Annotated in this window: 49 protein-coding genes and 1 pseudogene; 34 read left to right on the top strand and 16 right to left on the bottom strand. The window is 72.2% G+C overall.

The window, feature by feature from the left end; all coding sequences use genetic code 11:
• A partial coding sequence (locus RBH18_RS16675) for a CHAT domain-containing protein (protein WP_306208691.1) occupies window positions 1-2,809 on the bottom strand: 2,809 nt, incomplete at its 3' end.
• A 226-nt stretch (window positions 2,810-3,035) separates the two neighbouring features.
• Between RBH18_RS16675 and RBH18_RS16670 the strand changes: the two genes are divergently transcribed.
• From RBH18_RS16670 to RBH18_RS44130, 4 genes are all read left to right on the top strand, one after another.
• Window positions 3,036-4,283, top strand: coding sequence for an alpha/beta hydrolase (locus RBH18_RS16670; RefSeq protein ID WP_306208689.1), 1,248 nt, complete (start codon window positions 3,036-3,038; stop codon window positions 4,281-4,283).
• A gap of 151 nt (window positions 4,284-4,434) precedes the next feature.
• A complete protein-coding gene (locus tag RBH18_RS16665; protein ID WP_306208687.1) occupies window positions 4,435-5,313 on the top strand; it encodes a tyrosine-type recombinase/integrase in 879 nt (292 codons plus the stop codon).
• A 305-nt stretch (window positions 5,314-5,618) separates the two neighbouring features.
• Complete coding sequence (locus RBH18_RS16660) at window positions 5,619-6,488, top strand: RICIN domain-containing protein (protein ID WP_306208685.1); 870 nt, start codon at window positions 5,619-5,621, stop codon at window positions 6,486-6,488.
• A 617-nt stretch (window positions 6,489-7,105) separates the two neighbouring features.
• Window positions 7,106-7,768 (top strand): tyrosine-type recombinase/integrase, encoded by a 663-nt coding sequence (locus RBH18_RS44130; protein ID WP_372338924.1) that lies wholly within the window; start codon window positions 7,106-7,108, stop codon window positions 7,766-7,768.
• Here RBH18_RS44130 and RBH18_RS16650 read toward each other — a convergent pair.
• Window positions 7,650-8,243 (bottom strand): GNAT family N-acetyltransferase, encoded by a 594-nt coding sequence (locus RBH18_RS16650; RefSeq protein WP_306208681.1) that lies wholly within the window; start codon window positions 8,241-8,243, stop codon window positions 7,650-7,652. The two genes, RBH18_RS44130 and RBH18_RS16650, sit on opposite strands and share 119 nt — an antisense overlap.
• Window positions 8,244-8,920: 677 nt before the next feature.
• Here RBH18_RS16650 and RBH18_RS16645 point away from each other — a divergent pair.
• Both RBH18_RS16645 and RBH18_RS16640 read left to right on the top strand, forming a co-directional pair.
• Window positions 8,921-9,262 carry an immunity protein Imm33 domain-containing protein gene (locus tag RBH18_RS16645; RefSeq protein WP_306208679.1) on the top strand — a complete coding sequence of 114 codons (342 nt, stop codon included), beginning with the start codon at window positions 8,921-8,923 and terminating at the stop codon, window positions 9,260-9,262.
• Window positions 9,259-9,441: a hypothetical protein gene (locus tag RBH18_RS16640; RefSeq protein WP_306208677.1), complete on the top strand. Its 183-nt coding sequence runs from the start codon at window positions 9,259-9,261 to the stop codon at window positions 9,439-9,441. Before RBH18_RS16645 ends, RBH18_RS16640 begins: the two co-directional genes overlap by 4 nt.
• Window positions 9,442-9,625: 184 nt before the next feature.
• Here the strand turns inward: RBH18_RS16640 and RBH18_RS16635 are convergent, their stop codons facing one another.
• On the bottom strand, window positions 9,626-9,985 hold the full coding sequence (locus tag RBH18_RS16635) for a YciI family protein (RefSeq protein ID WP_306208675.1): 360 nt from the start codon (window positions 9,983-9,985) through the stop codon (window positions 9,626-9,628).
• Window positions 9,986-10,064: 79 nt separating this feature from the next.
• On the opposite strand from RBH18_RS16635, the gene RBH18_RS16630 reads away from it, so the two are divergent.
• The 7 genes from RBH18_RS16630 (at window position 10,065) to RBH18_RS16600 (ending at window position 16,079) form a co-directional block, all read left to right on the top strand.
• Complete coding sequence (locus tag RBH18_RS16630; protein ID WP_306208673.1) at window positions 10,065-10,565, top strand: GNAT family N-acetyltransferase; 501 nt, start codon at window positions 10,065-10,067, stop codon at window positions 10,563-10,565.
• 75 nt (window positions 10,566-10,640) lie between these two features.
• Window positions 10,641-11,426, top strand: a complete 786-nt coding sequence (locus RBH18_RS16625) for an AfsR/SARP family transcriptional regulator (RefSeq protein ID WP_306208671.1) — start codon at window positions 10,641-10,643, stop codon at window positions 11,424-11,426.
• A 44-nt stretch (window positions 11,427-11,470) separates the two neighbouring features.
• Window positions 11,471-13,312 (top strand): asparagine synthase-related protein, encoded by a 1,842-nt coding sequence (locus RBH18_RS16620; RefSeq protein ID WP_306208670.1) that lies wholly within the window; start codon window positions 11,471-11,473, stop codon window positions 13,310-13,312.
• On the top strand, window positions 13,290-13,547 hold the full coding sequence (locus RBH18_RS16615) for a lasso peptide biosynthesis PqqD family chaperone (RefSeq protein WP_306208668.1): 258 nt from the start codon (window positions 13,290-13,292) through the stop codon (window positions 13,545-13,547). The genes RBH18_RS16620 and RBH18_RS16615 overlap by 23 nt, the downstream gene beginning before the upstream one ends.
• 1 nt (window position 13,548) lies before the next feature.
• The gene (locus RBH18_RS16610; RefSeq protein WP_306208666.1) at window positions 13,549-13,953 is read left to right on the top strand and encodes a lasso peptide biosynthesis B2 protein; all 405 of its coding nucleotides are present in this window, start codon (window positions 13,549-13,551) and stop codon (window positions 13,951-13,953) included.
• A 135-nt stretch (window positions 13,954-14,088) separates the two neighbouring features.
• Entirely contained in the window at window positions 14,089-14,208 is a 120-nt protein-coding gene (locus RBH18_RS16605) for a keywimysin-related RiPP (protein ID WP_306208664.1), read from the top strand.
• Window positions 14,209-14,288: 80 nt separating this feature from the next.
• On the top strand, window positions 14,289-16,079 hold the full coding sequence (locus tag RBH18_RS16600) for an ABC transporter ATP-binding protein (protein ID WP_306208662.1): 1,791 nt from the start codon (window positions 14,289-14,291) through the stop codon (window positions 16,077-16,079).
• On the opposite strand, the gene RBH18_RS16595 is transcribed toward RBH18_RS16600, so the two are convergent.
• Both RBH18_RS16595 and RBH18_RS16590 read right to left on the bottom strand, forming a co-directional pair.
• Entirely contained in the window at window positions 16,072-18,873 is a 2,802-nt protein-coding gene (locus RBH18_RS16595) for an AfsR/SARP family transcriptional regulator (protein WP_306208660.1), read from the bottom strand. The two genes, RBH18_RS16600 and RBH18_RS16595, sit on opposite strands and share 8 nt — an antisense overlap.
• 88 nt (window positions 18,874-18,961) lie before the next feature.
• Window positions 18,962-20,386, bottom strand: coding sequence for an MFS transporter (locus tag RBH18_RS16590; RefSeq protein ID WP_306208658.1), 1,425 nt, complete (start codon window positions 20,384-20,386; stop codon window positions 18,962-18,964).
• Window positions 20,387-20,449: 63 nt separating this feature from the next.
• Between RBH18_RS16590 and RBH18_RS16585 the strand changes: the two genes are divergently transcribed.
• The 3 genes from RBH18_RS16585 to RBH18_RS16575 are packed head-to-tail and all read left to right on the top strand — an operon-like array spanning window position 20,450 to window position 24,178.
• Window positions 20,450-20,998, top strand: a complete 549-nt coding sequence (locus RBH18_RS16585; RefSeq protein WP_306208656.1) for a TetR/AcrR family transcriptional regulator — start codon at window positions 20,450-20,452, stop codon at window positions 20,996-20,998.
• 54 nt (window positions 20,999-21,052) lie between these two features.
• Complete coding sequence (locus tag RBH18_RS16580) at window positions 21,053-23,323, top strand: putative bifunctional diguanylate cyclase/phosphodiesterase (protein ID WP_306208654.1); 2,271 nt, start codon at window positions 21,053-21,055, stop codon at window positions 23,321-23,323.
• 9 nt (window positions 23,324-23,332) lie between these two features.
• Window positions 23,333-24,178 (top strand): LLM class flavin-dependent oxidoreductase, encoded by an 846-nt coding sequence (locus RBH18_RS16575; protein ID WP_306208652.1) that lies wholly within the window; start codon window positions 23,333-23,335, stop codon window positions 24,176-24,178.
• Here the strand turns inward: RBH18_RS16575 and RBH18_RS16570 are convergent.
• On the bottom strand, window positions 24,104-25,096 hold the full coding sequence (locus RBH18_RS16570; protein WP_306208650.1) for a DMT family transporter: 993 nt from the start codon (window positions 25,094-25,096) through the stop codon (window positions 24,104-24,106). The two genes, RBH18_RS16575 and RBH18_RS16570, sit on opposite strands and share 75 nt — an antisense overlap.
• 30 nt (window positions 25,097-25,126) lie before the next feature.
• Between RBH18_RS16570 and RBH18_RS16565 the strand changes: the two genes are divergently transcribed.
• From RBH18_RS16565 to RBH18_RS16545, 5 genes are all read left to right on the top strand, one after another.
• Window positions 25,127-26,053: a LysR family transcriptional regulator gene (locus RBH18_RS16565; RefSeq protein ID WP_306208648.1), complete on the top strand. Its 927-nt coding sequence runs from the start codon at window positions 25,127-25,129 to the stop codon at window positions 26,051-26,053.
• A 31-nt stretch (window positions 26,054-26,084) separates the two neighbouring features.
• Window positions 26,085-28,805, top strand: a complete 2,721-nt coding sequence (locus RBH18_RS16560) for a LuxR C-terminal-related transcriptional regulator (protein WP_306208646.1) — start codon at window positions 26,085-26,087, stop codon at window positions 28,803-28,805.
• Window positions 28,806-28,862: 57 nt separating this feature from the next.
• The gene (locus RBH18_RS16555) at window positions 28,863-29,855 is read left to right on the top strand and encodes a helix-turn-helix domain-containing protein (RefSeq protein ID WP_306208644.1); all 993 of its coding nucleotides are present in this window, start codon (window positions 28,863-28,865) and stop codon (window positions 29,853-29,855) included.
• A gap of 83 nt (window positions 29,856-29,938) precedes the next feature.
• A complete protein-coding gene (locus RBH18_RS16550) occupies window positions 29,939-30,790 on the top strand; it encodes an alpha/beta hydrolase (protein ID WP_306208642.1) in 852 nt (283 codons plus the stop codon).
• Window positions 30,787-31,608, top strand: coding sequence for an alpha/beta fold hydrolase (locus RBH18_RS16545; protein ID WP_306208640.1), 822 nt, complete (start codon window positions 30,787-30,789; stop codon window positions 31,606-31,608). Before RBH18_RS16550 ends, RBH18_RS16545 begins: the two co-directional genes overlap by 4 nt.
• Window positions 31,609-31,757: 149 nt before the next feature.
• Here the strand turns inward: RBH18_RS16545 and RBH18_RS16540 are convergent, their stop codons facing one another.
• The 5 genes from RBH18_RS16540 to RBH18_RS16520 form a co-directional block, all read right to left on the bottom strand.
• Complete coding sequence (locus RBH18_RS16540) at window positions 31,758-33,929, bottom strand: MMPL family transporter (RefSeq protein ID WP_306208638.1); 2,172 nt, start codon at window positions 33,927-33,929, stop codon at window positions 31,758-31,760.
• A gap of 11 nt (window positions 33,930-33,940) precedes the next feature.
• Entirely contained in the window at window positions 33,941-34,507 is a 567-nt protein-coding gene (locus RBH18_RS16535) for a TetR/AcrR family transcriptional regulator (RefSeq protein WP_306208637.1), read from the bottom strand.
• An 81-nt stretch (window positions 34,508-34,588) separates the two neighbouring features.
• On the bottom strand, window positions 34,589-35,644 hold the full coding sequence (locus RBH18_RS16530; RefSeq protein ID WP_306208635.1) for a sensor domain-containing diguanylate cyclase: 1,056 nt from the start codon (window positions 35,642-35,644) through the stop codon (window positions 34,589-34,591).
• A 396-nt stretch (window positions 35,645-36,040) separates the two neighbouring features.
• Window positions 36,041-36,403: an STAS domain-containing protein gene (locus RBH18_RS16525; protein WP_306208633.1), complete on the bottom strand. Its 363-nt coding sequence runs from the start codon at window positions 36,401-36,403 to the stop codon at window positions 36,041-36,043.
• Window positions 36,400-36,705, bottom strand: a complete 306-nt coding sequence (locus tag RBH18_RS16520; RefSeq protein WP_306208631.1) for an STAS domain-containing protein — start codon at window positions 36,703-36,705, stop codon at window positions 36,400-36,402. Before RBH18_RS16520 ends, RBH18_RS16525 begins: the two co-directional genes overlap by 4 nt.
• A 167-nt stretch (window positions 36,706-36,872) precedes the next feature.
• Between RBH18_RS16520 and RBH18_RS16515 the strand changes: the two genes are divergently transcribed.
• The 3 genes from RBH18_RS16515 to RBH18_RS16505 are packed head-to-tail and all read left to right on the top strand — an operon-like array spanning window position 36,873 to window position 39,438.
• On the top strand, window positions 36,873-37,550 hold the full coding sequence (locus RBH18_RS16515; RefSeq protein ID WP_305783593.1) for a response regulator transcription factor: 678 nt from the start codon (window positions 36,873-36,875) through the stop codon (window positions 37,548-37,550).
• The gene (locus RBH18_RS16510) at window positions 37,547-38,899 is read left to right on the top strand and encodes a sensor histidine kinase (protein ID WP_306208627.1); all 1,353 of its coding nucleotides are present in this window, start codon (window positions 37,547-37,549) and stop codon (window positions 38,897-38,899) included. The genes RBH18_RS16515 and RBH18_RS16510 overlap by 4 nt, the downstream gene beginning before the upstream one ends.
• Entirely contained in the window at window positions 38,887-39,438 is a 552-nt protein-coding gene (locus tag RBH18_RS16505) for a GerMN domain-containing protein (protein ID WP_372338923.1), read from the top strand. The genes RBH18_RS16510 and RBH18_RS16505 overlap by 13 nt, the downstream gene beginning before the upstream one ends.
• Window positions 39,439-39,478: 40 nt before the next feature.
• Here RBH18_RS16505 and RBH18_RS16500 read toward each other — a convergent pair whose 3' ends face one another.
• Window positions 39,479-40,219, bottom strand: a complete 741-nt coding sequence (locus RBH18_RS16500; RefSeq protein WP_306208623.1) for an alpha/beta fold hydrolase — start codon at window positions 40,217-40,219, stop codon at window positions 39,479-39,481.
• 384 nt (window positions 40,220-40,603) lie between these two features.
• On the opposite strand from RBH18_RS16500, the gene RBH18_RS16495 reads away from it, so the two are divergent.
• The 5 genes from RBH18_RS16495 to RBH18_RS16475 all read left to right on the top strand — a co-directional run bounded on the left by RBH18_RS16495 (window position 40,604) and on the right by RBH18_RS16475 (window position 47,073).
• Window positions 40,604-43,246 carry a hypothetical protein gene (locus tag RBH18_RS16495; protein WP_306208621.1) on the top strand — a complete coding sequence of 881 codons (2,643 nt, stop codon included), beginning with the start codon at window positions 40,604-40,606 and terminating at the stop codon, window positions 43,244-43,246.
• A 138-nt stretch (window positions 43,247-43,384) separates the two neighbouring features.
• Window positions 43,385-44,305 (top strand): hypothetical protein, encoded by a 921-nt coding sequence (locus RBH18_RS16490; protein WP_306208619.1) that lies wholly within the window; start codon window positions 43,385-43,387, stop codon window positions 44,303-44,305.
• Between the two features lie 46 nt (window positions 44,306-44,351).
• Window positions 44,352-44,732 carry a hypothetical protein gene (locus tag RBH18_RS16485; protein ID WP_306208617.1) on the top strand — a complete coding sequence of 127 codons (381 nt, stop codon included), beginning with the start codon at window positions 44,352-44,354 and terminating at the stop codon, window positions 44,730-44,732.
• 38 nt (window positions 44,733-44,770) lie between these two features.
• Window positions 44,771-46,036: a hypothetical protein gene (locus RBH18_RS16480; RefSeq protein WP_306208614.1), complete on the top strand. Its 1,266-nt coding sequence runs from the start codon at window positions 44,771-44,773 to the stop codon at window positions 46,034-46,036.
• A gap of 221 nt (window positions 46,037-46,257) precedes the next feature.
• Entirely contained in the window at window positions 46,258-47,073 is an 816-nt protein-coding gene (locus RBH18_RS16475; RefSeq protein ID WP_306208612.1) for a SemiSWEET transporter, read from the top strand.
• Between the two features lie 52 nt (window positions 47,074-47,125).
• Here the strand turns inward: RBH18_RS16475 and RBH18_RS16470 are convergent, their stop codons facing one another.
• Window positions 47,126-47,881, bottom strand: coding sequence for an HAD family hydrolase (locus tag RBH18_RS16470; protein ID WP_306208610.1), 756 nt, complete (start codon window positions 47,879-47,881; stop codon window positions 47,126-47,128).
• Entirely contained in the window at window positions 47,878-48,837 is a 960-nt protein-coding gene (locus tag RBH18_RS16465; RefSeq protein WP_306208608.1) for a hypothetical protein, read from the bottom strand. The genes RBH18_RS16470 and RBH18_RS16465 overlap by 4 nt, the downstream gene beginning before the upstream one ends.
• Before the next feature lie 141 nt (window positions 48,838-48,978).
• Here RBH18_RS16465 and RBH18_RS16460 point away from each other — a divergent pair, with 141 nt between their 5' ends.
• From RBH18_RS16460 to RBH18_RS16445, 4 genes are all read left to right on the top strand, one after another.
• Window positions 48,979-50,094, top strand: coding sequence for a sugar ABC transporter substrate-binding protein (locus RBH18_RS16460; protein WP_306208607.1), 1,116 nt, complete (start codon window positions 48,979-48,981; stop codon window positions 50,092-50,094).
• Between the two features lie 151 nt (window positions 50,095-50,245).
• Complete coding sequence (locus tag RBH18_RS16455) at window positions 50,246-52,618, top strand: transglycosylase domain-containing protein (RefSeq protein ID WP_306208605.1); 2,373 nt, start codon at window positions 50,246-50,248, stop codon at window positions 52,616-52,618.
• A 19-nt stretch (window positions 52,619-52,637) separates the two neighbouring features.
• Complete coding sequence (locus RBH18_RS16450; protein WP_306208604.1) at window positions 52,638-53,639, top strand: phosphoglycerate dehydrogenase; 1,002 nt, start codon at window positions 52,638-52,640, stop codon at window positions 53,637-53,639.
• Between the two features lie 197 nt (window positions 53,640-53,836).
• Complete coding sequence (locus RBH18_RS16445) at window positions 53,837-55,015, top strand: amidohydrolase family protein (protein ID WP_306208602.1); 1,179 nt, start codon at window positions 53,837-53,839, stop codon at window positions 55,013-55,015.
• Between the two features lie 8 nt (window positions 55,016-55,023).
• On the opposite strand, the gene RBH18_RS16440 is transcribed toward RBH18_RS16445, so the two are convergent.
• Window positions 55,024-55,998 (bottom strand): aldo/keto reductase, encoded by a 975-nt coding sequence (locus RBH18_RS16440; protein ID WP_306208600.1) that lies wholly within the window; start codon window positions 55,996-55,998, stop codon window positions 55,024-55,026.
• Window positions 55,999-56,120: 122 nt separating this feature from the next.
• On the opposite strand from RBH18_RS16440, the gene RBH18_RS16435 reads away from it, so the two are divergent.
• Entirely contained in the window at window positions 56,121-57,053 is a 933-nt protein-coding gene (locus RBH18_RS16435; protein WP_306208598.1) for an AraC family transcriptional regulator, read from the top strand.
• 12 nt (window positions 57,054-57,065) lie between these two features.
• Here RBH18_RS16435 and RBH18_RS16430 read toward each other — a convergent pair.
• Window positions 57,066-57,329: pseudogene (locus RBH18_RS16430) on the bottom strand (hypothetical protein); the annotation flags it as partial.

The following is a 57,329-nucleotide window of genomic DNA, read 5'->3' as shown; positions in this document are numbered from 1 at the left end:
GGGTGCCTTGGCAGGTGGCGGCTTCGCCGTCGGAGCCGGCGGCGGTGAACGCCTCGTGGGCTTGGTGCAGCAGGTGTTCGGCGCGGTCGAGGTCGCCGCGTTGGATGAGGTAGGTGGCGTGTTCGGCGGTTACCCGGGCGTAGCCGAGCGGGTCTGTCTGCTGCTCGTCACCGGTGCGGGCCAGGCGGCTGGCGCGGTCGAACAGTTGCAGGGCGCTTTGGCCGTCTCCGCTGACGCGGGCGGTGTCAGCGGCGTGGCGCAGCAGTTGAAGCGGGACGCTGTGGTGGTGCTGGTCGAGGAGGGTGATCGCTTCTTCGGCGAGGTGGAAGGCGGCGGCGGCGGGTCCGGCCTTCAATGCTTGGACGGCGCCGGCGGCGCACGCGGCGGTCACCTGCGGGTCGCCGGCGTGCAACGCGAGCCTGGTCAGTTCCAGGTCCATCGGGAAGCTTCGGCCGTTGGCGGTGCCGCCCCAGGCGTCGAAGAGGGGAGCGACCGTCAGCATTGCCAGAACGGTGATCTCGTTGTCGGTCAGCGGGGTGAGACGTCCCACGGCCAGCGTGTTGACCGCCGTGGCTGTCTGTTGTGGCTGGTGCGGGTCGGGGAATGTGTCGAGCAGTCCCAGCCCGCGCAGGCGGGCCGCCGACCCGCCGCTGTGCTGCGCGAGGGCGGTGACGGCCGGTTCCGGTACCGGCAGCTCGAATAGTGTCAGGTCGCGCAGTAGTGCGCGGTGGGCCGGGCCGGCCAACTCGAGCAGGGTGTCCAGGGCCAGGTTTTCCAGGAACTGCCGCACCTGCGGCTCCGCGGGCAGGTCACCTTGACGCAGGTAGGCTTCCATGTCGGTGATGGCGGCCGTCGCGCGGCCGGCGTCGATCTGGTCGCTGTAGACCAGCCGTAACCCGATCAGATCTTGCAGGCCGGGATTGCCGCGGCTGACCTCGGCCGCCCGTGCGGCCAGCGCGGACCGCTCGGCCTGCAACCGAGGGCTGGCCAGGGCCTGCTGCCGGTTGAGCAGTTTGAGCCGGGCGACCAGCGACAGCGGGCGCAGCGGGATCTGTTCCAGCCGGTCCGGCAGCCCGTCCAGGGTGAACTGGAACCGGCTGGTCAGCAGTAACCGGCTGTCGGTGACGGACGGGTCGAAAGCTCGCAGCGCCGCCGCCAGCACCGGCGCCACGGCTGGTGCGACCCGATGAAAGCCCTGCGGATCCGGTAGCAGCACCTGTTCCAGATCGTCGATGATCAGCAGCAGCGCCCGCTGTCCCTCGTCAGCGCGTCCCAACGGCCCGGCCACCAGGTCGGTCAGCAGCGGCTCGAAGGTCTCCGGCCGGTCCCGCACCTGCCCACGACGCTGCGCGATCAGGTCCCGCGCCGCAGGCAGGGCATGCACCGCCTGTTCGATCACCTCCAGGATCGCGGCCGCGCTGTAGTCACCGAAGACCACCGCGGGGAGCAACTGAGGGCTGCGGTCGGCGATCCGGGCCGCCAGGCTCGATTTACCGAGCCGGCCCTGCCCATGCAGCAACACCCCGGCCCGGTCCGGATCCCGCAATGCCCGTAGCGCCTGCTGCAACTCCAGACGGCGGCCGACGAACATCTCCGGCGCCGCGACCGGCACGTGCTCCTTGCGGTCCAGGAACACCTTGGTGCCGTGCACCGCCGACACCCGGGAACGCCGCCGCACCCCGCCCACCAGCCGGCCACCGCCGGACGGGCCGACCCACAACCTGGCGAGGTGCCAGTCCGAGCTCACCCGCGGATCGGCGGCGCCGAGCACGGCGCGGCGGGCATCCCCGACCGCCACCGCAAGATCAGCCCGGTTGCTCAGCTGCCGATACAGATGCTCCGCGAACAGCGTTGCGGCCCGGTCCCCGACCGACCCGTCCCAGCCCAGCACGGCCGGGAACCCGGCCGTGATCAGCGAAGTGGACAGCGAATGCGCGACCGTGCCATCCGCGTCTACCACCCCCGCCGCGACCGCCCGGTGGCCAGGCCCCGGCGGCAGGTGCCCGCCCGCGTCCGCCGGACTCGCGGTCAGACACGCCGACAGGAACACCAGCCGCGGCGCCTCGGTCATCACCTCGACAAGGTCGGCGGCCGGCGTGGGCAGATCGTCACCGACCTCGTCTTCCATCATCAGCACCGGTACCCGCGGCCCACCCGGCGACACCTGCCAGCGGTTCACCCCATGGCAAGACAGATGCACCACCGGCATCCCGCCCAGATCCGCCAACCGGCGACCCAACTGAACCGGGTTGCCGGTGTCCTCCACCACCAGATCCACCCGCGTCTCGTCGACCGCGGCCAGAATCGCCGCCTCCTCCGCCTCGAAGTCCAGCTCACGCTGCTGCCGCGGCGCCGAGGCCATGAACACCAAACCCAGCCGATACCCATCCGGTGCCGGCACCACACCCGGGGCCCCCAACCGGCGCACCACACCAAACCGCGACAGCGCGTCCGCGGCCAGGAATTCACCACCCGGACGGGCCAGCAACTCCCACGGCGCCCGCAACAGCGCCCGGGCCGCCTCCGACGGCACCGCCGGCCCCCGCACCTCAAACACCAGCGGCGCGCCGGCGCGCTCCAGGAGAGCGGTCAGCTGCCCCTGCTCGCCCTCCAGCCAGGACCACAACTGCTGGCCCAACTCCACGAACACCTCGTCGCCCGCGTGCGCCTGGACCCCACGCACATACCGGGCGCCGATCTCCGCCAACAGCACCTGATCCTGCGTACCCACCCCACGGCGGGGCCCGACCCGCTCCGTGCCGGCCACGACCTCAAAGCCCGAGCCGTCCACCACCAGACCGGTGACCACACCCGACCTCCCTCCATCCCGGGACGGCTTCGCACCTCGGACGGCCGACGGTACGCGATGACAGCACGGCAACCGCCTCCCGCACGTCAATACCACCAAAAGTGGCTCCGGAACGCATGACCGTTCCGTCCCACGTGCCCGACCGAAAGTACGCCCACATCGGTGTGTCGCCGATCGACAGACAGAACCCGATCAGGTTCAGTGATGGAACAAGCGAGGAGGTCCGATGGAGGCATTCGACGAAGTCGCGGTCCTCGTCGAGGTCGTGGCACGGGTCTGGCCGCAACTAGCCGAACCCGACGAGTCGTTCGAGCGCTCCGTGCTGCTCCAGCTACGCCTGATCGAGGCCGCCCGAGCCGCCGGCAGCACCGGCGACACCGAAGCCACCGCACTGCTCAACGCCTTCCAAACCCGGCCAGCCGCCGCCGACCGGCTCATCCGCGAACTCGACGTCACCATCACGCGCGGCCCGCTACCACCAGACATACCCGGCGCCGTCAAACACGACCGATACCTCGACATCCCGATCCTCTACGCCACCGACCGTGCCCCCACCCACCACAGGGCCGACCCGTTCACCGGCAGCCGCGGGACACCAACCTACGGCGTGGCCCGCGTGAGCGTGCCGGACGACCACCGCATGGGCGCACTCGAGAAATCCACACTGTGGAAACTCCAGTTCCGCGCCAACCCCGCCAAGCACGTCCAACTCCTCGACATCGACCAGCTGACCCGCGACACCTTCACCCAGCGAGCGTCCGACGCGATCACTACCTCCGCCACCCCGGAGGCACTGCTCTTCATCCACGGCTACAACGTCACCTTCACCGACGCCGCCCGCCGCACCGCACAAATCGCCTACGACCTGCAATTCACCGGCCTGCCCATGCTCTACAGCTGGCCATCGGAAGGCACCACCCTGCGCTACCCCACCGACGCCGACAACACCCTCTGGACCCGCCCCCACTTCGCCGACTTCCTCCGACTAGCCCTCAGCCAACTCGGCGCCCGACGACTGCACCTGCTCGCCCACAGCATGGGCAACCGCGTCGTCACCCAAGGCCTCGCCGACCTCACCCCCACCGAATCCACCAGCCTCGGCCAAGTCATCTTCGCCGCACCCGACATCGACGCCGCAGTCTTCACCCAACTCGCCGCCCAATTCCCCCACCACGCCGACCGCTACACCCTCTACGCCTCCTCCAACGACCTCGCCCTCAAAGCCTCCCAAAAACTCGCCCGCTACCCACGCGCCGGACAATCAGGACCCGCCATCATCGTCATCGACGGCATCGACACCATCGACGCCAGCCAACTCGACACCGGCCTCATGAGCCACTCCTACTACGGCGACCGCACCTCCATACTCGCCGACCTATTCTCACTAATCAGAAACAACCTCGAACCCAGCAAAAGATTCGGCCTCACCGCCACCGAAAACGGCTACTGGACCTTCCTTCCAATCGCACACTGACACCAGCCAAAAGACGCCCCAATCACTCGCCAATAGCTCATTGACACCAAGATCACGCGCGCTCATCTGCCGCGTCGAGGGCGTTGGTGCTCTTGGCGGCGGTGACGCACCGTGAGTTATGACTGCCTCTTCGGTTTCTGATCAAGCTGTTGTGCCCGAGCGTGTGCTGCGCGCAGCGGTGGCCGCGTACCTGGGCAGGTACCGCGGCGAGTCCCGGGTCCACACCGGCTCGGACCTCAAGGTGTTCCTGACCTTGTGCACGGGTCAGGAGCTCGATCCGTTGAACCTGGGTCGGGCCGCGATCGAGCGTTACGTGCGCTGGTTGCAGGAGGTCCGCTGCTACCAGCCCTCGACTGTTTCCCGGCGGCTGTCGGTCGTGGTCGGCTTCTATCGGGTCTGCGTCATCGACCAGATCCTGGCCCACTCGCCGGCCGACTATGTGCGCCGGCCACCGACGCCGACGGATTCACCGACGCTCGGGCTCGGGCATCTGCAGTTCGAGGCCTTGCTGACGACCGCGCGGCTGTCGGCCAACCGGAACGACTTTGCGTTGATCGCGATGCTCGGCCTGCTCGGGTTGCGGATCTTCGAGGCATGCGGCGCGAACGTCGCCGGCCTGGGCGAGGAGCACGGCCATCGGGTCCTGAAGATCCGCGGCAAGGGCGACAAGACCGTGCTGGTCCCGTTGCCGCCAGCGGTTGCTCGGGCGATCGAGCACGCCGTCGGAAACCGCGAGCACGGGACGATCCTGCGCAACACGCTCGGTCGGCGGATGGATCGGCACGCCGCGACCCGCCGGCTTCAAGAGCTGTCCGCGACGGCGGGGATCCGGATGCCGCGGATGCATCCGCACATGCTGCGGCATACATTCGTCACGACCATGCTGGACGCGGGGGTCAGCCTCCGCGATGTGCAGATCGCCGCCCGGCATGCCGATCCGAAGACCACGATGCGCTACGACCGCGCCCGTAAGAACCTCGATCGGCATCTCAACTACATCTTGGCCGCCTACATGGCATCCGGCACCTGAACTCCCGAGGCCTGCCAGCCCGGGACGTCCCGGACAGCAGGCCTCGCGCGGCCCACGATCCGTCAGGAGGTCTATCCGCCACTCCCTGTAAGACGTCCGCCCATGCGGACATGCCGATGAGAGGACGTGGGAGGCGAGCCAACGTCTCCGACCTGCGACTCGTCGGCAGGCGCGACGCGTCAGAACCGCACTGGAGGCTCGATATGCGCCTGCCACTACTTGCCCCGAGTCACCCATTTAGGGAACTGGGTGTGAGTCCTTCGTCGCGTAACGTCCCGGGGAGGCTCCACCCTGGGGAGGGCGTAATGAAGAAGGGCAACCTGTTGAGGCGTCTACCTCGGTTCGCGACGGCAGCCTTGGCTGCTGTGCTGGCGATCGTCGTGTCGCTTTTTGCCGCGCCGACTGCGGCATACGCAGACGCGTCCGGACAGACGCAGTGGGGCAAGATCTGCATCCCGGGAGTACAGCAGTGCATCGCTGGCGGAATGTTGCGGATTGACGTTACCGGTCGTGGCGATCAGATATATCTGGTCAAGGCCTCCTTTGCGGCTGGCCTTGGTCTTCAGAACTGGCAGTTCAGCTACGAGCTTCGCGACACCACCGGGGCGACCGTCGACCGCTATAAGCAGTTCCGCGGCACCTATCACGAGTCGACGAACGTTTCCGGTGCAGAGATGTGGAAGCCGGACGGATACCCGGCCCGGACCGGGGAGGCATGCGTTGGGGTTTGGAGCAACGCTAAACATCTTGCGACGGCGTGTGTGAGCGTCTACCCGGCGAAAGTGGTGTTGCGCAACTCCGGCAATACCAGCAAGTGCTTAGACGTCGATATTAATGGCGGCGGCCGCGACGGCAGCAAGGTGCAGTTGTGGCGATGCAACGGCACGGCGCAGCAGGGCTGGCGGTTGGCCGCGAATGGCGAGGTCCGCAGCGTGAGGTACCCGGGCATGTGCCTGGACGCCGACACGAATGGTAACGGGGCCGACGGGTCGAAGGTTCAGATATATGGCTGTAACGGCCAGGGACAGCAGAAGTGGCGGGTCAGTTCTGGCGGCAGGATCATGAACGACCGGTACAACAAGTGCCTGGATGCGGACCTGAACAACATCCGCAACGACGGCGCGAAAGTCCAGATTTGGGGTTGTAACAGTCAGCCACAGCAGGTCTGGGGCTGATCCCCTCGAAAGGCGTAGACGATCGCGTGGCGCAAGCGAAACAGATATGCGCCATTGGGTCGCCCTGTCTGGACGGCCGCGGCGTGGAAGTCGTGCGTCACATAAGGCGGGGCCAAAGTGTGCTCTTCTGCCGCTCCGGGCGTGCTGGCGTTCATCGTCGCTGGTGACGCACGGTGGTGTATGGCTGACTTTCCCACCTCCGTGTCCAACGTCGTCTCCTCCGATCAACTCGTCCTGCGGGCCGCGGCGTCCGCCTTCCTGGGCCGCTACCGTGGGCAAACCCGCGTGCACACCGGCTCCGACCTGCGTCTACCTCCGCTGGTGCACCGACCAAGACCTCGACCCGCTCGCCTTGCACAGAGCCGACGTCGAGCGGTACGTGCGCTGGCTGCAAGACGTCCGCCGATACCAGCCTTCGACGGTCTCCCGGCGCCTATCGGTGGTGGTCGGCTTCTACCGGGTCTGCGTCATCGACGCCATCCTCGAACACTCTCCAGCCGACTACGTCCGCCGCCCCACCGTGCCGGCTGAATCACCCACCCTCGGCCTGAGTCACCTACAGTTCGAAGCCCCCGATAACCACGGCACGGCAGTCGATCAATCCCAACGACTTCGCGTTGATCGCGCTGCTGGGGCTGCTCGGTCTACGAATCTTCGAAGCCTGCGGCGCGAGCATCGCCGACCTGGGCGAGGAACACGGACACCGTGTGCTGCGCGTCCACGGCAAGGGCGGCAAGGTCGTCCTCGTCCCGCTGCCACCCGCAGTGGCCCGCGCTATCGACCGGGCCGTTGGTGAACGCCTCAACGGGCCGATCCTGCGCAACACCATCGGCGCCCGGATGGACCGGCACGCCGCGACCCGCAGGCTCAAGCACCTCGCCGCCACCGCCGGCATCCGCATGCCCAAGATGCACCCGCACATGCTGCGCCACACCTTCGTGACCACCATGCTCGACGCCCGCGTCAGCCTCCGCGACGTCCAGATCGCCGCCCGCCACGCCGACCCAAAACCACCATGCGCTACGACCGAGCCCGTAAGAACCTCGACCGGCACCCCAACTACATCCTCGCTGCCTACATGGCCTCCGGCACATAACAACGAGCGACGGACAAGAGCGAGCGAATCTACCGAGAGTCGGCTAGTTCGCTGTGCAGAATTTGTCAGAGACGGGCAGACGCTCCTCTCGGGCGCCACTCGTGGTCGAGCAGAGACATACGGACGGCGTCCACCCAGGTGCCGTCATGCAGAAGGGCGTCACGGTCGACACCTTCGGTGGTGAAGCCGACCTTCTCGTAAACGCGTCTGGCCCGTGGATTGAAGGCATAGACGAACAGATAGATACGGTGCAGGCACATCGTCTCGAAGCCATAGCCGACGATCAGGCGAGTCGCTTCGGTGCCGAGTCCGCGGTCGCGTCCCCCTGGGCCGATCATCGCCCGGAAGTTGCAGCTGCGGTTGTGCTGGTCCCACTCGTTAAGCACCACTTCACCGACGAACTCACCGCTGGCGTTGTCCACAACAGCGAGGTCGAGCCGGTCCGCCGCGGTCGCGCGTGCCGCGTACACGGCTTCGAGACCGCGATGGTGGAACGTGAGGTGTGCGCCGCCGGTGTACCTGCGCACCTCCGGGTCATCAATGATCGCGGCGATCAGTGGTGCGTCTTGCGCGCCCACCGGCCGTAGGGTCACCTTCTCGCCGTTCAGCACAGGCTTGTGCGAGAAGTCCGCGCCGGCCGGAATGGTTGCTGAGTTCATCCCTAGATCCTCGTGGCAGGACCAGCGCCATGCAACGACACCTCGGTATCCGCTTCTGCCGCCGAGCGTGCGCTCCGGTGGGTGGACGGCCGTCACGCCATGCCACGTCGAACGAGTCGGCTCGGCACACGCTCGTGCCAAGCGGTCGTGCTCGTCAGCCATCTCCGATGGCCTGGTTCCCGGTGAAGCACTCAGGGTAAAGAGGCATGGAGGCACCTTCCTCGGTAGGGATCGACGCGTCCAATTCATCAGGAGGAATTCGGTCATGCCATGGATTGATCTGCGTCGGGATCAAGACGTAGGTGGTATCGCACGGCGGATGGAATTCTGGGTGGACGGCCAACGGGTGGCACGGCTTCGGCGCGGTGCCACCGCCCGGATCGAGGTCGCAGTGGGCACGAGAGTCGTCCAGGCTCGCATGGATTGGCTGAGCAGCGCTCCGCTGGAACTCAGCATGAGCACCGGAACGTCAAGGACGGTAACCGGAGCCCTCACTGCACACTCCATCACTTTTACCGGCACGTTCCTCCGCCCGGGAACCGCTCTGGAGCTTCTGGCCACGTAGCGCAGGTGTCTTGTGCCGCCATCCTGACTTGCCGCGGTCAGTGCGCGCCGGGCCTGAGGACTGGTGACAGTGGAGGCTCATGCGGCGCTGCGGGGATGTGCGAGGATCCGGCGTGATCTTCTGGGCACAACGCCGGGTCTGTCGTCGCTTCGGTGTCGCGCCGCTGCGCCCCGGCCGGCTGACGATGAGCGGCGTCGGGTTGAGTCGTGGCTCGGACTTGCTGCCGCTTAACGCTGTCCGGCACCCGCCGGTCGGGCAGACCAACGGCTGGTACGTATGGCGAGGTGAGCCGGCGCCACAGGACGATGGATTCTTCAGTCCCGTCCACGTCGAGCACGTCGTCGTTCAGTTCCCCGAGCTGGTGCCCTACCTGGCTCTGCCACCTGGCATGGGGGTCGTCCTCGCGCCCGGCTACGAAGACGTCTGGCATGACGACGCTTTCCTGGAGCCGTGACAGAGCCGACGCACTCTTCTGCCGCCGATCGCGTGCGCATCGAGGTGGCGCCGCGCAACGACTACCCTGTTCGGGTGGCGGACGAGGGCCTCGCCATCATGCTCACCAAGGATCAGGCACCCGTGCTGTCCGACTGGCTGTACCGCGTGATCGGGACGCCCGCTTTCGACACCTTGTGAACGCCAAACCAGCGGCCTGGTCCACACCGCACAAGATCGCTGGGACGCTCCCGATTGCTCCGGGCGGCTCCATCAGGCCCGCGACCAGCTGCTGGACAGCCTTGGCGACATCGGCACACCGCCTCCCGGGCCGCGGGATCGTGCCGGGTACTCGATGCGGAGCGGTACGACTACGCGCGAACGGTCACCGCTCGAGGACGGGGCGGACCTCGACCCAGCCGTCGATGACGGGGACCATGCGGCCGATCCAGACGGCGTGGTCCAGATCGGAGGCTTCCACGAGGAAGTAGCCGGCGAGGGTCTGGTCGCTGCCCGCCAGCGACCCGCCGACCGGGACGTTGTCGCGGATCGACACGGCGTTCGAGGGCGGACCCATCGCATTGCCCGCGATGATGCGGGCGCCGGTCTCGGCGATCTGGCGCGGCAGCTGCAGGTGCGCCTGGAGCACGGTGGGCGGGGCCGCCGTGGCGCTCGCCGGCGCCTCGCGCTCATAGATGAGGATCATGAATCTGGGCAGCGGCGACTGCTGGTCCGGCACGTCCACGCTGCCCCTCCCGCTGACCGACGCCGACGCGCCGACCGTAGCAGCCCGCGAGCCGCGGCAAGGGGATAGCCTCGGCGGCATGCCGATCGAGCTGCGCCCCGCCACCGCTGACGATGTCCTCGCGCTTGCCGCGCTGTGGCACACCGGGTGGCACGACGGGCACGCCGGGCATGTGCCCGACGAGCTGCTTCCCTTCCGTACGCCGGAATCGTTCGTCCCCCGCACCGCCGGCCGCATCGAGCGCGCCACCGTGGCAGTGCGCGACGGCGAGCTCGCGGGCTTCACCGTGGTCGACGGTGAGGAGGTCGAGCAGGTGTACGTGGCGGCCGCCCACCGGGGCACCGGCGTCGCCGCCACCCTGCTGACCGACGCGGAGCAGCAGGTGGCCGGCGCGGGGCACGGAACGGCCTGGCTCGCCGTGGCGCCCGGCAACACGCGGGCGCGGCGCTTCTACGAGCGGCAGGGCTGGTCCGACGGCGGCGGCTTCACCTACGTCGCGGAGGCCGGGGCCACCACGATGGAGGTCCCGGCCCGCCGCTACGTGAAGTCGCTCGGCACCCCGGACGGCCTTCGCCCCTGATCGCGGCCGCCGGTCCGCGGCGCGACAACAATTCGTCAACAGAACGGGCGGCGGGCGGGCGCACCATGGCTGTCCATGGGGGACATTCTGGTCGATCTGCTCGGTGACGTGACTGTCCGGACGACGGGTGGCGAGCGGGCGATACCCAGCCGCCAGCAGCGGCTGACGCTCAGCCTGCTCGCCCTGAGCCCGGACCGCCCGGTCAGCGTCGAGACCATCATCCGGGTGCTGTGGGACGACGACCCGCCGCCGTCCGCCCGCACCACCGTCCGCGGATACGTCCGCAGGTTACGGTCGCTGCTGGCCGTCGGGGCCCGGTTCGACGTGATCGCCTCCCACCCGGGCGGATACCGCTTGTGCGTCGATCCGGAGGACGTCGACGTGGGCCGCTTCCGGGCCGGCCGCGCCCGGGCCGCGGCGACGGACGACCCGGCGGCGGAGGCGGTGCTACTCGACAGCTGCCTCGCGCTCTGGCGCGGCCGGCCGCTCGCCGGCCTGGAGGGCGTGAGCTGGGTGGAACGCACCGTGGCAGCGCTGGACGAGGAGTTGCTCCAAGCGGCCGAGCGCCGGTGCGACCTCCTGCTCGCCGGCCGGGATCACGGCGCGGTGGCCGCCCGGGTACAGGGACTGCTCGTTCAGCACCCCTTCCGCGAGAGCCTGTGGCGCCGGCTCCTCCAGAGCCTGCACCAGGGCGGGCGGACGGCCGAGGCGCTGCTGCGGTACGAGACGCTGCGCCGGCAGCTCAACGAAGCGTTGGGCGTCGAGCCCTCCGCGGAGACGCAGGGGCTGCACCGGCTGATGCTGCGGGCCGACGGGTCAGGAACCACGGTGCGACCACGGCGCGACCACACGCCGGCGTGAGGCTGGGTGTCAGCAAGGCACGCCGACGCCGACCGGGAGGAATCGTGGTATCAGGCACAGGCTGGCACGTCATCGCGCTGCCCGACCACCCGGCAGCCGACGAGCTGGCACAGCGGCTGGGTGACGGTCACACCGTCGTCCGGCATGCCTCCGGCAGACCGTGGCTCCTGCACACTCATCCGGCGGATCAGGTGGCGGTGTCCGCGCTCGTGGGCCGCACCCGGGTGGCGGTCATCGGCTTCAGCGACGCCGACGCCGCCGCACTGACCCGGGCGGCGCACCACGAGGACGGTCCCGAGACGCTCGCGCGCACCCGGCACGGCGGCTTCGGCGTCCTCGCCACCAGGGACGGGGCGATCGGGGTGCTCAGCTCGGCCACGGGCGCCCGCCGGTTCGCCACGGCCCGCATCGGTGGCGTCCGGATCGCCGCCGACCGTGCGGACGTCCTGGCCCGGATCGGATCGCTGCCCTTCGACGACACGACGATCGCGCTGCGGACCGTCAGGTCGCTCCCCTACCCCTGTCTCGACGAGCCGCTCTGGCGTGGTGTCGAACCGGTTCGCGCCGGCGAGGCCGCCTGGATCGACGCCGCGGGCGAAAGGGTGCGCCGGCGCCGCTGGTGGACGCCGCCGGCCGCCGAGCTCGGGATCGCGGCCGGTGCCCGCCGGCTCCGCGACACGCTCGCCGCGGCGGTGGCGACCAGGACAGCGGCCGGCGGTGTCATCCACGCCGACCTGTCCGGAGGCTTCGACTCGACGCCCCTGACCTACTTCGCCGCGCGAGGGCCGGCGACCGTGCTCGCCGGGACCGCCTACAACGACGATCCGGGGGGCCGGGAGGACCTGATGTGGGCGCGCAAGGCGCTGCCCGCCCTGCCCTGCGTGCAGCACCGCGTTTTTTCGCTCGACGGGCTGCCCGGCTTCTACGCGGGCCTGTCCGCGGTGCGGACGTGTTTCGATGAGCCGTCCGACGCCCTTCGCGCCGCGCCCCGGATGGCGGCGATGATCACCGGAGCGCGGGAGCTGGGCGCCCGGGCGTACCTCACCGGGCTCGGCGGCGACCACCTGCTGACGTCCATGCCGGCCTGGGATCACACCATCCTGCGCCGGCATCCGGTCACCGCTCTGCGCCGGGTGCGCGCTCTGCAGCTCCTGGAGGACATGCCGGCCCGCACCGCGTTCGGGCCGCTGTTCCGGTCGGAGTCGTACGGCACCTGGTTGCGGCGCACGATCGCCGCGATGGGCACCCGTGACGAGTTCGCGGAACCCACGCTGCGCATCAGCTGGGGACACCGGATGTACTGGCCGCCCTGGCTCAGCTCCGGCCACCGGGCCGCCGTGCAAGCGCGGCTGCTGGCGATCGCCGCGACCGCCGAGCCGCTGTCACCGGCGCTGGGCGAACACGCCTACCTGCGCGCGATCCGGGACGGGGCGACCGTCGCCCGCGCCGCCGCGCAACTGGGCGCCGATCTCGGCGTGGCGTTCGAAGCACCCTTCTTCGACGATCGTGTCGTCGAGGCCTGCCTGGCGGTGCGGCTGCCGGACCGGTCCCACCCCCGCCGGTTCAAACCGCTGATGCGGGAGGCCATGCGCGGGCTGCTGCCCGACGACTTCCTGCGCCGCTCGCGGAAGACCGGCGGCACCGCGCAGGCTGTTCGCGGGTTGCGGGCCGGACGGGCCGAGTTGCAGAGCCTGTGCCACCACTCGTACCTGGCCGAGCACCACATCATCGACCGCGACGTGCTCGCCGCCCGCGCCTTCCCGGGCGAGCGGTGGGTGCCGGTGCGGGACCTCGATGCCACCCTGACCTGCGCCCTGTTCACCCGGAACCACGGCGACGCGACGGCGGCGAAGGGAGCGGACCGTGCCGATCACTCTGCGCGCTGAGGTCACATTCACCCCCACCGAGTACGGCGCCGTCCTGCTGGACCTGCGGACCGGACGCTACTGGCAGCTCAGCCGGACGGCGGCGGTGATCGTCGCGGCGGTGCGCGCCGGCCGGGGCCGGGACGGCGCCCTGGACGATCTCCGGGTCCGTTTCGACGTCGGGGACGACCGGCTTGTCCGGGACGTCGACACCCTGCTGGAGCAGTTGCGGGCCGGCGGATTGGCGGTGTGCTGACATGCCTGTCCTGCCCGACGACGATGTCGCCGTCCCGGTGCCGCACCGGCTCGTGGTCTCGGCCGCGGTCGGAGTGGCCCGCGTGCTGGCCCGGCGACGCCCCGCAGACCTGTGCCGGATCCTGGCGACGGTACGGCGAGGTGCGCCGCCGGCGAGTTACGCCGAAGCGCAGCGGGCTCGCAACCTGGTGCTGACCGTCAGCACGCGATGTTGCGGACGGAAGGCCTGTCTGCAGCGGTCGATCGCCACCTTCCTCGTCTGCCGCGCATGGGGCCGATCGGTCACCTGGTGCGCCGGAGTGCTCGCGGCCCCGCCGTTCACCGCGCACGCCTGGGTGGAGGCGTGCGGCCGGCCGGTCGACGAGTCGGGCGACGGCACGGCTCTCACCACGATCTGCTCGGTGTGACGACGCCGGGCTCACCGCGACGACCACGGTACTGACGCGGACGCGCACGTCCGCCGAGATCTGCCCGGCACGACCGTGCCGGGCCGGCGACTTCACCTGGGCTCAGGGAAGTCAGACCAGAAAGAGGTGTCCGGAATGTCCGAGACCTACGAGAGCCCCGTGCTGACGGAGCTCGGCGACTTCGCCGCCGAGACGGGCTACTACGACGAGCGCAACAACGACGAGATCGTCTGGTTCTTCGACAACTGGGGCTGATCCCGCCGCACCACCATCGGGCCGTGGCCGGCGCTGTGCCGGCCACGGCCTCCCGCCGAGGGCGACGCGGAGGAGGAAGCGTGGCAACGACCGTCCGGCCGGCCGAGGAGCGGGACACGTCCGCGCGATCGTGGGCCACTCTGTGGCGGTACGCGCGCCCGCACCGCGCGATCCTCGGGCTGACTCTGGTCCTCACCCTGCTCACCAGCGCTGCCGGCCTGCTCCAGCCGCTGGCGGCCCGGCATGCCCTCGACGCGCTGGCCGCCGGTGAAGGCCTCGGGCCCGTGCTCGCCCTGATGGTCCTGCTGATGGGCACATCCGCCGTGGTCAGCGGCTGGACCGTGTGGCTGCAGCGGCGGACCGCGGAACGCATCGTGCGGCAGGTGCGCCGCTCGCTGGCCGGGCGGCTGCTCCGGCTCCGGGTGGCCGAGCTGGACCGGACCGCGCCCGCCGACCTGGTGTCGCGGGTCACCGCCGACAGCGCCCTCCTGCAGAACGCCGCGAGCCAGGGCTTCGTCATGGTGGTCACCGGTGCGCTCACCCTGCTGGGGGCCTGCGTGCTGATGCTGGTGATCCAGCCGGTCCTGTTCGCGGCGACCGCGACGGCGCTCGCGGGGGTCGCGATCGCTCTCCGGTGGGTCATGCCGCGGATCCGGCGAGCGGTCACCGAGACCCAGACGGCCGTCGGGGAGCTGGGGTCGCGGCTGGACCGCTCCGTCGGTGCCCTCCGGACGGTCAAGTCGAACGCCGCGGAGGACCGGGAGGCGACGCTCGCCGACGAGACGATCGAGAGGGCGTACCGGTCCGGTTTGGGCGCGGCCCGCTACCACGCGGCCGCCGGCATCATCGGCACGAGCGGCATGCAAGGGGCATTCCTGACGGTCCTCGGCGCCGGAGGCGTGCTCGTCGCGAGGAACAGCATCGACGTGTCCTCCCTCATCGCCTTCCTGCTCTACGTCTTCTACCTGGCGGCACCGCTGGCCGCCCTCAGCGGCGGGCTGGCGCACCTGCAGCAGGGGCTGGGCGCGACCGTCCGCATCCGCGAGATCGAGACCATGGACGTGGAGGACGACGCGGGCCGGCCGGCGGTGGTCACCGCGCCGGCGCGGCCGCCGGCCGTGGAGATCCGTGAGGTGTCGTTCGCCTATCGGGGCCGCCCGCCCGCGCTGCGCCAGGTCTCGTTCCGCGCCGCGCCCGGCACCAGGACGGCACTGGTCGGGCTCTCCGGAGCCGGCAAAAGTACGCTTTTCGCGCTCATGCAGCGGTTCTACGAACCGGCCCAGGGCGTCATCGAGCTCGGCGGGCGCGACATCGCCACGATGAGCCGGGCGCAGGTACGCGCCGCGATGGCCTACGTGGAGCAAGACGCGGCCGTGCTGTCGGGAACCATCCGGGACAACCTGCTCTACGGCAGGCCCCGGGCGTCCGCCGGAGAGATCGCGGCGGCGCTCCGGGACAGCGGCCTCGCCGAGCTGGTGGATCGGCTCGACCAGGGCCTGGAGACGAGGGTCGGGCCGCGTGGGGTGCTGTTGTCGGGCGGTGAGCGACAGCGGCTGGCGATCGCCCGTGCTCTGCTGCGGCGGCCCTCGGTGCTCCTGCTGGACGAGGTGACCGCAAGCCTCGATGCCCGCAACGAACAGGCTCTGCGCGGCGTCATCGACCGCGTCGCCCCGGCCTGCACCGTCCTGCTCATCGCCCATCGGCTGTCGACCGTCACGTCGGCCGATCAGATCGTCGTGCTCGACCGGGGAGTCGTCCGCGCGACGGGGACCCACGCCGCTCTCCTCAAGTCCGACGCGCTCTACAGCGAGCTGGTGTCGACCCAGCTGCTGGCGGAGCCGGGCCCCGGGGTCGCCACGGGGGTCACCTGATGCCGGGCGCGCCGCCGAGCCGCCGGCTCACCCGGTCGGCGTTCGCCACACGGTGCTGCCGGACGTAGAGCCGATGGGCGTGGCGCCAGTGCTGCTCCGCGACGGCCGCATCGCCGAGTGCCGCGTGATTGTCGCCCAGGCACTCCAGTACGTCGGCCTCCATGTAGGTGAAGTCGAGCTCACGAAAGATCGTGAGGGCCTGCTCGTACCAGGAGACCGCCTCGCGGTGGTCGCCCGCCAGCCCGGCCGTGTACCCGAGGCTGTCCAGGATTCCGGCCTCGCAGTTGCGCTGACCGTCGAGCCGGGCGAGCCGCAGCGCGTCGTCGAGGTAGGGGCGGGCCTGCGCGTACCGGCCGAGGCGGGCCAGGCACCAGCCCACCCCGTTGAGGGCCTCCGCCTCGCTGACCTGGTCCCCCACCTCCCGGAACAGCCGCAGCCCCTCGATCGCGTGGTCCAGCGCCGGTGGCAGGTCCTCCGCCAGGTCGTGCACCCGGGAGAAGGTCCGGTGGATCTGTGCCTGCGCCGCCCGGTCGCCGGTCTGCCGGGCCAGGTGCAGCGCGCGGCCCAGCTGCCCGAGCGCCTCGTCGTGGCGGGAGGCGTGGGTCAAGGCGTGGGCGGAGAGACGCAGCGCCAAGCTCTCGGCCACCGGGTCGTGCAGGTGCCGGACCGCGGCCAGTCCGGCCTGCCAGGACGCTATGTGGTCGAGCACGTGCCCGCGCCAGCGCTGGTAGGTGTCCAGTGCCCAGGCCAGCTGCCAGGTCCTGTCCCACCACCGCCGGCGGGCAGCGAGTGCCTGCGCCTCCGTCATGGCGGCGTACTCGGCGTCCATCCAGGCCAGGACGGCGGCCTCGCCGGCGAGCGGGACGGCGGTGACACCTTCCGACATCGCCCCGAAGTCGTGCCGCGGCCGGGTCGGGTTGAGGACCCTGTCGCCCTCGGCCGCGGTGATCAGGAGAAAGTCGACCAGCCTGCGCAGACCCCTGTCCCGGTCGTCGCCGGTGAGATCCTGCCCGGCCCGTTCGACCAGATAGAGGCGGACCAGATCGTGCACGCGCCACCTCCCGGCGGTGTGCTCGGTGAGCAGGGAGTACCGGTGCAAGGCGCGCAGAGCGGCGGTGGCGTCTCGCTCGGGGAGACCGCTGACGGCCACGACGGCCGGGAGGCTGACATCGGCACCGGGCGCGAGGGCGGTCAGCAGCAGGACCCGGGCGTCGCGGTGGTCCAGCGCCGCGTACGACCAGGACAGCACGGCGCGGAGACCCGCTTGTGCATGGTCCTCCTCCAGGGCGGCGAGGCGGGTTCCCGCGTCCGCCAGCTCGCCGGCCACGGACGGCAGCGCCGACATCGGCCGGATCGCCGCCCGGGCGGCCGCGATGCCCAGGGCCAGCGGCAGCCCGCCGCACGCGGCGATCACGGTGGCGACCGAGGCGGCGTGCCCGGCCAGCCGCTGCTCGCCGAGGCGGCGAGCCAGCAGGGTCCGGGCATCGGCGGCGCCGAGCACGTCCAGCACGAGCGGCTCCGCGCCGTGGCTCCCGATCAGGCCGGTGAGAACGGCACGGCTGGTCACCAGCACGGTGGCGGACGCCGAGCCCGGCAGGAGGGGGGCCACCTGGGCACTGTCCCGGGCATTGTCCAGCACGACCAGGAGGCGCTTGTCCGCTGCCAGCGTGCGATAGAGGGCCGCCTGCGCGTCCACGCCGGCCGGCAGCGAACCGGGCGGTACGCCGAGGGCCGTCAGGAAACCGCGCAGCGCGACGGCACTGCTCAGGGGTTCGCCGCTGGGATCGAACCCCCTCAGGTTCACGAACAGCTGACCGTCGGGGAACAGGTGGCGATGCTTCTGGGCCCAGTGCACGACCAGCCAGGTCTTGCCGATCCCGCCGGTGCCGTGGACGAGGCAGACGGCGGGGCCCGGGCGACCCGTCCGGGACCGGGCCGAGACGGCGGAGAGGGTCGCCAGCTCCTGGTCACGTGCGCTGAAGACCGGTACGTCGGGCGGCAACTGAGCCGGGCGCGGCGGCCGGTGATCCGTGGCACGGACCACGCCGCCGGGGACCGGGAGCTCCTCGTCGCGCAGGATGGCCTCGTGCAACCGCTGCAGCTCGGCACCGGGGTCGGTGCCGAGTTCCGCGCGCAGCCCGGCGCGCAGACCGGCGAACAGCCGGAGCGACTCGGCGGTCCGGCCACTCGCGTGCAGGGCGGCCATCAGAGCTCCCGCCACGGGTTCGTCCAGCGGACGCCGGGAGGCCAGCTCGTAGAGGGCCTCGACGACGAGGACGGCACGCCCCGCCCGTACGGCCGCCCCGGACCAGCGGACCGTTGCTTCGGCGTACTGCCGGTGCCAGGCCTCCCGGACCTGCCGCGCCCAGCGGCCGGTGAGACCGGTCAGCGGTTCGCCACGCCACAGCGCCCGGGCGTCGCCGAGCAGCGACAGCCTGTCGTCGTCGGTCAGCGAGGGCTCACCGGCCCGCGCGGCGAGCTGCCGGAAACGCTGGTAGTCGATCTGGTGGGCGTCGAGGGCGAGCAGGTAGCCCCCGGAGCGGTGCAGCAACCGCCCCTGGGTTCCCTGCCCCGCCGCGAGCACCCGGCGCAGCCGGGCGAGATGGGAGTGCAATGTCCGGCGCGCACCCTCCGGCGGCTCGTCCCACACCCTGTCGATCAAGGTCTCCGGGCTGACCGTCCGTCCGACGTCGACGGCCAGTGCCGCGAGGACGTGCCGCCGCTGCGGCGGCCCGACCTCGTGGACCTCGTCGTCGAGCCGGACCTGGACCGGACCGAGCAGGAGGACGTCCACGGCGCTACCGGACGGTCAACCCGGTGCGGTGACTCCGGTGCGCGGCACTCTCCGATGAGGACATGGACACCAGTATGCGCGCTGACGCTCAGACCTCGACCAATTCTTCGCGCGGCGCCGCCGACGGGACGACCCGCGTCCGCGCCACGGGGATCAGCAGGGCGACCAGGAAGGCCGCGGCGCCCGCGCCGGCGAGCACCAGGAACGACGTCGTGTAGCCGGACTCCGCGGGCAGCCCGCCGGCGCCCGGGTGGGCGGTGACGATCGAGCTGACCAGGGCGGTGCCCAGCGACGCGCCGACCGTACGGATGTTGGTGTTCATGCCGCTCGCCGCGCCCGTCTGGTGCCGGGGCACCGCCTGGACGATGAGGTTGACCAGCGACGAGTAGACCAGGCCCATCCCGACGCCGAACACGGCGCCCGTGACGGCGATCGTCCAGTAGGCGTCGTGGGCCAGGGCGAGGGCCAGGCAGGACAGCGTCGCCAGCCCGGCGCCCACGAGCACCTGCGCCTTGCTGCCCAGCCAGCGCGACAGCGGGCCGCTGGCCGAGCCGGAGACGGCCATGGTCACCATCATCGGCAGCATCAGCAGGCCGGCGGTCGTGACGGTGGCGCCGAAGCCGTAGCCGCTGGCGGCCGGCACCTGCAGCAGCTGCGGGAGGAAGGCGAAGATGCCGAACATCGCCGCGCCGAACAGCAGGGCGACCAGGTTGGTGGTCCAGACGGCGGGCAGGCGCATCATGCGCATGTCGATGAGCGGGTTGGCCGAGCGCAGCTCCGCGACGAGCCAGCCCGCGAAGAGCACGGCCGCGGCGCCGAGCAGCCCGAGGGTCCTGGTGTCGCCCCAGCCCCACGTGGAGCCCTTGCTCAGCGGCAGCAGCAGCGCCACGAGCCAGCCCGAGAGCAGCACGGCCGACACCCAGTTCAAGCGCCCCGGCATCCGTACGGGCGAGGGCGGGACGACCCGCCACGCGACCGCGGTCACCACGACCACGACGGCCATCGGGATCCAGAACAGCCAGCGCCAGTCGAGCACCCCCACGATCGGGCCCGCGAGCACGATGCCGATGCCGCCGCCGGTGGCGATGACCGCCGCCAGCACGCCGACGGCCGAGGCCACGCGCGCGGGCGGGAACTCGTCGCGGATGATGCCGAACGACACCGGGAAGACCGCGCCGCCCAGGCCCTGCACCACCCGGGCCGCGATGAGGACGCCCACGTTCGGGGCGAGGGCGGCCAGGGCGCATCCGGCGACGATGGCCCCGAGCGCGACGAGCAGCGTGCGGTCCTTGCCCACCATGTCGGCGACGCGGCCGAGCAGCGGCGTGGACACCGAGGCGCTGAGCAGCCAGGCGGTGAGCACCCAGGTGACCGTGCCGGCGTCGGTGTGCAGGTCCTGCCGGATGGTCGGCAGCACCGGTGTGACGAGCGACTGCATCAGCGAGAACGCAGCCGCGGCGGCAGCCAGCACGGTGAACGTCACGCGCGGCGCCGCCTGATAAAGTCGAGGCATGCCTCCAGATTAGTGGAGGGGTTCCTCCGGTTGGCAACTCCGGAGTCTGTGAGGAGGGTCTCCATGTCCGCGCTCCCGGTCCGCCGCCCCCAGCGCGCCGATGCCCGCCGCAACTTCGACGCCCTGCTGGCCGCGGCTCGCACCGCCTTCGCCGAGCAGGGCACCGACGCCAGCCTCGAGGACATCGCCCGCCGCGCCGGCGTGGGCATCGGCACCCTCTACCGCAACTTCCCGACCCGCCGCGACCTCTTCGAAGCCGTGTACGTCGAGGAGGTCGACCAGCTCGCCCGCGTCGCCGCCGACGTGGCCGGGCTCCCCCCGTGGGACGCCCTCGTCACGTGGCTGCACCGCTTCGTCGACTACGCCGTCACCAAACGAGCCGTCGTCGAGGCCCTCAACCGCGAGTCCGAGATGTTCGCCACCTGCCGCGCCACCATGTACGCAGCCGGCGAACCCCTCCTCCACCGGGCCCAGCAGTCCGGCGCCGTCCGCCCCGACGCCCGCTTCGACGACATCCTCCGCCTGGTCAGCGGCCTCACCGCCGCCGCGTACACCGACGACACCCAGCGCGACCGCGTCCTCGCCCTCGCCCTCGACGGCCTGCGCTCCTAGAACCGTCCCGCCGAACGGCTCACGATCCCGGCGCCCCCGCCGAACGGACGGGTGATGGGTACGTGGATCCGGACCGGGCCGGCTGCCGCCGCGAGCGTGCTCGCCTGCGCGCTTCTGCTGGTCGTCCAGCAGGCGTGGTACTTCGGCGGGTGGGGCGGCGACGAGGTCGGCAGGCTGGTGACCGACGCCTCGTACGTCCCGCAGGCGCTCGTCTTCACCGTGCTGGCCGTCCGGGTGGCGCTGTCGGAGCGGCAGGAGCCGCGGACCCGGCGCGCGTGGCTGGTGATCGCCTTCGCGTTCGGCTGCCAGCTGGCCGCGCACTGCTCGTGGTTCGTGCAGGAGCACGTCACGCACACCACCGGCTACCCGTCGCCCGCCGACTACTTTTTCCTGCTCTTCTCGCCGTTCATGTTCGCCGGGCTGCTCATGCTGCCCGGGCAGTCGCGGCGCCGGCGCGACCGGCAGAAGCTGGCGCTGGACGTGCTGATCGTCGGCGCCGGCGGGTTCATGGCGCTGTGGTACCTGCTGCTCGGACCGATCCTCAACGCGCCCGGCCTGAGCTGGTGGGAGCGCTCGTTCACGGCCGCGCTGCCGGTCGGGGACCTGCTGCTCGTCCTGGCCATGTCGACCGCCATGCTGCGGCGTCACCAGCCGGAGACGCCGGCCCCGATGCTGCTGCTCGCCGGGTCGATCGCGCTGACCGTGACCGCCGACGTCTCCTACACCTGGATCCAGCTGCACGGCCGCTTCACCGGCGGCTCGTGGCCGGACCTGCTGTGGCTGGCCGGCTGCTTCCTGCTCGTGGTGGCGGCGGACCAGCAGTACCGCCGGCCGCGGCGCTCCGGACCGAGGCGCGGCGACCGCAACCCGGTGTTCATCCTCCCGTACGCGGCCAGCGTCGCCGCCTACGTCCTGCTCGCCGAGCAGTCGTCGCACCTGCCGCTCGACCCGTACGGCGGCATGATCCTGGGCTCCGCCGTGCTCACCCTGCTGGTGATGGCCCGGCAGTTGCACGCGCTGCGCGACAACCGGGAGATGGCCGTCACCGACGGGCTGACCGGCCTGGCCAACCGCACCCTGGTCACCCAGCGCCTGGAACAGATCGCCCGGCAGCCGATCCGCCCCGGCCACCACACCGCGGTCATGCTCGTCGACCTCGACCGGTTCAAGCCCATCAACGACACGTTCGGCCACGAGGCGGGCGACGCCGTGCTGGTCGCCGCCGCGAACGCCATGCGCTCGGTGATCCGCGACGGCGACCTGGCCGGGCGGCTCGGCGGCGACGAGTTCGCGGTGCTGCTGCATCACCTGCCGTCGCGGGAGGTCGCCGGGGCGGCCGCCGCCCGGCTGCTGGAGGCGCTGCGCACGCCGGTGATCTTCGGCGAGCACGTGCTCATGGTCGAGGCGAGCATCGGCGTGGCGGTCCGCGAGGACCCGGAGACCTCCGGCGAGACGCTGCTGCAGCAGGCCGACACCGCCCTGTACGCGGCGAAGCGCGCCGGACGCGGCCGGTTCGAGTACTTCTCGGACGTGCTGGACACCAAGGCGCGCGAGGCCGACCTGCGCCGGGCCGTCGCCGGGGACGAGCTGGTGGTCTACTTCCAGCCCGCGGTCGCGCTGGTCACCGGCGAGCTGCTGGGCGCCGAGGCGCTGGTCCGGTGGAACCATCCGGTGCGCGGGCTGCTCGGCCCCGGCGAGTTCATCGACCTGGCCGAGGAGACCGGCGCCATCGTGCCGCTGGGCGCCTGGGTGCTGCGCGCGGCCTGCCGGGAGGCGGCCGGCTGGCGGGCCGCGTCCCCCGGCGCCGAGGCGCTGCGCCTGTCGGTGAACCTGTCCCCGAAACAGGTCGCCCAGGCCGACCTGGTGCAGACCGTCGAGACCATCCTGGCCGAGACCGGCTTCCCGGCGGACCGGCTCACCCTCGAGATCACCGAGAGCGTCATCCTGCAGCCCGACCCGCTCATCATCGGGCGGCTGCAGGCGCTGCGCGATCTCGGCATCCGGCTGGCCGTCGACGACTTCGGCACCGGCTACTCGGCCCTGAGCTACCTGCGCAGCCTGCCGGTCACCACGCTGAAGATCGACCGCTCGTTCGTGACCGGCATCGCCGACGACGCCGAGGCCCGCTCGGTGTGCGAGGCGGTGGTCCACCTGGGCGGGGCCTTCAAGATGACCGTCGTGGCCGAGGGCATCGAGACGGCCGAGCAGGCCGCCGCCCTGATCGACATGGGCTGCACCATCGGGCAGGGCTTCCACTTCTACCGGCCGCTGCCCCCGGCCGAGGCCGCCGCCGTGGTCCACCGCCAGGCCAGCGCCGTGGGCTAGGGTCGGACCATGCGCCACGCGGTGAATCTGCCGGTGATCGGGGAGTACGCGGACCCGCGCGTGCTGGTGCGGCTGGCCCGGGAGGCCGAAGGCGCCGGCTGGGACGCCGTCTTCGTGTGGGACTCCCTGGTCTTCGACCTGACGACCCGGCCGCCGGTGACCGACCCGTGGGTCGCCCTGGCCGCGATCGCGGCGAGCACCGAGCGGATCCGGATCGGCACCATGGTCGCCCAGCTCGCCCGCCGCCGCCCCTGGAAGGTCGCCCGCGAGGTCGTCGCCCTCGACCAGCTCTCGGCCGGCCGCATGATCCTGGGCGTGGGCCTCGGCTTCTCCGGGGAGGCGGAGTTCGAGCAGTTCGGGGAGGACGGCGACGCCCGGGTCCGGGCCGCCAAGCTCGACGAGTGCCTGGCCATCGTGCACGGCCTGTGCACCGGCGAGCCGTTCGCCTTCACCGGCGAGCACTACACCGTCCGGGAGACCACCTTCCTGCCGCGGCCGGTGCAGGACCGGATCCCGGTGTGGGTGGCCGGTTACTGGCCGAACAAGCGCCCGTTCCGCCGGGCCGCCCGCTGGGACGGCGCCGCACCGGTCGAGATGGACATCCGGGACGACGGCTTCTCCATCCTGCCCTCGTCGCCCTCGTCCGCGCGCACGATGATCGACTACATCCGCGAGCACCGCACGACCGACGGCCCGTACGACGTCATCGTCAGCCGCACCCTGCCGCGCGACCCCGGCACGCTGATCTCCGAGTACGAGGCGGCCGGCGTGACGTGGCTGCTACGCGACATGCTGCCCTGGGAGACGCCGCTGGAGGAGGCCTTCCGCATCGTCCGCGCCGGCCCGCCCGGCTGACCGGGCCCGGTGGGCCCGGTCGATGCTTTGCCCCCAGTACGTCCCGGCCACCATGAGCGCCGACCCGATCCCCGCCAGGACGGTGACGCGCTCGCCGCCGAGACCGATGCCGATCACGAACGCCCAGACCGGTTCGGTGCCCAGCAGCAGGCTGGCCCGGCTCGCCGAGGTCTGCTGCACTGCCCACGTCTGCGCGAGGAAGGCGAACACGCTGCAGAACAACGCGAGATAGACCAGCTGCGCCCAGACCGAGGCGCCGACCTGGGTCAGCATCGGCAGGCTGCCCGCGGCGGGCCCCACGAGCAGGGCCGCGCCAACGACCATCTGGACGGCCGTCACCTGCAGCGGCCGTACGGCCCGGCCCCGCGTCAACCGCCCGACCAGCACGACGTGTCCCGCGCGTACCACCGCGGCGGCGAGGATCAGCAGGTCACCGCCGCGCGGGCGCTGGAACCCGGTGCCGGCCATGAGCAGCGTGACGGCCGACAGGCACACGCCCGTGGCGGCGAAGAAGCTCAGGGGCAGCCGCCTCGTGCCCGCCGCACCGTCCAGCAGCGGAGTGAGCACGATGGTGAGGCTGATGATGAGGCCGGCGTTGGCGGCGCTGGTGTACGCGACGCCGTACGTCTCCAGCGTCAGCACAGCCGCCTGCGTCACTCCCAGCAGCCCTCCGGCCCGCACCTCGTCCCGAGTGAACCGCCGTTTGCCGACAATGCCGAGGCAGGCGACCGCTGAGATCGCATACCGGGCGACCAGCACCACCAGGACGGGCAGCACGGAGGTAGCGGTTTTCGCGGCCAGATAGCTGGAGCCCCACACGGCGGCGACCAGGAGAAGCACCATGTCGGTGCGGCGACCCTTGAGCACGCCTCCACCCTGCGCGCCCGTGACCTTGAAGCCCAGACCGATCTTCTTCAACGACCTTGAAGCATCACTACACTGGTACGGGTGAACGAGCGGCAGCTGCAAGTCCTGCGCGAACTCGGCGAGCTGGGCAGCGTCACCGCGACGGCCGAAGCGCTCCTGATGACCCCGTCGGCGGTCTCCCAGCAGCTACGCCTGCTCCAACGCTCGATCCCGGTCCCCCTCACCGAACGCGACGGCCGCCGCCTGGTTCTCACCGCCGCCGGCCGCACCCTGGCCGCCGCGGCGATCGAGGTGGAAACCGCCCTCGCCCGGGCGCGCAGCACCATCGACGAGTTCACCGGCCGCCCCGACGCCCACGTGTCAGTGACGGCGTTCCACAGCGCGGCCGCCACCTTCTTCCCCCTGCTGCTCGCCCTCGCCGGTCCCGGACGCCCCCACCTCGCCCTCGCCGACAACGACGTCGCGCAGGACCAGTTCCCGCGGCTGACCCGGGAGTACGACCTCGTCCTGGCCCACCACCTCGGCCCCGCACCCCGATGGCCGGACACCGTGGTCGCGACCACGCTGCTGCGCGAACCACTCGACGTGGCGCTGCCCCGCGACCACCCCCTGGCCGCCAAGCCGCACCTCGGCCCGCACGACGTCGCGGACCAGCCCTGGGTCACCGTCCACGACGGCTTCCCGCTGCTGGCCCCCCTCGACGCCGTCGCCGCCGCCGCGAACCGCCCCCTCACCCTCGCCCACCGCCTCAACGACTTCACCGCGGCCGCCGAAGTGGTGGCGGCGGGCGGCGGCCTGGCCCTGATGCCCCGCTGGACCGCCCGCCCCCACCCCGCCCTGACCCTGCGCCCCCTCACCGGCATCCCCGCCCGCCGCCACATCGACGTCCTTCACCGCCCCGACCGGGCAGCCCGCCGAGCGGTCCGGACGATCCTGACCGACCTCCACCAAGCAGCCGCCACCATCCAGAGCCGCGACACTCCCGTGGACCCACCGCCGCCGGCGTGACCGGAACGATCAACGCCGATAGCGTGCGGGGGTGACATCGGGAACGGAGCGGCCGCTGCGCGGGCGGGCGGCGGAACTGGCGGCTGTCGAGGCGGCCGTGGTCGATGCCAAGGAGGGCCGCGGGACGGTCCTGCTGGTCGAGGCGGGGCCCGGCTTCGGCAAGACCCGGCTGCTCGCCGAGGCGGTCCGCCTGGCCGGCGCGGCGGGTCTGCGGTGCGGGTCGTCCGGCTCCGACGCGGATGCGAGCGCCGACCCGATGGCGACGCTGTTCCGGGCGTTGTTCGCCGGGGCGGATCCGGTCCTCGACGCGACCGGCCTGACGCAGCTGCGGACCCGGTCGCCGATCTGGTACTGGATCCTCTTGGAGCTGCAGGAGCTCCTCGAGCGGGCGGCGATGCGCGGGCCGATCCTGATCTGTCTCGACGATCTCCAGTGGGCGGACTCCGGCACGATCGAGGCGCTGCGGGTGCTGCCCGCCCGCACGGCCGGGCTGCCGATCGTGTGGCTCGCCGCCTACCGGGCCCGCGAGGCGTCTCCCGCGCTGCTCCGGGCCGTCGCGGAGCAGCAGGCCGGGCGGCTGGTCCTCGGCCCGCTGGACCCGGCCGCCGTCGCCGAGGTCGCGACCGACGTGCTGGGCGAGGCGCCGACCGCGGCCCAGCTCAGCACGGCGCACCGGGCCTCGGGCAATCCGTTCCTGGTGGTGGAGCTGCTCCGGGCACCGGGCGGCGAGGATCCACCGCCGGGCCTGCGCGACCGGGTGCGCGAACGGCTCAGCACGCTGAGCCCCCTGGGCCGGCAGGCCGCGTACGCGGCGGCGGCGCTCGGGCGGTCGCTGGCCTTCGACCACCTCGCCGGCATGCTCGGCGCCCCGGCGACCGCGGTGCTCGAGCCGGTCGGCGAGCTGATCCGGGCCGAGATCCTGACCGATGACGACGGCAAGCTGCAGTTCCCGCACGATCTGATCCGTGAGGCGGTCGGCGCGTGTGTTCCGCGGGCCGCCCGTGAGGCGCTCGCCCGGCAGGCCGCCGAGGTGCTGCTCGCCTCGGGCGCCACGCCGCTGGAGGTCGCCACCCGCCTGTCGGCCAGCGCCCGCCCGGGTGACCGGGCCGCCGCCCGGACCCTCGGGGCGGCCGCGCAGGCCGTCGCGCCGACCGACCCGCTGGGCGCCAGCGAGCTGACGCGGACCGCGCTGGCGCTGACCCCTCCCGGCGACCCCGAGCGTTCCGCGCTGGTCGCGACCACGGCGGTGCTGCTGCACGCCGCCGGCCGGGACACGCAGGCGCGCGACTTCGCCGCGGCCGAACTGGGCGCGGCGCTGCCGCCGGAGGCCGAGGCGTCGGTGCGGCTCGGGATCGCCCAGATGTACTCGTTGCCGGCCGACTTCCGGGTCGGCGCGAGCCGGGTCGCGCTGGCGTTGCCCGGCGTCTCCGAGCCGATGCGGGCCCGGCATCTGGCCGTCCTCGTCCTCAGCCTGGCCGCGGCCGGCCGCATCGCCGACGCCGGGAAGGCCGCGGCGCGGGCCGACCCGGTGGTCCGCGCCACCGGGGACCCTCAGGCCGCGATCAGCCTGGAGTTCGGGCGGCTCGCGATCGCCGAGGGGACCTTCGACTACCCGGCGATGTCGCTGCGGATCAACGAGATCAGCCGGCTCTCGGGCGGCTCCGAGCGGAACACCGAGGTGCAGGCCTCGCAATGGTTCCGCAGCAGCCTGCTGGCGCACCTGGACCGGTTCGACGAAGCCGCGCGCGTGGTCCGGCGCGGGCAGGAGATCGCGGTACGCGACCGGCAGGCCTGGATCGCACCGCGGTGGGACATCTGGCACGGCTGGCTGCTCCTGCAGCAGGGGCGGCTGACCGACGCCGTCGCCGCACTCGACGGCGCTTTCAGCGCGGAGGGGCTGGAGGTGGCTCTGGCCCTGCCGGACGCGACCGGGCTCGCCGCGCTCGGCATCGCCGCGATCCACACCGGCGACAGGCACCTCGCCGGCAAGTGCGCGCAGATCGCCCGGGCCACCCTCGCGGCCCGGGCCTTCGACGACGGCCGCCGGCACGTCACCTGGTTGCTGGCCCGGCAGGCCCTGGCCCGCGGTGACGCGGCAGCCGCCCGCGCCGAGCTGCGCGCCGCCGGACCCTCCGACGACCTGGACGTGCTGCCCCGGCTGTCCCGGGACGTCACCACCGAACCGCACCTGGTCCGCCTCGCCCTCGCCGCCGGGGACGCCGCCCTCGCGGCGGCCGCCGTGGCCGGCGCCGAGGAACGGGCCCGCCGCAACCCGGGCGTGGCGGCGATCGCCGCGTCGGCCGCCCACTCCCGCGGGCTGCGCGACGGCGACCCGGACCAGGTCAGGGCCGCCGTGGACCTGCTCGCCGGGGGTACCCGGACGCTCGCCACCGCATCCGCGGCCGAGGACCTCGGGCGGCTCTCCCGGGGTGCCGCCGCGGTAGCCGCATTCGATCAGGCCGCCACCTTGTACACCGCCGCCGGGGCGACCTGGGACGCCGACCGGGCCAGGCGGCGGTTGTGGCAGCTGGGCGTGCGCCGGCGGGCCGAGGTGCGCCACGGATGGGAGTCGCTGACCCACGCCGAGCTGGTCGTGGCCCGGTCGGCGGCCGAGGGGCTGACCAACCGGGAGACGGCGGAACGTCTCGGCGTCTCGCCGCACACGGTCAACACCCACCTGCGGCACGTCTTCGCCAAGCTGGACGTCCATTCCCGGGTGGAGTTGGTCCGGATCGTCCTGGCCCACGAGTGATGTCCTCGCACGACCGTGCGATGCGCGGCACCCCCCGCCGCTGACAAGCTCGCACCCATGGCGCTCGTCCTCGACACGACAACCATCGCGCCGCGCGAGCGGGCCGAGGCCGTGCGGGCCGCGATGCGGTACGCGCGGGTCCCGGCCCTGCTCACCCACGAGACCGAGGAGCGCGTCCACGCCCGCCTCGACGTCTGGGAGCTCGGCGGCACCGCCACCCTGTTGCATCGCACCAGCTCCGGCCTGGTGTTGCGGCGCACCCCGCGGCAGGTCCGGGAATGTGCCGAGGACCGGATAGGCCTGGTCGTCCTGAGCCCGGGCCGGTGGAGCTTCGGCCAGCACGGTGAGCGGCGACATGAGCAGACCGCACGCTGGGAGGCGCTCGTCGTCGACCACGCGGCGGCATACGACTTCGGCCGCTACGGCGACGGCTCCACCTACGCGGTCAACCTCGACCACGCCGCGCTCGGCCTGCCACGAGAGCTGATCCACGCGGCGTCCGGGCGGCTGCCCAGCAGCCCGCTGTACCGGCTGCTCGTCGATCACGTGCGGGGCGTCGCGCGCGACATCGACGCCGTGCTGCCCGGCGCCGCCGGGCAGATGCTCGGCGCGGCCACATTGGAGCTGGTCCGCGCGCTGGTGGCCGGCGCCGCCGACTCCCGCCACCCGCGACCCGACGACGACGCGGGCGCCCTGCTCGCGCAGACCAAGATCTACGTACGGCGGCACTTCGCCGACCCCGGCCTGAGCCCGCTGCGGATCGCCCGCGCCCACGCGGTCTCCGTGCGCCGGCTCTACGCGGTCTGGGCCGCCGACCCGCAGAGCCTCGCCGGGCACATCATGGCCGTCCGCCTGGAGGCGGCGAGGTCCCGCCTGGCGGCGCCGTCCCCGCGTCCGCCCACGATCGCCTCCGTCGGGCACGCCTGCGGTTTCGCCGACATGGCCCACTTCGCCCGCCGGTTCCGCCAGGCGTACGGCATGACGCCGCGCGAGTGGCGCCGCGACGCCCGCGACGCACCATCGCGCATCCCGGCGGCACAACTGGCCTGATCCCGTGCACACAGCGGCCATTCGCGGGCGCCCGGCGTCAATAGCGTCAAGGTCACGTCATCTCGGAGCGCGAGGAGCACCGCATGTCAGATCTGCCCCACATCACCCGGTCGGCGGCCGACCAGGTCGAGGCCGCCAACGCGTCCGGGCTGCGGCCCGTCGTGTTCATCCACGGCCTGTGGCTGCTGCCGTCGAGCTGGGACCGGTGGGCCCGGGTCTTCGCCGACGCCGGCTACGCACCGGTCTCCCCCGGCTGGCCCGACGACCCGGAGACCGTCGAGGAGGCCAACGCGCACCCGGAGGTCTTCGCCGGCAAGAGCGTCGGCGACGTCGCCGACCACTACTCCGAGATCATCGCCGGGCTGACCCGCAAACCCGCCGTGATCGGCCATTCCTTCGGCGGCCTGCTCACCATGATCGTCGCCGGCCGGGGCCTGGCCGCGGCCTCCGTGGCGATCGACTCGGCGCCCTTCCGCGGCGTGCTGCCGTTGCCGTTCTCGGCGCTCAAGGCGTCCTCCCCGGTGCTGGGCAACCCCCTCAACCGGCACCGGGCCATCCCGCTGACCTACGACCAGTTCCGCTTCGCCTTCGCCAGCGCGGTCAGCGAGGAGGAGGCGCAGGTCCTCTACAAGGAGTTCGCGGTCCCGGCGTCGGGCGAGCCGCTGTTCCAGGCCGCCGCGGCCAACCTCAACCCGTGGACCGAGGCCAAGGCCGACTACCAGAACCCCGAGCGCGGACCGCTGCTGATCATCGAGGGCATCGGGGACAACACCTCACCGCCGGCGATCAACCGGGCCGCGTTCAAGCTGCAGTCCGAGAACGAGGGCGTCACCGAGATCGCGTCGATCGAGAACCGCGGCCACTCCCTCACCATCGACGGCGGCTGGCGCGAGGTCTGCGACACCGCCCTGGCCTTAGTCCGGAGGTTCGCGTGAGGAAGCGACTGCTGGGCCTGCTCACCGCGTTCGCCCTGATCGCCGGAGTGACGCCGGCCGTCACCACGGCGGCGCTGGCCGGCGGCAAGACGGGCCCGAAGCCGACGATCGTCTTCGTGCACGGCGCCTTCGCCGACGCGTCCGGCTTCGGCGACAGCATCGCGGCGCTGCAGCGCCTCGGCTACCCGGTCTACGCCCCGCCGAACCCGTTGCGCAGCCTGACCGGCGACGCCGAATCCCTGCGGACGTTCCTGAGCACGCTCACCGGGCCGATCGTGCTGGTCGGCCATTCGTACGGGGGCGCCGTCATCACGAACGCGGCGACCGGGAACCCCCACGTGCGGTCGCTGGTCTACATCGCCGCGTACGCCCTGCAGGAGGGTGAGTCGGTCGCCGACGCCAACGCCCTCGGCGGCGGGCACTCGTCGTTGCTGGAGAACATCGACCTCAAGCCCTATCCGGGGGCGCCGCCGGTGCCGCAGTCGCCGACCGGACTGGACATGGACGCGTACATCAGGCAGGACGCCTTCCGTCAGGTCTTCGCCGCCGACGTGCCGCCGGCCCAGGCGGCCGTCCTGGCTGCCGGCCAGCGCCCGGGCACCTTGGTCTCGCTCGGCACGCCGTCGGGCCCGCCGGCCTGGCGCACGATCCCCTCCTGGTACCTGGTCGCCGGGAACGACAGGACCATCCCGCCGGAGGCGGAACGCTTCATGGCCGCCCGGGCGAAGGCGCGCACCGTCGAGATCGCCAGCTCGCACGCGGCGATGGTGAGCCACCCGCGGGAGGTGACCGCCCTGATCCTGGCCGCCGCCCGCTGACCGGCCCTGCCGGGCCCGGCGGACCCAGAGGTCGGCCGCCCGCTGACCGGCCCCTGCCGGGGCCCGGCGGACCCGGAGGCCGGGGCCGGGTGAACGAAGACGACCGGCCGCACTCCGCAGTGGAGTGTGGCCGGTCGTCACAGCGCCGGTCAGTGGGCGGCGGGCTGCGGGGTGAGGGGCGGCTCGGGCTCGGGAACCTTGCGCTCCAGGGCCGTGCCCTCCACGTCGAGCACGGGCAGCCAGCTCAGCCACCGCGGCAGCCACCAGGCGGCGCGGCCCAGCAGGCCCAGGGCCGCCGGGACGGCGATCATGCGGACGATCAGGGCGTCGAAGAGGATGCCGAGGGCCAGGGCGAAGGCGATCGGCTTGATCGTGTCGTTGCCCTCCGGGACGAAGCCGGCGAAGACCGAGAACATGATGGTGGCCGCGGCGACGACGACCGGGGCGGCCTGGCGGAAGCCGGTCACGATGGCGTCGCGGGGGGCGGCGCCGTGGGCGTGGGCCTCGTGCATGCGGGAGACCAGGAAGACCTGGTAGTCCATGGCGAGGCCGAAGAGGATGCCGATGACGATGATCGGCGAGAGGCTGAGCAGCGGGCCGGTGGTCTCGGCGTTGACGATCTGCTGCAGCCAGCCCCACTGGAAGACGGCGGTGGTGGCGCCCAGGGCGGAGCCGATGGTGAGCAGGAAGCCGAGGACGCCGACGACCGGGACCAGGATCGAGCGGAACACCAGGATCAGCAGCACCAGGGCGAGCCCGACGACCAGGACGAGGTAGCGGGGCAGGGCGTCCTCGAGCTTCTGGGACACGTCGACGCTGACCGCGGTCTGGCCGGTGACGTAGACGCCGTCCTGGCCCTCGAAGCTGTCGCGCATCGCGTGGACGAGGTCCACGGTGGAGGCGCTGTCCGGCTCGGAGGCGGGGATGACGGTGATGAGGGCGGCGTTGCCGGCCTGGTTCGGGGTGGGCGGGGCGACCAGGGCGACGTCGTCGAGGCCCTGGACCTGCTGGGCGAGGGCCGTGGCGCGCTCGGGGGCGCCGTCGACGAGCACGAGCAGCGGGCCGCTGAAGCCGGGGCCGAAGTGCTGGGCGATCAGCTCCTGGGCCTTGGCCTGGGTGCTGCCCTCGGCGGGCGGCTGGATGAGCGAGGTGCGCATGGAGAAGAACGGGATCGACACGACGGCGAGGACGGCGACGGCCAGCAGCAGGCTCACCACGCGATGGCGGGTGACGGCGGCGGCCCATCCCTTGTAGAAGCCGCGCCCGTCGGAGGCGGGGACGGGGGCGGCGGCCGTGCGCAGCTTGCGGGGCAGGGCGCGCCGGCCGATGAAGCCCAGGACCGCCGGGACCAGCGTGATGGCGATCAGCACGGCGACGACGATCGTGCAGGCGGCGGCGATGCCCATCTCGGTGAGGAACGGGACCCCGGCGACGGCGAGACCGGCGAGCGCGATGACGACGGTGATGCCGGCGGTGACGACGGCCGAGCCCGCGGTGCCGACGGCGAGGGCGGCGGCGTCCTGCGGCGTACGCCCGTGCAGCAGCTCCTGCCGGTGCCGCGTCACGATGAACAGGGCGTAGTCGATGCCGACGGCGAGGCCGAGCATGACGGCGAGGATGGGGGTCGTCGACTGCAGGTCCACGAAGCCGGTCAGCGTGGTGATGCCGAGGGCGCCGATGCCCACGCCCACGACGGCGGTGAGCAGGTTCATGCCGGCGGTGACCAGGGACCCGTACGTGAGGGCCAGCACGAGCAGCGCGACGACCACGCCGATGGCCTCGGCCGGGCCGCCGATGTCCGCCGCGTTCTCCTGGCTGGCCTCGCCGGTGATCTCGACGGTCAGGCCCGAGCCCCCGGCGGCGGCGACCGTGTCGAGCAGCTGCGCACGCTCGGCGTCGGTGATCTCGGTGGCCACCACCGGGTACGTCACCGTGCTGTACGCGGCGGTCTGGTCCTGTGACACCGCCGGCGCCTGCGGGTCCAGCGGGTTCGAGGCGCTCGCGACGCCGGGCAGCTTGCCGAGCTGCGCGACGAGGGCGGCGACCTTGCCGGCGTTGGCCTGGTCGGTGATCTTGGTGCCGTCGGGGGCGGCCATGACGACCTGGGCGGTCGCGCCGTTGGCGCCGTCGCCGAAGCGCTCGTCGATCAGGTGCAGGGCGGTCGTCGACTCCTGGCCCGGGATGCTGAAGGTGCTGACCGTCTTGCCGGACAGGAAGACGGCGCCCGCCACGGTGGCGAGCAGCACCACGAGCCAGACGGCCGTGACGAGCAACCGGTGCCGGAACGCGCCCAGGCCCAGTCGGTGCAGGAAGGTGGCCACGAGAGGTCCTTTCAGGTCGCCGGGCGCGGGTGCCCGAGCGCGTCGAAGGCGGCCGCGACGAGGTGCTCGCGCACCTCGCCGGCGGGAAGGTCACGGCAGGCGAGGGCGGCGACGGCGAGCGCGCCGAGGGCCCCCACGACCCGCACGCCGCGAGCGACGTCGGGGAAGGTGTCGGGCACGGCGAAGGCCGCCAGCAGCACCGCGCCGACCTCGTCGAGCAGGGGCGAGTCGCCGTGCTCGGCGGCCCGGCTGAACGAGTTGAGCACCACGGCGATCATGCCGGGGTGGCGCAGGGCGACGTCGGCGAGCGCGGTGAGCACCGCGCGGTCGCGGGCGGGGCCGGGCGGCAGGTCGCCGGGGCGGGCGGCGACCTCGCGCAGCAGCGCGGTGCAGCGCTCGGCGACCGCCGCCCAGAGCGCTTCCTTGCTGGGGAAGCGGTGCAGCAGCCCGGTCTTGGAATAGCCCGCCGCGTCGGCGATGCGCTGCACGGAGGTTTCACGGAACCCGTGCCGGGCAAACAGGGCGGCGGCATGGTCGACGATCTCGTCGTCGATCTCCTGCCGGGTCGGGCGGGGCATAGGGACCAAGGTAGTCCGTCAGGGACCAATCTGGTCCGGGAACCGGCGTAACGGTCCTCACAAAAGACGAGGGAACTTCTTTTACAGGTACGAGCCGGAGCGGCGCTTCTGCGCGTACATGGCGTGGTCGGCCTCGGCGGTCAGGACGGCCACGTCGGCTCCCGGCTCGCCCAGCGCCCAGCCCACGCTCGCGCCCACCTGATAGGCCCCGGCGGCTCCGGCGATCGGCTCGGCGAGCGCCGAACGCAGCCGTTCGGCGGTGCGGGAGAGCGGTGCCGCCAGGGCGGGCCCGGTCAGCACGGCCACGAACTCGTCGCCGCCGGTGCGCGCGATGACGTCCGCGTCGGGCAACTCACGGCGCAGCCGGTCCGCCACGGCCACCAGCACCTCGTCGCCGGCCTCGTGCCCGTACGCATCGTTGATCTTCTTGAAGCCGTCCAGGTCCACCACCAGGACACCCACCCGCTGGCCACGCCGCCCGGGCGGCGTGGCCGCCTCGGAGCGCGTGCGCAGCAGCGCGCGGTTGGCCAGGCCGGTGAGCGAGTCGTGGGTCGCGGCGTACTGCGCCTCGGCCTGGCTGCGCTCGAGGGCCGAGTGCAGCCGCGCGTGCTGGATGGCGATGGCCGCGTGCTCGGCGAAGAGCGCCAGGATCTCCTGCTGCTCCGGGCCCGGGCGGCGCAGCCCCGCGGGCAGGTCGACGCTGAGCACCCCGAGCCACTCCCCCGACGGCGCGTACAGCGGCGCGAAGAGGCAGTCCTCCGGATGCCACATGTCCGGGTCCTCGCTCGGCTCGATGTCCGGCGTCCAGACATACAGATTCTCCGGTACGCCGACCCGGTGGTCCACGAAATAGAGCGAGCCCCAGCGCTCGGAGCGGCGGAACAACTCGCGCCAGTTCTCCGCGGAGCCGCGGCTGCCCAGCAGCTCCTTGCGCAGGTCGTCGCTGCCGGCCACGGCGACGGTGAGATAGTCGCCGTTGGGCTCCGCCAGGTTGACCGCGGCCAGGCCGAAGCCCGCGACCTCGACGATGCCGGCGGCCACGGCGTCGAGGGTGGCGGTGAGGTCGAGGCTCGCGTGCACGCGCTTGGTGACCGCGTGCAACGTCCGCAACGCCTGCAGGTGGGAATCCGTGCCCACTACCGCGGCTCCCTCCGCCGGCTGACCCACTGATCGACTGACCGTAGTGCATCACCTCACGGGTTGTGCCACTCCCCGATCGGCGCGCCCCGCGCCGAAGTGAGCATTTCTCTGCTTCCCGTGCGCCGCGCCCCTGCGCCAGGAACGCACGTGGCTGCCGGGCGGGCCCGGACAGGCGAGAGAGGCCCGGCGGCCGGCGGCCGCGACAGGCCGACAGAAGTCCGCCGGACACCGTGCCAACCTACCGTCACGCAACTGTCACCCGCCCGGCGGCGCACCGCCATCTGCGGCACCGACCATGGGTGCGGGCGGTGCTCCGCCAAGCGCCGCCCCGGCCGTGCGCGCGGGTGTCCGGTTCGGACACCCGCCCGCATCTCCCGGCCCGGCGCGCGCGGCTCAGGCCGTGGCGACCGCCGACGTGCGCAGCCAGTCGAGGGCCTCGGCGCAGTCGTCGAAGAGCGGGAAGAGCCCGTCGACGTGCATCGTGTGCAGCACGGTGATGACGAAGCGCGACGCGCCGGCGAGACAGACGACGCCCTCGTGACGGCGGGCGGCGCGGTGGGCGCGCACCAGCACGCCGAGGGCCGTGGTGTCCACGGTGGGCACCCCGGCGAGGTCCACCACCAGCCGGGGATGCCGCTCGGCCGCGCGGGTCAGCACCGCGCGCAGCTCGCCCGTGACCGCCGCGTCGAGGGACGCGCGCACGCGCACCACGGCGGCCTCGGGGTGTTCCTCCAGCTCGACCAGGGCCGGGGTCATCGGGTCTCCTCCACCTCGAGGACATGGTCGACGCGGGCCAGGCCCAGCACCCGGCGGACCCGGTCCACCGGGGCGCGCAGCAGCAGCCGGCCGTCCGCGCGCAGCATCTGCCGGTGCACGCTGAGCAGCACCCCGATGCCGGCGGCGTCGATGCGCGGGCTGCGGCGCAGGTCCACCACGAGCCGCGCCGGGCGCAGCGCCGCGGCGGCGTCCAGCCGGGCCCGCCAGCGGTCGACGGCCGGGCCGTCGAACGCCTCGGTGACCACGACGGTCGTCTCCCGCACCGGATGTTCCGCTCGCACGACAGCCAGATTCGCCCGGCGGTGTGGCAGAGATCTCGCATCCATATGACGGTTCCGTGACAAGTCCCGGACGTGCCGCCGAGGAGCCGTGTGACGGTTCCGTGACAAGTGTCCGGTTCGCGCGCCGGAATTAGGCGGCAGCGGCGCGGCGCGGCGACACTGGGCTCATGTCAGCCGTACTGGTGATCGAGGACGACGACCGGATCCGTCTGTCCCTGGTGCTCGCGCTGGAGGACGAGGGCTATGCGGCCACGGGGGCCCCGACCGCCGAGGAGGGCCTCGCGGCGCAGCGGCGCAGCCCCGCCGACACCGTGCTGGTCGACCTCATGCTGCCGGGCATCGACGGCTTCGAGTGCATCCGGCAGCTGCGCCGCTCCGACGACGTCCCCATCGTGGTGATCAGCGCCCGCGACGACACCCACGACATCGTGGCGGCGCTGGAGGCCGGCGCCGACGACTATCTCGTCAAGCCCGTGGCGGTCAAGGAGCTGACGGCCCGGCTGCGGGCGCTGCGCCGGCGCGCCCGGGTGGCCCTGGCCGCCGAGGTGCCGGTCCTGGCCTTCGGTGACCTGGAGATCTCCCCCGAGGCCGGCGAGGTGCGGCTGCGCGGGGAGCCGGTGGCCGTCACGCGCACGGAGTTCCAGCTGCTGTGCGAGCTGGCCGAGCATCCCGGCCGGGTGCTGTCACGCCAGCAGCTGCTGCAGCGGGTGTGGGGCTACGACGGCGGCGACGAGCGCCTGGTCGACGTGCACGTGGGCCGGCTGCGGCAGAAGATCGAGGACGGCGCCGGCGCCCCGCGACGGCTGGTGACCGTCCGCGGCCTGGGCTACAAGCTGCAACGATGAGGCGGGCGGGCCTGCGCGTCCGGGTCGTCGCCGGGTTCGCCGCCGGCGCGCTGGCCCTGAGCGCGACGATGGCGCTGGTCTCGTTCCAGGTGGTGCGGCAGTCGCTGCTCGACGAGCGGGAGCGCACGGCGGTCCGGGCCGCGTACTACGACGCCTCGGTGGTGCGCGCCGGGCTCGGCACGTCCCGCAACCCCGACGTGGTGGCGGTGCTGCGCACGCTCGACACCGGCGAGAACAGGCGCGCCCTGCTGCAGCGCGGCAACGAGTGGTACGCGCGCCAGGCCGACACGGGCGCCGCGGTGGCCGTACCGCAGGAGTTGCAGCGCCGCGCCGCCGAGGGCGTGCCCTCGGTGCAGCGGGTCCGCGCGGACGGCACGGCGACGCTGGTGGTGGCCGTGCCGCTGGCCGAGTCGGTGGTGTTCTACGAGGTCGACTCGTTGCAGGAGCTCGAGCACACGCTGGGCGTGCTCACCGTGGTGCTGACCCTGGTGGCGGTGAGCACGGCCGCGCTCGGGGCGCTGCTGGGCTGGTACGCGAGCCGCTACGTCCTGCGACCCCTGCGCCGCGTCGCCGACGCCGCCGAGGAGATCGCCGGGGGCGCCTGGAAGTACCGGCTGGACCCGGCCGCCGAGCCCGACCTGAGCCGGCTCACCACGTCGTTCAACCACATGGTCGACGAGGTGTCCGCCCGCCTGGACCGCGACCGCCGCTTCGCCGCCGACGTCAGCCACGAACTGCGCTCGCCGTTGCAGACGCTGGCCGCCGCGGTCAGCGTGCTCGAGCGCCGCCGCGACCGGCTCGACGACCGGACAGCCACCGCCGCGGGCCTGGTCAGCGCCGAGGTGGCCCGCTTCCAGCAGCTCGTCAACGACCTGCTGGAGCTCTCCCGCGGCGACCGGCCGGCCGAGCGGGTGCCGGTGGACCTGCCGGAGCTGGCGGGACAGGTGTGCCGCGAGCGGGGCGTGGACCCGGCGATCGTCGACGCGGAACCCGGCCCGCCGTGGTGCGTCGACCGCCGGCTCGTCGGGCAGCTGCTCGGCAACCTGCTGGACAACGCGCGGGCGTACGGCGGGGGCGCGGTGGCCGTGCGGCTGCGCCTCGCCGACGGGTCCGGCAGCATCGAGGTCGACGACGAGGGTCCCGGCGTGAGCCCCGAGGACAAGCCGGTCATCTTCGACCGGTTCGTGCGCGGCCGCTCGGCCGGGGCGCGGGCCGACACCGCGGGCACCGGGCTGGGTCTCGCGCTCGTCGCCCAGCACGCGGCCGCCCACGGCGGCACGGCCACGGTGACGGACCGGCCGGGCGGCGGCGCGCGTTTCCGCGTCGACCTGCCAGGATGTACGCCGTGAGGCGCCGCTGTCTCGGAACCCTGGCCCTGGCGCTCGCGGCCGGCGGCTGCGGGGTGCCCCTGGACGCCGAGCCGCGCCCGATCGAGACGCCGGGGCGCATCGACGCCTCCGGCAACCCGGTGCCCAACGGGGCCGGGTCGGTGGCGCTGCGGCTCTACTTCGTGCGCGACGGCCGGCTGGTGCGGGTGCCGCGGCGGGTCCCGGCGCCGCTGGCCCCGCGCCAGCAGCTCGACGCGCTGCTCGCCGGGCCGACCGCCGAGGAGAGCGCCGACGGCCTGACCAGCGCCCTGACCACGATGACGGTCACCGGCATGACGCTGATCGACCGGCGGGCCACGATCATGCTCGCGGGCGGCCAGCCGCCGCGCAGCGACGAGGTGCTCGCCTTCGGCCAGATCGTGTGCACGCTGACCAGCCAGACCGAGGTGGGCACGGTGTCCTTCACGGCGGAGGCCCAGCCGCTGGTCGTTCCCCGCGCCGACGGCTCCCTGTCGGACACCCCGCTGACCGTCGCCGACTACAGCGGCCTGCTCGACTGAGCCGCGCTGCCCGGCGGCGGTCTCCGCCCGGGCGCAGCCGCTACAGCAGGTCGATGAGCAGCTCGGACACCTCGCCGGGGCGTTCCATGGCGGGCAGGTGCCCGGCCCAGTCCAGCTCCAGATGCCGCCCCGCGGGCAGCCGCGCCGCCAGGTCCACGGCGATGCGCCGGAAGTCGGGCAGATCGTAGGCCCCCGACACCAGCAGCGCGGGCGCGGTGATCGCGGCAAGATCCACCGGCACGCGTACGGGCGCCACCTCGGGCCCCGCCAGCTGCACCTCGAACGCGTGCCGCTGCATCTCGCGCAGCTTGTCGCGCACCGCCTCGGTCGCCTCCGGCCCGAGCCACGTCCGCACGTTGAGCTCCGTGGCGGCGGCCACGTCCCCCGCCTCGAGCAGCACGTCCTCCTCCGCCCCGAAGGCCCTGAGCTCCGGGCCGGGCTCGAAGCCGGCCGTCGCCGTGCACAGCAGCACGAGCTGCCCGACCCGCCGCGGCCACCGCGCCGCCACCTCCAGCGCGACCTTTCCCCCGCCCGAGGACCCGACGACCGCCACGGTGTCCACTCCGAGCTCGTCGAGCAGGCCGAGCACGTCGGCGGCGTCGCTCCACGGCTCCACCGGCGCGGGCGTCTCCCCGTACCCCCGCAGGTCGCACCGGATCACCCGGCGCCCGGCGGCCGCCAGCGCGGGCACCTGCGCATCCCACATCCGGCGATCGGCGGCCGTGGAGTGCAGCAGCAGGACGGGTGGCCCGTCCCCGGTCACATCGTGCGCGAGAGTCATCCGGCCATCGTGGTGCAACCGGGCCTTCCTGTCGCCCCCATTCCGCGCCGCCGCAGGATGATCGCCGGCCCGCGCTGAAGAACTGTCGGATCCCGGCGCCGCCGAAATCCGACTGCGGATGGTCCGGCAACGCGTCTCGCACGCATTTATCGCGACAAAGAACTCGACCGGATTCCAGCGCCGCGGCGGCACCCTTTTTATGATCTGTGGCCACCGTTACGCTCGGCTCGTCGGGCCACAAGAATCACCGGGACCGCCATTCGCTCCGGGCCGGCACCGCACACGCCGCGAAGCCCGGCCCGCCCTCCCCGGCGGAACAGATCGGTGCCATTTGCCCCGGCGTTGCGCGTCCGTCCCGAGCCTATCAAGAACACGGAGGAGAGCATGGCCGAGCCGACCAGGGCCAGACAAGCGATCGTCGGCCTCATCTACCAGAAGGTGAATGATCTGCTGGGGGCGGGCAACCAGCTGTTCTCCCTGCAGTTTCCCGCCCAGCCCCTCAACCATCGCCAGTTCCGGTACGACACTGCCGACCGCACCAGCGTGCTGACCCGGCCCTACACCGTCGCCGAGGCCGAGTTCCGGCTGTCCGATCAGCTGTTCGATGTCTTTCCCGTCACCCAGGGCGGCACCGGCGAAAGGCTTTCGGCGGTCTACACGACACTGATCAACAATTATGTGCCGAGTCTCAAGCCTTTCGCCGCCTATTTCCGGGACCGCGCGGGACTGAGCCGATTTCTCCGCCAGCGGGCGCCGGACGCGAACGGCGACGGCAAGTCACGCATCGACTGGTGCCGCGCGCTGCTCGACCAGTATCTGCAGGCCAAGATGGACTGGGACGACGACAAGCGCCGCACCTTCGACGAGATCCGCGCGGTCAGCGAGGAAGCGGACATGGGGGTGAGCCTCGACGACTACGCCAAGTGGCTCAGCACCGTGGGCCTGGTGCGCGAAGAGGGGCTGAACAGCCTCTTCAACGATGCCGTCGTCAAGGGCCACCTGCACGAGGTGCTGACGATCCTGGGCTATCTGAACGTCTCCTCGATCGCCGAGGAGCTGGAGATCGCCAAGCAGCGCATGCGCCACTCCGGCCGGCTGTCGCTCGACGAGTCCATGCTCGTCTATCCGGTGCAGTTCCAGCCGAGCAATTGGTTCGAGGGCCTCACCCCCAACCTCTCACCGGTCGACCTCACCATGGCACACGAGACGATCCGCGATCAGTTGCGCGCGAAACGACGGGCCTTGTCGCGGGCGGAGTCCGAGCTGCGCGTGCTCGAACTGCTGTCGAGCAGCAAGGAGGAGATCAAGCAGCTGGAGGCCCGGATCGAAGCGGGGAAGGCGGCACTCGGCGAGGCCGAGGGCGACCTGGTCTCGGCCTACGGTCAGGCCCTGGTGACCGCGGCCAAGATCTATCTGACCACGCTGTCGCCCGACGGCAACCTGCTGAAGCTGGTCGAACGGGAGAACAAGGGCACGCAGTCCGTCGCCGATCCCGGAAAACCGGGAACGCAGCACCAGATCGAACAGATCATCGACCCCGCGCAGGAGACCGACCGGCAGGCCCTGGCCATGGCCGTGAACGGCCTGGGCCTCTCCGACGTGCTGGAGGGCGTGGACCCCGATCGGCTCCTCGGCGATCTGAGCACCGTGGTCAACGAGATCTACACCACCTACCGGTCGCAGAAGGACGTCCTGGAGAAGGCCGAGGAGTGGACCTACCTCAAGTCCCAGCTGGCGCGCGCGCAGTCGCACGACGTGCGCTTCCAGCGGCTCAATCTGGGGCAGCGCATCGAGGAACTGCACGCCGACATCGCCGACCTGGGCCAGCTGCTGGCCGGCGTCTACCGGGAGAAGCTGAACCCCAAGGGCATCGTGTCGGTGACGCAGGACGACGAGGACGCCAAGAAGTGGACGGTCACCCTGCCCGGCTCGCCCACGGACGGCACTTTCACCCTCACCGTGCGCGACAGGACGACGGCCGGGATCAATCACGATGCGACCGTCGCGTCGGTGCAGGACGCGCTGGACGCCGCTCTGGTCGGGGTGCGGGTGGCGCGGACCAGTGTGACGGTGGCGGTCACCGGCGCGGACGGCGGACCGTGGGAGCTGCTGTTCAGCCATGACGTCGGCACGATAGAGGGCGACGGTGCCCGGTTGGACGTGTCCGAAGCAGCCGCGGAGCTGCCCGTCATCCCGCGCACGGGGCAGGTGACCGAGGCGGACGGCATGTTCATGGACGTCATCATCAAGAGCACGGAGCTCGAGGAAAGCTCGAAGCTCGTCGATCAGTCGTCGGCGACGTCGTTCGGCTGGAACGTCAACGGCTGGTGGTGGTCCGCGGGCGGGCAGCACAGCCGGTCGCAGGCCGCCACGGATGCGGAGAGCGCCTTCTTCGACCAGGACATCGAGATCGGCTTCCGCGTCGCCAAGGTCACCTTCGATCGGGGCGGCTGGTTCAACGCGCAGCTCTTCAAGATGTCCCATGCCTTCTACCGGCTGGCCGATCTGCGGGCCGCGCCGGACGTTCAGCTGACCAAGGATCAGGTCCTCGCCGCCGCCGGCCGCGAGCAGCCCACGGACGAGGTGGCCAAGCTCCTGCGGGACAGCACCGGCAACAGCTGCATCCTGCCGGCCTACCCGGTGGGCATGGTGATCGCCAAGGACATCACCATCAAGATCAAGCAGGATGCCTCCCGGAGCAGGGCCACGCGCCAGGTGCTGGCGAACTCCACCACGGCGGGCGGCGGATTCCTGGGCTTCTCGTGCAACTATTCGGCGGCCAGCTCCAGCCTGACCGACGCCACCTTCCACGGGCAGCAGGGCGACCACTTCTACATCCGCATCCCCGGACCGCAGATCCTCGGCTACTACCTGCAGTTCGTGTCCCCGGACAAGGCGCAGCCCTACGAGCGCATCTACGACGAGACCAGCACCGAGGTGGAGCGGGCACTGGCCGCCTACGACCTGCCGGTCCCCTTGCCACAGACCGCGAGCAGCCCCGGCTCGGCAGTCGAGGCCGGCGAATAGCCGGATCAGCTTTCCGTTGCGCACCGCACGGCCGGCGCGACTCGTTCCGGGAAGGCATGCGGCCTTCCCGGAATGCCGGCCGCCGACGCGCGAGGGAGCGACACACACTTTCCTGCGGACAGCAAGGAGAGAACAACCATGCCATACCAGTTCACGGCGGCTCAGCAGGCGAACTTCGCCGCGGCTGCGCAGGGCCACTGGCTTCCCTTCACGAACGCGCTCACCACGCAGTCGTTTCCCGTGACCCACCAGGGTGTCAACTACACCATCTATCGGCCCGCCGGCGAGAGCGCCGTGCATTTCGCCGCCAAGAAGGCACGACTGGAGGAAGCGATCACCCGGCTGCAACAGGCCGGCCTCATGTTCGTGAATGCCGATGTCCACAGATTCCAGGTGGTCTGCTACACGGCCGGCCTGTCGCGGGGGGTGGTGTGCCTCGAAGCGGGCGCCGCGCTGCCCACCGTGGTGCTGATGCTGGGGAGGCGCATCTGTCAACACGTGACGACGCAATTCTTGCCACCGCCGCCCACGGCAGGAGGAATCTCCGGCAGTGGTGGGCGCAACCTCTCCGATCGCTTCTACGACTATTACCGGCGTACCCAGCACAGCGAGGAAGCCAAGTGCGGGCTGGCCCAGGTGCTCCACGAATTCGGCCACGTCTTTCACCAGCTGCTGCGGCCCAACGACTACTTCCTCGACGCCGCGGTGGCCCTCAAGGCCGCGCATCCCCTGACCACCGAGGAGGCCCGAGTGCGGGACATGCTCCTGCCCGGCACCCAGGCGCAGGGGCTCGCCCACGTCAGCCAGTACGCCGGCACCGACGCGGCGAGCATTGTCGAATACGTGGCGGAAGTCTTCGCCGGCCTGATGATGGGCATCCAATGGAACGCCGTCGACCCCACGTTCGGTGTCTACAACACCTATCTGAATCTCGGCGGCCCCGTGATCCCGAATCCCGTGGCACCGATCTCGCGTCTCAACGACTTCATCGGTCAGCAATGCCATTGCCCCGGCCACGGGCAGGGCATAGTGACGGACGCCGCGAAGATCAATTGGTAGCCCGGGCGCCAGGGCCGCCGGACGCGCCGGGTTCCCGGGAGGATCGGTGCATCGCGAGTACGAGGTCGAGGTCGAGCGGGTGTTCCGCGCGCGGCAGGGGCTGTCCTCGCCCGTGCGGGCGGCGGCCGGCCTGCCGTCGGTGAGCGAGATCGAGGTCGTGCTGCGCGCGGGCGTGGGGTTCGGGGAGGGGCAGCTCACCGAGCGGGGCTGGTTCGTCGACACCGACGCCCTCGCCGCGCGGCTGGACGAGTGGGTGCGGCTGCTGAGCGGGCAGCCGTGGCCGGCGCTGTTCGCGTTCCGGCCGACGTTCGAGCTGGTGGCGCGGGAGATCTTCGGACGGCTGGCGCCGCACGTGCCGCAGCTGGCGTACGTGGAGCTGGCCGACCGCACGTTCGGCTCGCGCACGCGGTACCGGCCCGGGATATAGTCACTGGCGTCGATGGTGTCGGCGGAGGTGGGTGCCGCGTGCGTGGGTTCGCGATCAGTCTCGTCACGGCGCTCACGGCGGGCGTGGTGACAATGCCAGGTGCGGCCGTGGCGAGTCCGGCGGCGTGCTTCGACCGGGCGGCCCCCGTCACGTACGAGGAGGGGCGCATCGAGCCCGGTGTGCCCTACGAGCTGGTCGAGGCGGGCGGGCTGGGCGCGTACCCGGAGGTGTTGCGCACGTCTCTGTGCCGGGCGCCGTCGGTCGCCGCCGCCGGGCGGGTGCTCGCCGCGCAGGGCGCGCTGCTGTGGCGCACCGCGGTCGCGCGGGCGCAGGGCAGGATCGCGATCGGGACGATCGACCGCTACGACGACCGGCCGCTCTACTGGACGCGGCTGCTCGGCACGCGCGACATCCGCCAGTGGGCGCCACGCTTCGCGGTCGGTGCCGGCGAGCGGGCCGCCCTCATCAAGGCCTACGAGTACGCCGCCCGCGGCATCACCTCGACCACGTTCGGCCCCGGGGTGCGGCGGGTGCTGGTCAGCGGCTTCGACCCGTACCAGCTGAACGGGGAGATCCGGCGCTCGAACCCGTCCGGCGCGTCGGCGCTGCAGCTCGACGGGCTGACCTACCGTGACGGCGCCCGGACCGTGCGCGTGCAGTCGGTCGTGCTGCCGGTCACGTGGAGCGGCTTCGACGCCGGCATCGTGGAGGACGCGTTCGGCCCGCACCTGGTCCGCGGCGCCCGCGAGCGCGCCGACCTGATCATGACCGTCAGCCAGGGCAACCGTGGCGTCATGAACATCGAGCAATGGGCGGGCGCGTGGCGCGGCGGCAACGCCGACAACAACAACGAGGGCGAGCCGGAGGTGATCCCGCCCGCGCCGCGCTGGCCGCAGCCCACGCCGACTCCGGAGTTCATCGAGACCACGCTGCCGTACCAGGCGATGATCGGCGCCGGCACGGGACCGTGGCCGGTGGCGCTCAACCCGCGGGTCTGCGAGTGGGCCGCCGGCACCCGCCCGGCCGGCCCGGTGACCTGCACCGACGACGGTCCTTCCCCGGGGGCGCAGGCGCAGTCCGGCGGCGGCGGGAACTACCTGTCGAACGAGAGCATGTACCGCTCGAACCGGCTGCGGCGCGAGCTCGGTGCCACCGACGTGCCCGGCGGGCACCTGCACATCTCCGCGCTGGTCTACCCGGCCGACCCGGCGGTGGTGATCGACGACGCGTTCGCCGCGGACCGGGCGGCCACGATCGAGCAGACCGTCGCCCTGGTCCGGGCCGCCGGGGCTGCCGCCGGTTAGTCCCGCGGTTCTCGTCGGGTGCAACCCGGGTGTCATTACCCAGCGTGCCCGCTGACTCCCGTTTCGGCCGATCCCACGCGGACTTGGTTGCCGAACGGTGGTAACCCTCCGTGTTTCCTCTCACCAGTTGATCTTGTCAGGTGCGTCCCTGCCCGGGCGAAGGGTCAGGTGGCCGCGAGAAATCGCCGGCCGCCTCCACGACCCTCGACCGGAAACGGATCATGCACCCCATCGCTCTGCTCGGCTGGTTCGGCGCCGCCCTGTCCATCGCTCTCCCCTGGCCCCAGGTCTGGCGCTCCTGCGTCCGGGGCCGCACCACGGGCCTGTCGGTGGCGGCCTGCTGGATGGGCGTGGCGATGCCCGCGGCATGGGTCACGTACGGGCTGCTGATCGGCGAGACGGTGCAGGTCGTGACCAACGTCGTCACCGGCTCGGCGAGCCTGGGCGTGCTCACGGCCGTACTGATCAAGAACCGCGAGGGGCGCACGGCCCGCACCATGATCCGCAGCGCCGCCGGCGCGGCCGGCATCGTCGCCACCACCCTGATCAGCGCGGGCGTCGCCGCCCTGACCAGCGTCACCGGCACGCAGGCCGCCGCCGTCCTCGGCTCGGTCCTCGCCGTCGCCTCGCTGATCTCGGCCGTTCCGCAGCCGCTGTCGCTGCTGCGCGACCGCACCCAGGACATGAGCGGGCTGTCGCCGCTGCGCTGGCGCCTGGCCGCCGCGGCCTGCGGCTCCTGGATGACCTACGGCCTGTTCACCGGCCAGCCCGCCGTGTGGGCCTCGGCCATGGTGGGCCTGACCAGCGCCCTCATCGTCTGCACGGTCCTGGCCGGCGCCCAGCGCACCGCCCGCGCCGCCGAGCGCACCGCCCGCGCCGCCTCCCGGCCCGCCGTGGCGCGTCCCGCCGCCGTCCGGCCCACCGTGGCCCGCGCCGCGGCCGTCCGGCCCGTCGTGGCCCGCGCCGCGGCCGTCCGGCCCGTCGTGGCCCGCGCCGCCGTGCCGGCCCGCGGTGTCGCCCGGGTCGCCCACGCCTGACAGCCGCTGCCCCGCCTCACCCGGTCCGCCGCCGATCGCTCGGCCCGCCGCCTCACCCGGTCCGGAACCGCTTCACCCAGGCGGCCACCCCGTCCTCGGCGTTCGAGCCGATCACGGCGGTGGCCGCCGCCCGCACGTCCGGCACGGCGTTCGCCACGGCCAGCGCCACCTCCGCGAGAGCGAACATCGGCAGGTCGTTACGGTTGTCCCCGAAACACACCAGCGACCGGGCACCGCACCCGGCGGCCAGCGCTCCGACTGCCGTGGCCTTGGTCGCGTCCAGGGCGGTCAGCTCCAGCCACCACTCCCCCGGGGTGTACGCGTCCTCGCTGAGCACGTGATGGCACCGCGCCCCGGCCACCGGCAGCTCGGCGAGCACCTGCTCCAGGCTGTCCCGCGGACCGATGAGACTCACGTAGAAGACCTGGCCGGGGTCGACATCGGTCCACTGCCGCACCGGCAGCAGACGGGGATCCCCGCGGCGCGCCGCCACGAAGGACTCGACTCCCGGCGTCATGCGCGTCGGCACCCAGCAGACCCGGTCCCGCCCGGCGCGCACCGTGAAGATCAGCGGCAGGACGCCGGCGGAGTGGTAGGAGCGCGCGGTCGCGTACGTGAACCAGCCGCCGGCGGCGATGTACTCGTTGAGCGTCTCGATCGTGCCGGCGCTGAGTGTGCCGTCCGGGCGCAGCAAGGTGCCGTCGAGATCCGAGACGAGCAGGACCGGGGCGCTCAGGCGGGGCGCGATGTCGCCGGGGTGCACGGGACGGATGCCGGGACTGCCTTTCTCGCCGGGGATGCCGGTCACGCGGGGTGCTCGGCGGGGCGGACCTGGATGCGGATCTCGGCCGGGGCGCCGGCCGCGTCGGTGGCGAGCTCGACCGGCAGGATGCCGTCGTCGGCCGTGGTCATGGCCACGAGCATGGTCGCGCCGCCGACGTCGAGGGTGGCCGCCTCGACCGGGGAGGCGCGGACCCGGGCCATGAGTTCCCACTGGTGCGAGTGCGGCCGCAGGTCGACGGCGAAGCGGCGGTCCGGATGGTGCCGCGCGTAGTCCTCAAGGTCCAGCGCGCGGCTGACCGCCTGGTCGAAGGGCAGGTCGAGCCAGCCCTGGCCGCCCTCGCGCGACAGGGGTGCGGCGTCCGGGGCGGCCTCCCCGCCGTCCGGGCCGCGGACCACGAGGTCGGCGCGGCCGTCGAGGGGGTCGTCGTGGACCCAGGCGCCGAGGGCGTCCGCGTCGGCGAGGGCGATCCGGGAGTTGTCCACGCCGACGCCCCCGTGCGGACGGCGGGCGACCGGCGTATGGTCACTCAGAGTGATGACGATGTCGTGCCACCCGTACTCGGCGGGGGTGGCGCTGACCCGCAGCGGCCGATCGGGCGGCACCCCGCCGACGGGGACGACCGGCACGCCCATCAGCGGGAACTCCGGGTCGCCGGCCTCGATGGCCCGGCGCACACGGTCGCGGTGCGGGATCTGGCGCGGGTGCGCGGTCAGGGCGGCGTCCAGCCCCCGCTCGGCGCAGTGCCGGCGGAACATGGCGGCGAAGCCGGTGGCCCAGTGCGCCGGGACGTCGTACAGCGCGAGACCGGGCCCGCGGTCGAAGGTGCGGACCGCCGGGACCGCGTCGGGGCCGTGCACCTCGAAGTCCACCGCCGTGCCGCCCGCCCGGTCGCCGGACCACAGCCCGAGGTACCCGCCGTCGAGGAGCACGAGCGCGCCGGACGGGCAGGTGATCTCGCCGAGCAGCACCTCGTCCGCCATGACCGCTGAGCATAGACAACGAATGTTGTTGATCTTGCCGGGCGAATCGCAACACTTCCGTCACGACGACGATCCCCCGGATCTTTCGCAACCCGGCACTGGTAGCCTTGCCCGCGCTTCAGCCCCCCTCGAGGAGATCACGTGCGCCGCAAACTGGTGAGCCTCGCCGCTGCCGGACTGCTCATCATGAGCACCGTCGCGGCATGTAGCGATGACGACGACGCCGGCGGCACAGCCGCCGTGAAGCAGCGTGGCGGTGACGGCACCGGCATGGTCGGCGTCATCCTGCCCGACACGGAGTCCAGCCAGCGCTGGGGCAGCGACGACCCGCGCCTGCTCGAGGCCGCGTTCAAGGCCCAGGACGTCCCCGTGACGATCAAGAACGCGAACGGCAGCGCCGACGAGTTCAAGAGCCTGGCCGACAAGATGATCAACGACGGCGCCACCGTGCTCATCATCGCCAGCCTCGACCCCGAGAGCGGCAAGTACGCGATCGACCGCGCCCACGAGGCCGGCGTCAAGGTCATCGACTACGACCGGCTGACGCTCAACGGCAACGCCGACTACTACGTCAGCTTCAACAACAGGCTGGTCGGCCAGATGCAGGGCGAGGGCCTGATCCGCTGCCTGACCGCCAAGGGCATCAAGAGCCCCCGGGTGGCGTACATCAACGGCTCGCCCACCGACAACAACGCGACCCAGTTCAAGGAGGGTTACGACGCCGTCCTGTCGAAGAAGTTCGACGACGGCACGTACCTCAAGGGTCCGGACCAGTCCGTGGACGCCTGGAAGCCGGAGCTGGCCAAGGCGATCTTCACCGAGATGTACAACCAGTACCCGGACGACAACATCAACGGCGTGCTCTCGGCCAACGACGGCATGGCCGGCGCGGTCATCGACGTCCTGCGCTCGCGCGGGCGCAACGGCAAGGTCCCGGTGACCGGCCAGGACGCCTCGGTGGAGGGCCTGCAGAACATCCTCGCGGGCGACCAGTGCATGACGGTCTACAAGCCGATCAAGAAGGAGGCCGACGCGGCCGCCAAGCTCGCGATCGGCATCTTCAAGGGCGACCAGGTCAAGGCCGACGACCAGACCAAGGACGTCGAGTCGGGCGCCTACGTGGCCTCGGTGCTGCTGGACCCGATCCGCATCTTCAAGAAGGACATCAACAAGGTCATCGCGGACGGCTTCGCCAAGAAGGAGGAGGTCTGCGCGGGCGGCTTCGCCAAGTACTGCCCGGCGGCCGGCATCAAGTAGGCGGCACGCACCTTCCGACACCCCGTCCGGCCGGCGCCGGGCGGGGTGTCGCGCGTCCGGGCGGCAGCACGCCGCGCCGGCGGCGATCGAGAGGGTTGCGCGGGGGCGTTATCGTCCGCCGCGAACCCCCTATCCGATTCCCGAGGACCCCATGCGTCTCCCCTCCCGCAAATTTCTCGTCAGCGCCTCGCTGCTGGTGCTCTGCGGCCTGCTCAGCGGCGTCATCCTGGCCGCGGCCGCCTTCCCGGCCGCGGCGCTGTCCGGGCTGGCCGCCAAGGCCGGCAACGAGTCGTTCGAGGAGCTGCCCAGCGAGCTCAAGGCCGCGAGCGCCCCGCAGTACAGCCGGCTGCTCGCCGCGGACGGCAAGACCGAGATCACCAAGTTCTACGACGAGTTCCGCCGGGAGGTCTCGGCCAAGGACGTGCCGAAGGTGATGCTCGACGCGATCGTCGCCGCCGAGGACCACAACTTCTACAAGCACCACGGGGTGGACCTCAAGGGCGTCGTGCGGGCCGCCGTGAGCAACAGCGGCGGCAACGACCAGCAGGGCGCCTCGACGCTGACGATGCAGTACGTGCGCATGACGCTGACCTACTCGTCGACGACGTGGCAGGGGGTCGTGGACGCCACGGCGAAGACCAACAAGCGCAAGATCAACGAGATCAAGTACGCCATGGAGCTCGAGAAGCGGATGAGCAAGCAGGACATCCTCGTCGGCTATCTCAACACCGCCCCCTTCGGCAACGGCGCGTACGGCGTGTACGCGGCCAGCCAGATCTACTTCGGCAAGCAGCCCAAGCAGCTCACCGTCGCCGAGGCCGCCCAGCTCGCCGGCATCGTGCGGGGCACCTCCTACTACGACCCCACGACCGCCAAGGGCGCCAAGCTGCTGAAGGACCGCCGCGACTGGGTCGTCAAGAACATGCGCGAGCTCGACATGATCACCGACGCCCAGCAGGCCGAGGCGGTCAAGGTCAAGGTCAGCACGAAGGTCAAGCAGGCCGGCAACGGCTGCACCGCCGTGCGGACCAACTCGTGGGGCTTCTTCTGCGACTTCTTCGTCCGCTGGTGGAACGAGCAGAAGGCGTTCGGCAAGACCACGTACGACCGGCAGCAGGCCCTCAAGGGCGGCGGCTACACGATCGTCTCGTCGATGGACGTCAAGGCCACGGCCGCCGCGCGCGCCAACATCGCGGGCAAGCTGAGCACCTCGCGGGCGGACGCGCTCGTGGTGGCCGCGGTCGAGCCGCGTACCGGCAAGGTGAAGGCGCTGGCCACCAACCGCAAGTACAAGCTCGACGACGGCACCAACAAGCCCTCCCCCGACCCGGCGAAGAAGGCCGCCGGCGCGCGCGGCAGCTTCCCGAACACCACCAACCCGCTGATCACCGGCGGCGGGGACATCGTCGGCTACCAGGCCGGCTCGGTGTTCAAGATGTTCACCATGGTCGCGGCGCTGGAGAAGGGCTACCCGCTGGCGTACCCGATCAACACGGAGTACCGCTACAAGTCGCCCACCTACCTCGACAGCGGCGCCCCGGCCGAGTGCGGCGGGCACTACTGCCCGGTCAACGCGGGCAAGTCGGAGAAGGGCCCGTACAACATGTGGACGGGCTTCGGCAGCTCGGTCAACACGTACTTCGTGCCGCTGGAGGAGCAGGTCGGCGCGGACAAGGTCGTCAACGTCGCGCAGCGCTTCGGCGTCAAGTTCCGCGCCCCCGACGATCAGGAGCGGGCCACCAAGTACGCCAAGGAGTGGGGCGCCTTCACGCTGGGCGTGTCCGCCTCGACGCCGCTGGACATCGCCAACGCGTACGCGACGCTGGCCGCCGACGGCATGTACTGCAGCCCGATCCCGGTGCAGTCGATCACCAGCCTGGACGGCAAGAAGGTCGCCGCCGGCAAGCCGCAGTGCAAGCGGGCGACCTCCGCGGACGTGGCCCGCGCCGCCATCGACGCCGCGCGGTGCCCGGTGGGCGACCAGGCGCAGCTGGGCTCGTGCGGCGGGCACACCACGGCGAGCGGGGCCCGGGGCGGGGTCGGCTACCCGATCTTCGGCAAGACCGGCACCACCGACGGGGACAAGACCGCGTCGCTGGTGCTGAGCACCGCGCAGATGGCGGTGGCCGGCTACCTGGTCAACCCGGACTATCCGAACCACCCGTACCGGATGGATCACGACGTGGTGAACCCGGTGGTGATCGACACCCTGCACGACATCATGAAGGGCAAGAAGCGCACCCAGTTCAAGACCCCGGGCGACGACGAGATCGCCAAGGGCGAGCAGGTGTCCATCCCGGGCGTCAAGTGCGTGAGCGTCGACGAGGCGACCAGCCGCCTCGAGGACGCCGGCTTCAGCGCCACGACCGCCGGCACCCCCGTGCCCTCGGACTGCCCCGCCGGTCAGGCCGCCGGCACGGTTCCCTCCGGCACGACCATCAAGGGCGGCTTCGTCTCGATCCAGGTCAGCGCGGGCCCGGCGTCGGCGCCGTCCGCTCCCCCGTCGGGACCGCCCGGGCGCTGACCTGACTAGGGTGCGGGGCATGAAGCTGCTCCTGCCCGACAGCATCGACCTCGACCTCGGCCCCGGCCTGCCCGCCGGGGTCGAGGCGGTCACGTACGCGGTCGCCCGTCCCGTGCCCGCCGGGCACACCGACGCCGAAGCCCTGGTCGTGTGGGGCAACCCGGCCGACCAGCTCGCCGACGCCGCGCGCCGGCTGCCGCGGCTGCGCTGGGTGCAGACGCTGGCCGCGGGGCCGGACGCCGTGCTGGCGGCCGGCTTCGCCCCCAAGGTCGTGATCACCGGCGGCACCGGCCTGCACGACGTGACGGTCGCCGAGCACACCCTGGCCCTGGTCCTGGCCGCCGCCCGGCGCCTGCCCCAGCTGACCCGGGCCCAGATCGGCCACCGGTGGGCGGGCGAATGGGGCGGCCTGCAGCCGGTCCACGAGCCGGACAGCTTCCGTACGCTGCGCGGCGCCGAAGTGGTGATCTGGGGCTTCGGCGGCATCGCGGCCACCCTCGCCCCGCACCTGACCGCCCTCGGCGCCCGCGTGACCGGCGTCGCCCGCGCCGCCGGCGAGCGCCACGGCCACCCGGTGGTGACCGCCGCCGACCTGGTCCGGGTCCTGCCCCGCGCCGACGTCCTGATCATGATCCTGCCCGCCACCCCGGACACCCGGCACGCCCTGGACGCCCGGGTCCTCGCGCTCCTCCCGCCCCACGCCTGGCTGATCAACGTGGGCCGCGGCTCGACCGTCGACGAGTCCGCCCTGCTGGCCGCCCTGCGCGAGCGCCGCCTGGCCGGCGCGGCCCTCGACGTCGTCGCCACCGAGCCGCTGCCGCCGGACTCCCCGCTCTGGGACGAGCCGAACGTGCTCATCACCCCGCACGCCGCCGGCGGCCGCCCGATCGGCGCCGCCGACCGCATCGCCACCAACCTGGCCGCCCTCCTGGCCGGCAAGCCGCTGACCCACGTCGTCGCCGAGCCGCCCTCCGGCGATGCCGGCCCCACCGCCGGAAACGAGGGCGGCCTGAGGGCCTGACAGATCCGGTCCGACCGGGCGCCGGCGTGAAGCGCGACTCCCCGAACCGGCACCGCGAATCGCAAGCGGCGGCATCGCAGGTCATGTGGGAGGTTGATCGCCGCCGGGACCGCGTCGGAGATCGTCGTCCTCTTCGGAGCGTGGTGGCGGCGAAGCGGTTCTGGGGCCGGGGCTTGATGGGGGCGTAGGTTCGGGCGATGAGCGCAACGCTGTATCGCGAGGCTGCCCTCGCCGACGGTCGTTCGGAGCGGTTGCAGGTGCCGGTCAGTGTGCTGGTCGAGGGCGACCGGGTCACGCGGATCCGGCCGTTCGGGGAGGAGGGCGAGCTGCCGCCGGGCTGCCGGGTCGTCGAGGCGGGCGGGACGACGATCGTGCCCGGGCTGGTGGATGGGCACCACCATGTGACGCTGCCGGGCGGGTCGCACTGGATCGCCGACGGGGAGCGGCCCACCGAGTGGTTGCTGGAGGCGGCCGAGCACAACGGGGAGCTGCTGCATCGGGCCGGGGTGCGGTGGATCCGGGATGTCGGGGCGGTGCGGCGCTTCGACGGGGAGCGGGAGCGGGCGCTGAGCCTGGTGGTGCGGGAGCGGTGGCGGGGGCGGCGGGACCGGCCGGTCATCCGGGCGGCGGGGACCTGGCTGACGGCGGGCAAGACACTGCCGCCGGGGCTGGCGGTCGAGGCCGGCGACGCTGATGCGCTGCTCGCCGCGGCGCTCGGGCAGCTGGACGACGGCACCGATCTGGTGAAGCTCTATCTGGACGGGCCGGACAAGGACACCGCGCCGTGGTCGCCGGCCGAGGTGCGGCGGGTGGTGGACGCGGTGCACGGGCGGGGTGCCACGGTGACGGCGCATGCCACGGGGCTGGCCAACACCGCGGCGGCCGCGGCGGGCGGGGTGGACTGCATCGAGCACGGGTTCGAGCTGGACGCGGAGATCGCCGCCACGATGGCCGCGCAGGGGACGGGGCTGGTGACCACGATGGCCGTACTCAAGTCGTGGTTGAGCTTCGGCACGACCACCACGCTGGAGCGTTTCACGGGCGAGGCGAACCGCACGCGCATCCGGGACCGCCTGGAGCGGGCCAAGGAAAGCGCCCGGCTCGCGCACGCGGCGGGGGTGCACATCGTCGGCGGTACGGACGCCGGGGGCGGCTCGGTGCGCGCCAACCACCTGCCCTGGGAGGTCGAGACGCTGGTCGAGGCGGGCCTGCCGCCGTGGGAGGCGCTGGGCTGCGTGACCTGGCGCGGCGGCGAGCTGCTCGGCGAGCCGGACGCCGGGGTGCTGCGCGAGGGCGGCCCGGCCGACTTCTTCCTGGTGCACGGCGACCCGACCGTCGACCCCGGCGCCCTGTGGCGCGTCTGGCGCGTGGCCTGACGGCGCCGCTACGGCTGGGTCACCCGGTTCCTCTCCGCCCGCTCGAACGCCGTCCACAGGCCGTGCGGGTAGCCCAGCTGCGGCGCGCTCACCTCGTCCAGCCACGCGAGCTGACGCGCCGGAATGTCGAGCTCGGCGGCCGCGAGGTTCGACTCGAGCTGAGCCACGTTCCGCGGCCCGATGATGGGGATGACGCCCTTCGTCATCGACCACCGGACGGCGACCCGGTCCGGGGTCGTGCCGAGGTCGCCGGCGACGCTCTCGACGGCGTCCAGGATCGCGGCCTTGGCGGGGTCGTCCTCGTTGTGCAGGAACCGGCTGATCGAGCTCTGGGCGCGGCCCGTCCCGCCCCGCCGGTACTTGCCCGTGAGCAGACCGCCGCCGAGCGGGGTGAACCCGAGGACGCCCAGGCCGAAGGCCTCCGCCATCGGCCGCAGCTCCCGGTCGGCGCTGCGCTCGACGAGGCTGTACTCGGACTGGATCGCCACGGGAGGGGCCCAGCCCTGCTGCCGCGCGACGGTGACTCCGGTCGCCACCCGCCAGGCGGGGAAGTTACACAGGCCGGCGTACAGGATCTTGCCGGCGCGGGTCAGGTCGTCGAAGGCGCGCAGGATCTCCTCGACGGGGGTGGACTCGTCGGCCACGTGGGCCCAGAACACGTCGACCCGGTCGGTGCCCAGTCGGCGCAGGCTCCGCTCGAGGGACTGGATCATCGCCTTGCGGCTGTTCCCGGTCACTTGCAGCCCGCTGGCCGCCGTGGACCCCATCGTGTATTTGGTCGAGAGAACGATGTCCTCGCGGTCCGGGGCGATGATGTCCTTGAGGTACTTCTCGGCGTCGCCCGCCTGATAGTTGGAAGCGGTGTCGATGAAGTTCCCGCCCGCCTCCCGATAGGCGTCGTACATCGCCCGGGCCTCGGGCGCCTCCGCTCCGTGCCCCCACCCCGTGCCGAAGTTGCCTGTCCCGAGCGACAGTTCCGACACTCGCAGCCCTGACCGTCCGAGAAACCGGTAGCGCATCTTCTTCTGACTCCTCGTGAATGGTTCCCGGCAGCTGTCGCCGCCGTCTCTCCATCGTCACCGCCGCCGTTCGTATACTCCATAACGTGGAGTCCAGCAGTCTTTACCGATCGTCCGACGCCGGGATCGCCTTGGACGCCCAGGACCCGATCCGTGACGTGCTGGCGCTGGCGCGGCCCCGGACCGTCGCTCCTGTCCCGCTCCGCGCGACCGCGCCGTGGGGAGTCCGGTTCTCCCCGTTCCCGCACATCAAGCTCGGCGTGGTCGTGGAGGGCGAGTGCTGGCTGTGCATCGACGGGCGGGACCCCCTGCTGCTGAGCACCGGCGACTTCTATCTGCTCGGCAATCCCCCGCCCTACGGCCTCGGGAGCTCGGTCGAGGCGGCCCGGGCACCCGGCCCGGACGGGCCGGCGAACGGCGCCGTGACCTACACGTGCACCGTCGACTTCGCCTTCCAGGATGCCGACGCGTCGGCGCTCTTCTCGGTGCTCCCCCCGGTCGTGCTGGTCCGGGCGGGCGACACCGGCGAGAAGGTGCTCTGGAACGTCGCGACCATCCTCGTGCACGAGATGGAGACGCACCACGTGGGCCGATCCCTCGTCCTCGAACACCTGGCCCACATCCTGCTCGTCCAGATGCTCAGGTCGCATGCCGCCTCGGCCCATGACCCCCTGGGCTGGCTCGCATCGGTCGCCGAGGACGGGATCGGGGCGGCGCTGCGGGCCGTGCACGCCGAGCCGCACCGTCGCTGGACGCTCGAGGAGCTCGCCCGCATCGCGATGATGTCGAGGTCGACCTTCGCGGCCACGTTCAGGAGCAGGGTGGGACGGCCCCCGCTCGACTACCTCATCGAGTGGCGGATGCAGCTGGCGCGGGCCGCCCTGCGCACCGGGGACTCCCTCGCCGCCGTGGCAGCGGCCGTCGGATACCAGTCGGAAAGCGCGTTCAGCACGGCCTTCCGGCGCGTCGTCGGCATGCCACCCCGGGAGTTCCGCCAGGCCGGCCGCCTGCGATCCTGACGGCCGGAACGCTCAGATGCCGAAGAAGGACTGGACCACCGCGGCCGTACTGATGTCCTGATTGGTCTTGCCCAGCATGCCCGGCGCCCTGGCCGGTCCCGGAATCGTGTGCCCGCCGCCGTGCACGGTGTAGAGCGTGACCGGCGGGTGGCCGTCCTGCCGGTAGTCGGTGCGCTCGATCGAGGTGGGCCCCGAGGCGGGCAGCGTCGTGGCGACCGGCGGCGCGGTGATGCCGTTGCGCGCCGCGAAGTAGTCCGCCGTCGCCGGCCCGGACAG

This window comes from Actinoplanes oryzae, assembly GCF_030757795.1.
Classification (GTDB): domain Bacteria; phylum Actinomycetota; class Actinomycetes; order Mycobacteriales; family Micromonosporaceae; genus Actinoplanes.
The sequence above is the reverse complement of the archived record's forward strand: the minus strand, read 5'-3'. Positions and strand labels throughout refer to the sequence as shown.

Excerpts from the sequence above, each read along its gene's own strand:
- RBH18_RS16670 (WP_306208689.1), top strand. The coding sequence starts at position 3,036 with ATGGAGGCATTCGACGAAGTCGCGGTCCTCGTCGAGGTCGTGGCACGG.
- RBH18_RS16660 (WP_306208685.1), top strand. The coding sequence starts at position 5,619 with ATGAAGAAGGGCAACCTGTTGAGGCGTCTACCTCGGTTCGCGACGGCA.
- RBH18_RS16650 (WP_306208681.1), bottom strand. The coding sequence starts at position 8,243 with ATGAACTCAGCAACCATTCCGGCCGGCGCGGACTTCTCGCACAAGCCT.
- RBH18_RS16630 (WP_306208673.1), top strand. The coding sequence starts at position 10,065 with ATGCCGATCGAGCTGCGCCCCGCCACCGCTGACGATGTCCTCGCGCTT.
- RBH18_RS16625 (WP_306208671.1), top strand. The coding sequence starts at position 10,641 with ATGGGGGACATTCTGGTCGATCTGCTCGGTGACGTGACTGTCCGGACG.
- RBH18_RS16610 (WP_306208666.1), top strand. The coding sequence starts at position 13,549 with ATGCCTGTCCTGCCCGACGACGATGTCGCCGTCCCGGTGCCGCACCGG.
- RBH18_RS16605 (WP_306208664.1), top strand. The coding sequence starts at position 14,089 with ATGTCCGAGACCTACGAGAGCCCCGTGCTGACGGAGCTCGGCGACTTC.
- RBH18_RS16590 (WP_306208658.1), bottom strand. The coding sequence starts at position 20,386 with ATGCCTCGACTTTATCAGGCGGCGCCGCGCGTGACGTTCACCGTGCTG.
- RBH18_RS16585 (WP_306208656.1), top strand. The coding sequence starts at position 20,450 with ATGTCCGCGCTCCCGGTCCGCCGCCCCCAGCGCGCCGATGCCCGCCGC.
- RBH18_RS16580 (WP_306208654.1), top strand. The coding sequence starts at position 21,053 with ATGGGTACGTGGATCCGGACCGGGCCGGCTGCCGCCGCGAGCGTGCTC.
- RBH18_RS16575 (WP_306208652.1), top strand. The coding sequence starts at position 23,333 with ATGCGCCACGCGGTGAATCTGCCGGTGATCGGGGAGTACGCGGACCCG.
- RBH18_RS16555 (WP_306208644.1), top strand. The coding sequence starts at position 28,863 with ATGGCGCTCGTCCTCGACACGACAACCATCGCGCCGCGCGAGCGGGCC.
- RBH18_RS16550 (WP_306208642.1), top strand. The coding sequence starts at position 29,939 with ATGTCAGATCTGCCCCACATCACCCGGTCGGCGGCCGACCAGGTCGAG.
- RBH18_RS16535 (WP_306208637.1), bottom strand. The coding sequence starts at position 34,507 with ATGCCCCGCCCGACCCGGCAGGAGATCGACGACGAGATCGTCGACCAT.
- RBH18_RS16525 (WP_306208633.1), bottom strand. The coding sequence starts at position 36,403 with ATGACCCCGGCCCTGGTCGAGCTGGAGGAACACCCCGAGGCCGCCGTG.
- RBH18_RS16515 (WP_305783593.1), top strand. The coding sequence starts at position 36,873 with ATGTCAGCCGTACTGGTGATCGAGGACGACGACCGGATCCGTCTGTCC.
- RBH18_RS16510 (WP_306208627.1), top strand. The coding sequence starts at position 37,547 with ATGAGGCGGGCGGGCCTGCGCGTCCGGGTCGTCGCCGGGTTCGCCGCC.
- RBH18_RS16505 (WP_372338923.1), top strand. The coding sequence starts at position 38,887 with ATGTACGCCGTGAGGCGCCGCTGTCTCGGAACCCTGGCCCTGGCGCTC.
- RBH18_RS16500 (WP_306208623.1), bottom strand. The coding sequence starts at position 40,219 with ATGACTCTCGCGCACGATGTGACCGGGGACGGGCCACCCGTCCTGCTG.
- RBH18_RS16495 (WP_306208621.1), top strand. The coding sequence starts at position 40,604 with ATGGCCGAGCCGACCAGGGCCAGACAAGCGATCGTCGGCCTCATCTAC.
- RBH18_RS16490 (WP_306208619.1), top strand. The coding sequence starts at position 43,385 with ATGCCATACCAGTTCACGGCGGCTCAGCAGGCGAACTTCGCCGCGGCT.
- RBH18_RS16475 (WP_306208612.1), top strand. The coding sequence starts at position 46,258 with ATGCACCCCATCGCTCTGCTCGGCTGGTTCGGCGCCGCCCTGTCCATC.
- RBH18_RS16465 (WP_306208608.1), bottom strand. The coding sequence starts at position 48,837 with ATGGCGGACGAGGTGCTGCTCGGCGAGATCACCTGCCCGTCCGGCGCG.
- RBH18_RS16455 (WP_306208605.1), top strand. The coding sequence starts at position 50,246 with ATGCGTCTCCCCTCCCGCAAATTTCTCGTCAGCGCCTCGCTGCTGGTG.
- RBH18_RS16450 (WP_306208604.1), top strand. The coding sequence starts at position 52,638 with ATGAAGCTGCTCCTGCCCGACAGCATCGACCTCGACCTCGGCCCCGGC.
- RBH18_RS16445 (WP_306208602.1), top strand. The coding sequence starts at position 53,837 with ATGAGCGCAACGCTGTATCGCGAGGCTGCCCTCGCCGACGGTCGTTCG.